Here is a 57,671-nt window from a genome sequence, read left to right as displayed (position 1 = left end):
AAACAGCAGCCCGACAAACAAAGCGACGAACCCTAAAATATACCAGCCGATAAATGACAGTTGCAATAAAATATATTTGCCCCAACGATCACTCAGCAGTGACCAAGCACGCTTGATCGACTGTCCAACGCTTAAATCGGGATCGTCAAATTTTACCCAAACGGCAAATCTAAAAATAATGCTGATGATCGTCGTTACCAATAAGAAGACAATCAATAATATAAAATACAAGGCAAACGAACCAACGCTAAGTAGCGTACTCATATTGTCGACATTCGTCACACCGCCAGAAGCGATAAGAGACAAGTAAACACCGCTTCCTGCTTGTAACAGTAGCGGTAAGAAAAAGAGTGCCGCTAAAGCGTATTGCACGATTTGTGCGAGGATGTTAATCAACATCAATGGTACGTAATAACCTTTTTGAAAAACGATAAAAATTTGTCCCAACTCCGCTCTGCCGCCGCGTACTACATATAAACTAATGTAGTAAAGGGCGTAGCTAAACGCGAATAAGACAAAAATATTCAATAAAAATGAACCGCCGAGTTGGGCCTTTTCACTGTTGAAAACTCCCGTGACACTGCCGATGGCTCCGGTCAATAAACCGAGGATCACGATCAGCCCGACATTGATTCCCCATTGACCATTCAAACGATTTTTAGCGAGTTGACGATAGTCACTTAGACGCATAAAGACACTCCTTTGCAAGAAAAAAATTTCTCGCGCTTCTTTTAATAATTTTTCAGTTCTCCGACTGTATCGTAATCTAAGCGAGCCACAACTTCGGTGACTAATTTGACTGTATTGAAATAATCTTCTTCATGGATGATGGATGTGTGCGAATGCAAATAACGAACTGGTACGGTGATCGCTAACGAAGGCACTCCGTCACGTGTCAAATGCATTTGGCCAGCATCGGTTCCACCGCCGACAATTACCGTATATTGGAACGGAATCTCCAATTCTTCCGCTACATCGATAACAAAATCTAATAATTTTTTATGCGGCACCATCGATGCGTCATAGATCAATATTTGAGGACCTTTGCCTAAGACGGAGTCTGCTTCTTTAGGAGTCATCCCTGGCGTATCACCAGCAGTTCCGGTATCTAATGCAAACGCGACGTCTGGATTGACGATATGCGAACTTGTCCGTGCCCCGCGCAAGCCGACTTCTTCTTGCACATCACTGCCGGCAAACAACACATTGTGGTGTTCACGTTTTGCTAAATTTTCTAAAACGCGCAACGCTACCGCTGTGCCGATCCGATTGTCCCACGCTTTTGCCAGTAAAAATTTTGAATCATTCATCCGTTGATATTGGATATATGGCGTCACCATGTCGCCAGGCCGAATGCCCCAGTCTTTTGCTTCTTCAGCACTCATTGCACCGATATCAATGAACATGTCTTTAATCTCAAATGGTTTTTTGCGCGCTTCTGGTGTCAGTACATGGGGCGGTTTTGAACCGATGACACCATGGATGATCTTGCCTTTGCGTGTTTTAATCTCAACTTGTTGTGCCAACATCACTTGGTTCCACCAGCCGCCGATCGTTTGGAATTCTAGAAACCCTTTTTCCGTGATCTTTGTGACCATAAAACCAACTTCATCTAAATGACCAGAAATAAAAATTTTTGGTCCGCCGCTGCCTTGTTTTGCGATCACACTACCTAACCCATCAAAAAAAATATCGTCAGCAAATTCCTTCGCATAATTTTTGAATACCGTTCTGACTTCTTCTTCATTGCCTGCGATCCCTCGCGCTGAAGTCAAGTCGATCAATAACCGTTCTTCTTTTTTTTCCACGCTTGCTCCTCCTGTTTCGTGTTGCCTGAATGTACTGCTTAACTTAAATCTCCATAAAAAAAGAATCCGCTGCTAAAAAACAGCTAGCTTTTTTCCATAAACTCAGTATACCATTGTCAAAAAAATCTGCGTAGTATGTTACTGCGCCGGACTGAATACTTGAACAGTAAAAAACGCCGTTACAACTGCACGGCGTTTTTTGGTCTATTCAATTTGAATGATTTTCTTATGTTAGTCAAATACTTCCAAATTTTTCTTTTTCATGAATCCATAAGCGGAGATACTGAAGAACAGCAACAAGAACGCCGCTAAAACGACAAAATTGATCAAGATATTGGCATCACCGTTGTTTTGCAATTGTTTGATGCCGTCTAAAACCCAATATTGCGGTGTGATCCGCGCAACCTGCTTCATAAAGTCCGGCATGATCTCATTAGGGATCAACGCACCTGAAATCAAGCTGGTGATCGTAAAGAGGATACTTTGCACTCCTGAAGCAAAGGATTGGCTTGGCGAATTGATCCCGATCGCGATCGACCAAGCAACTGCCACTAAGCCAAACGCTGCCAGCATACCGATCAGCTGAAATGCCGCCAAACCGATATTGATGTGAAAGGCCAGCGTCATCAAACCGACTGTAAACACGACTTCAAAGACCATTGCCAAAAAGGCAAAGACAGCCGTTCCGACAAAATAAGCATTTTTTGAAACAGGCGTCGTCATCAAGCGATGATAAATTTTATTCCGCCGTTCATTTTGGATCGAATTCGCGCCAAAATTTCCTGATTGATAAAGCAGCATCAGTAGCATAAAACCTAAAATCTGCAATGTCATCTCTTGGCTGACCGTATCTTTTTTAAAGGAATGAAAGCGAATCGGCGTGTTCTCCTTCGCAAAATCAAACGCAGTCTCTTCGCTGCTGACCGCTGCAAAACCTGCAATCGTCTGGACTTCATTGTAGACAGTTTTTGCCGTTGCTTTCAACGCGTCGATCGCTTCACCCGCTTGAAACGAGCGGAATGAAATTTTTGCCAATTCCTCATTACGGATTTTTTCTGAGAAATTTTCCGGTAAGATCACCGTTGCTGTGATTTGCTGATCTGCCATCGCTTTGTCTGCCAGTTTCTGGCTTTTAAGTTCTTTTACTTGCACCCGTTTATCAAATTCATCGATAAAATATTGACTATAAGTCGACTGATCATGATCAACGATCCCGATACTCAAAGTATTGTTCGAGCCTGTACCTGAAGAATTGTAGATAAACAGATACATCACAATGCTCAACAAAGGCACACCCAGCAAAAATAAAACTTGCAAGGGATGGCTTTTCCAAATGATGAATCGCTCACGAATGATCCATAAGATATCTCTCATTTAGAATTCCTCCCTACGATTTAATACTATCGACATACTAATGAATATCAAGACCGCAAACGTTAAATTTAAAACAATCCCCCGCCATTGCAGCGGATTGTTCGTCCATAAAGCTTCTCGAATCGGTCCCATTACCCAACCCATTGGTGAAAAATTCATCATTCCTTCACTGACGGGAAAATAACCGCCGCCTAAAAAAGCGACTACTTGGATGATGATCTGAGTAAGACCTCTACCGACTTCCTTGCCGACAGTTTCTAAAAAGGCACCTAATGCTAAAAATAAAATCATTAGAGAAGACAAATTGAGAAATGAGAAGCCAAACTGTTGCTGCCAGGGGACATCAAAGATAGTTTGCGTGATCAGCATCAAGACAAAGACTGCACAAAAGCCCAGCAGCATATGACCCGTAAACGTGGAATTAATGATTTCCTGCCGGCTGGCCGGACTGACCGCTTCTCGCTGCAATGTTTTGTGATGTCGGCTGCGACCGAACATCTCTAAGCCGTTTTCCGCCATAAATAAAATGAACAATGCGATCATCGCGACGGAGTAATATTGATAAGAAGTCGCCGGCTTTTTCAAATTGCTTTGATCTACGACAAGTATTTTATCCAACTCCTCAGACGTTCCAAAAATTTCCTCGGGTGCTTGACCAAAACGCTGAGCGCCTTCTAATCGATGGATCGTTTGGAACAACTCGACTAAGTAGCTCTTCAACAAGGTAAATTGAATGTCAGACAATTCATTCATTTGGACATCGATGTCTTTACCGATCGAAAGATACACATCTGCCTGCTGTTTTTTCAAAGCTTGGAGCGCCTGTTCTTCATCTGCACTAGCTTTAAAAACTAATTTTGGTGCCGAAAATTCTTTTAAGACTGTTTCAAATTGCGCCGATTTTTTTTCATCGGTGGCAACATAGCGAACCTGAATTGGATCGATCTTGTTTTCGATCTCGGATGTGCCGAATGCGCCTTGCAAGATCGAACCTAAAATTAGCATCAACGCTAATGGAAACAGCAGAAAATAAATATAGGTAGATTTGTCGCGGATTTGTTGAACAAAGGCGCGCATAATAATTGTTCGATTCATCATTTCACCTACTTATCTCTCAACTTGCGACCAGTCAGATTCAAAAAGACCGTCTCCAAATCGATCCGCTGCTGATCAACACTGTCTACTTCGACCCCTTGTTTGATCAACTGCATCAACAGATGATTCAACGCATTGCTTTCAACAGACACGGTGACGATCAACTGCTGGTCTTGCAAACTCGCCTGAATTACGCCTGCCTGCTGTTCCAGTTCAGATAACACGACTGCTTCCGGGTTTGCGACAGTGATCCAAATATTTTTTTGATCCGTTACGAGATTAACTAGTTCTGCTTCAGTCCCTGCCGCAATAACCTTGCCATGATCGATGATAACGATCGTATCGGCTAAGCGCTCAACTTCTTCCATATAATGACTCGTATAGATCAGCGATTTGCCTTCCTGCCGCATTTTTTCGATTGTTTCCATAATATAGTTTCGTGATTGCGGATCGATCCCCACCGTCGGCTCATCCATGATAACTAGTTCAGGACCATGGACGATCGCCATTGCAATATTCAAGCGCCGTTGCATCCCGCCTGAAAAAGTTGCCGGTTTAGCCTTGCGATATTCCAAAAGACCCACAACACGCAATGCTTGCTCGGTCGCTTCCTTTAATTTTTGTCCCCGCAAACCGTAAAGTCCGCCGAAATAACGAACATTTTCCTCCGCACTCAGATCATAATACAGCGCCAATTCTTGCGGGACGACTCCAACTTTTTTACGCAATTCCCGATTTTTTTCAGAAACAGATTTGTCAAACAGCTTGATTTCTCCCGATGTTTTTCGCAGCAAACCGGTGATCATATTGATCGTCGTTGATTTACCGGCACCATTTGGTCCTAGTAACCCTAAAATCGTCCCTCTTGTCACTGTAAAATTCACGTCATCAACTGCGATATGCGTGCCAAATTTTTTTGTTACTTGTGTAAGTTCCACGATACGTTCCATAGTTGCTCCCTCCAACTCTTCTTGCTCTAAGCATACCCAAAAAAAAGAAACTACGACAGTGTAGTTTCTCATCAATTAGCCATGAGATTTCTCATGTTTTTCTTCTGTTTTGATCGGGAGAATCGTCGTAACGGTGAATCCGCGCGTAGTATCGATCACTAATTGCCCAGAGAGCATCGCTGTCCGCTCTTCCATGCCTAGAATCCCTAAGCCTTTTTTATAACTCTTGGTCTCTTTGCCGTTGTTGCTGACTTCAAAACGCAAAAAACCTTTGAATACGTGCAAATGAACGGTCACTTCAGAAGCTTCTGCATACTTCAATGTATTGGTCAGACTTTCTTTTAAATTTCCCAGCAGTACTTGCCATTGAAAACTGCTCAGCTGATCGACTTTACCGAAATACTGAAAAGACGTCTTGATTTGATACTGATCTGTAAATCGCTGCAGTTCCGTCTTGATTCGATTCAAGTTCAGCGTTTCTTGCATCGGCGCTTCTGAATGTAGAATTTTTCGAATATCATCGATTCCTTCTCGCGTCGCAGCAATCGCTTGATCCAATAATTTTTCTGCCTGTTCCGCATCTTTTTGATAGACTGATTTTGCCGCTTCCATCTGAATCAGACCGCCAGATAACTTATGCCCCAATTCATCATGGATCTCATGAATCAATCGTTGGCGTTCCGACAAAATCGCTTCCTTTTCTCTTGCTTCGCTGTTCATGATACTTTGTTCAAACAAACTAGCCAATCGATTGCGCTCTACTCGCAGCATATCAGAAGAATCATTAAGCCCACGTTTTTCTTGTGACAAGTTTGCGACTGTTGCGGAAACAAAGAAAACAAAAAGGATCCAAAGCAAGCTGCTGATCCTCATAGCCGAATTTGGCAGATGGATTGCATAAAACAACAACAGTCCGCCTCCGCCAAGCAGTATCGGCCCGCGATAATTTTTCAGTACTAAAAAATTTGTAATTGTTCCCGGCAAAAGATAAAAGGCCCATGGCTGAAAGAACGAGACAACTGAAACACTCATCAACTGAAGCGTTAAAAAAACAAGGCGGTATTTTTGAAAACTGGCACTTAGCATTAACAAACTCAGCCATACTAAAAGTAAAATCACAGCCACTGTCAAAATAGGCTGCTGCTGCACAAAAAGTAAAACCAGAACACTGCCGGCAGTCAACACGCTGAAAATAAGATTAAAACGTTGCATCATGATCTCCTGCTTTACCGGTCAAATAATAAATAGCGACTTGCGTGCGATGTTCCAACTCCAACTTGTGGAGGATCGTCGATAAACTATTATTGACCGTTCCTTCTGTCAAATACAGTTGCGTTGCAATCTGCTTATTACTCAGACCAGCTGCCACTAGCCGTGTGATTTCAACTTCGCGTGGCGTCAAACTAGTCAGATCCGCCGTTTTCTGCGCGGGATTAAGCCCTTGCTTAGCTTTTGCCAATACATCTTGTGAGAGAATGCTTTGTCCTTTCATCACGCTGCGAATCGCTTGGATCAATTGTTGCGGTTCAGTATTTTTCAATAGATAGCCGACTGCGCCATTTTTGATTCCTTCAACGATGTACTCATCTTCATCAAACGTCGTTAAAATGATGACTTTAGTGTCCGTCGTTTCGGTAATCTGTTCGGTCGCCTCGACTCCGCTCATCCCCGGCATGCGTACATCCATCAAAACAACATCAATCGACTGCTGTTGACAAATCCTTACCGCTTCCTCACCGCGATCGACACACTCGACCACAGTAAAATCTGCTTCGACACCTAATAAAACAGCCAATCCGCCAGTAATCAATTCGCTGTCGTCTACCAATAATAGTTTGATCATGGCTTTTTCCCCATCTTCATTTTTCTTTCATTGTAGCGAAGTCCAATCAATTTGCCAACTAACAGTCAGCGGGTCGCCACACTTTCTATTCTATCACTACTGTTGCTCATCAAAAAAATGTCAACTTCCCTTTAACATCGCGCAATAGCTCATGAAGGCGGCGATCCCTTCCAACTGTTTTGCCAATTTTTCATCGATCTTAGCTTTGGTTTCTAAAAAGTGGTGTTTTAATTTTTGGATTGTTTCCGGTTCTTTATTTGCCAATAATTTTTTGATTTCTTCAATGGCATAGATCGTCTTTCGCAATGACGTGATGATCAGCGTTTTTTTGATTTCTTTTTCTTCATAATACCGATAGCCGTTTCCCTCGCGCTGGCTAATGATCAAACCGCGTTCCTCCCAATAACGGATCGCTGAAGTCTCCACTTGAGCTAGCTTTGCCAATTCACCGATCCGCAGACGCTGCTGCTTCAAATGTTCTTGCGGGAGAGAGAGGATAAATGTCCGATTTTGCTGCAAGATTTCTTCATCTGCTACCAATTGTTTTTGAGCTTGCGCGATCAGCCAATAACTTTGGGAGAATTCTCCTGCTTTTGCCAGCCGCATCAATTCATAAGCCGTTGCAATCTCAAAACCTTGCAGCAATTTGCGAATCGTCAAAAAAGCCTGCCTATGGATTTCTTGATACCTTCGCTGTCCGCCAGCTGTTTTTCTAACTTCCGGCAACAGACCAAAATTTTCATAACGTTTCAACGTCGTATCACTGACCTTGATCAGTGCCGTCATCTGCTTCATCGTATATTCCATCCGTTTCACAACCTTCAAGTAATAGTTTCAAGACCTTCGTCTGATTTTAGCGAATATCTTCTTGATTTCATAGTATTTGTTCGAAAAAAACTAGAAGATTGCTTCAATCTAGTACACTGGAAATGAGGTGAAGAAAATGAAGATTGAAATTCGGAATGCCTATGAAAAAAATCTCAAACATATTGATGTTGATATTCCTAGAAATAAATTTGTTGTGATCACCGGTCTTTCCGGCTCAGGGAAAACCACGCTCGTCAAAGATACCCTCTATATGGAAGCACAACGTCAATATTTGGAAGCCATGAATTTTCAAGGAATCCAAAAACCCAAAGTCGATGCCATCCACCATTTATCGCCGGCGATTTTGATTGATCAAGAAGATCGCAACGATAATCCCCGCTCCACACTGGGCACACAAACCGATCTTTTTACCGATCTGCGGATGATCTTTGAAAAGCTCCATACGCGCAAATGTCCGGCTTGTCATCAGCTGATTACTGCTAGCGAAGCAAAAGAAACGACGGAAAAAAAAGACGGACAATTTATGGTCTTTATGGATTGCCCCAACTGCGGCCACCAGATGGACAAACTGACCCGCTCTCACTTTTCCTTCAACACAAAAACAGGCGCTTGTCTCACTTGTCATGGATTAGGCAAAACATTGGCGATCAAAGAAGAGGTCTTGTACGATCCGCAAAAATCGCTGGAAGAAGGCGCTGTTACGATGTGGCCTGCTAATTACAGTACCTATCAAGCAGATATTTATTACAAATTATTAGCCTTTTTAAAACTACCAATCCCTAAAAATCTGCCTTTAAAAGATTACTCAGCCGAACAATGGGCCTTGTTAAAAGAAGGCACCAGCCATAAAAAATTAGTGGAAAATATTGTTTTGCCAAAGAAAGTGCAAGACGGTCGCTTTGATGGCGTAGAAACAAAAATTTGGCAAAAAATATCAGAAAGTAAAGGTGTACCAACGACACTGGCACCTTATATTGGTGAAACGCTCTGTCTTTCTTGTCAGGGAGAGAAATTAAATCCTGAAAGTCGTGCTGCCGCTGTTTTTGGTCAACATTTACCAATCATCGAAACTTGGGATTTGACCCAGCTGATGGATTGGCTGCACACCCTTGATGCCGCAATGTCTGAACGTCAACAGCAAATGGTCCAAAATTATATCGCGGACATGCTGACAAAAATCCAACGAATCCAGCAAGTTGGTTTGGCATATCTCTCGTTGGACCGACCTTACACAACGTTATCCGGTGGCGAAGTTCAGCGGATCAAGCTAGCTGCGGTTTTAGCTTCGCCCATGACAGAATTGATTTATCTGTTGGATGAACCAACGATCGGTCTGCACACCGCCGATACTCAAGGCGTGATCGAAATGATCAAAAAAATTCGTGACCGGCGCAACACAGTGGTAGTCATCGAACACGATGATGCGGTGATCCAACAAGCCGACTGGATCATTGAGATTGGACCAAAATCTGGTGAAAAAGGCGGCGAGATTTTATTTACTGGCACTTATCAAGAGTTGATGAACAATCCAGACTCGCTGACTTACCAAGCACAACAAAGCCGCTACCAACAAGACAGTCGACAGCGCTCTGTTGATATGGCCGCTTTGACTGTCACCAATGCTCATGGCAATAACTTGAAAAATACTTCGTTGACATTGCCGGCAAATAGTTTGAGCGTGGTCACTGGTGTTTCCGGCGCGGGAAAATCTAGTTTAGTCTTCGGCGAAATCGCAGAAACTAACTTGAAAAATACCACTGCGATTCATTGGGACACGGCATTTCGACAATTGGTCACGATCAGCCAAAAACGTCCCACCCGTAATCGCCGTTCGATCATTGCGACCTATTTAGATCTTTTCGATAAAATTCGTGGACTCTTTGCTAAAGAAGCGAAAAAAGGCGGCAAAACATTTAAATCTGGCGACTTCTCCTTTAATTCCGGCAATGGGCGCTGTCCAAATTGCCAAGGCTTAGGCACGATAGAAAACAATCAGCTGTTTTTCCAAAATGTCGAAGTTACTTGTCCTGAATGTCACGGCACTCGCTACCGAGAAGAAATTTTAGCGATAAAAATCGCGGATGCATCGATCGATGATGTCTTGATGATGGATGTAGCCACTGCTGAAACCTTTTTGACAAAACATGGGTTGAATACTAAACCGTTACAACTTTTGGCAAAAACCAATCTTGATTATGTGACACTTGGACAATCCACCGATACCCTTTCCGGCGGTGAGATGCAGCGCCTGCGCTTAGCGGCAACCATTGCAAAAGAAAAACAAAACAACAATTTATTTTTGATGGACGAACCAACAACTGGAATGCACAAAATCGATGTTTACCATTTTATGACTCTGATCCAACAATTGATTGATGAAGGCAATACATTTATTTTCATCGAACACAATTTAGACGTGATCCGGCAAGCTGATTATCTGGTTGAATTAGGACCAGTTGGAGGCAAAGAAGGCGGGCATTTGCTTTTCAGCGGAACGATTCAAGAGTTTTTGACAAGTACTACAAAAACAGCCAGTTACTTAAACTAAAGCAAAACAGCGATCCCACTATTTACGGGACCGCTGTTTTTATACTATTTTAAAAGACTCTTTGGTATTTCCGATAAGAAAGGACTCCGAAAACTACGACTAGAGCAACTAACCAACCAAAGGCTTGCATTAAGTCACCATTGCTTAGGTTCGTTTCCATCAATAGACCCCGAGCCGCTTCTACGATTGGTGTCATCGGTTGATGATCCGCAAAGATTTCGATCGGTTTTGCCATTCCATTTGTTGGAACGAAAGCTGAACTGACAAACAACAGCATCAGTAGCAAGTAAGAAAAACTGCTGGCGCTTTCCCAACTTTTAGCTGAAATCGAAAAGGGAATGGAAACCATCGTCATCGCAAAAGCAAACAAAATCGAAAGCAGCAAGAAGATGAAGAAATTACCAACTGAAAGCTCTGGACGAAAGCCCATAATCATTCCCACAACAAAAGTAGTCAATTCAGACAACAGCATGAAAATTACAGAGGCAACGATATGAGAGCCAAGAACGATCCAACGTTTGATTGGCAAAGTATGCAGTCGATCTAAAAAGCCGCTGGTTTTATCCATGTTGATCCGCATGGAAGTATACGCTGAACCCATGGTCATGGTAATCAACATAAATCCTGGCAAGGCATAGTTCAAATAATCCACCGTATTGGTTTCTGTTCCATTTAAACTGATACTGCCGCCAAATACATAGACAAAAAACAGCAACATAAAAATTGGTGTCCCAAAAACGGTGATCAAAGTATCAGTATTCGTTAGGTTTTGTTTTAAGATCCGCTTTGTTAAAGCGGTCAATTGAGTAAAAGTTTTCATTTGTTTTGCTCCTTTGTAATCATTAAGAATATCGTTTCTAAACTGACTTCTTCTGCTTTGAGTGCCACGATCGTCAATTGGTTGGCAACAAATAATTCAAGTGTCTGCTGTTGATCTTCATCATCGATGATCAGTCCTTCGGTATCTTCAAATGAGATTCCTGCTTGAGCCAACAAAGCTTTTCCTTGTTCATGCTGCTCCGTTTCAAGTGTAACCTTGACCTTTTTATTAGTATTTTTCTTCAATTCTGCTGGTGTGCCGGTCAGTACGATCTCGCCTTTGTGCAAGAAAGAAATGTGGTCTGACAGACGATCTGCTTCATCCAAATATTGCGTGGTCAAAAAAATTGTTTTGCCGGCATCGCTGATTTCACGAATGATACGCCAAATCTCCAAACGATTTTTTGAATCGACACCTGTCGTGGGTTCATCTAGAAAAAGGATCTCCGGATCACCAACTAAAGACATCGCGATATCTAAGCGTCGGCGCATCCCGCCGGAATACTCTGCTACTCGCCGATCGATAAATTCTTCCAATCCAAGACGTTTGGCCAATTGCTGAATCTCAGCCTTTTCATTTTTCACGCCGCGCAAACGAGCAATCAGCCGTAAATTCTCATAGCCGCTAAAAAACATATCCACCGTCGCTTCTTGGGAGTTTAAACTAATCAGCTCTCGTACTTCATTCGGCTGTTTAATAACGGATCGACCAGCAATTGTGATTTCGCCGCTATCTGGTTGTAAAAGAGTCGTCATCATTTTGATCAACGTCGTTTTACCAGCGCCATTTTCTCCTAATAAGGTGTAGATTTCGCCTTTTTGGATCGTCATAGAAATATCTTTTAAGACGCTGACCTTGCCAAATTGTTTTTTTGCATGGTCAATCGTGATCATTGGTTTTGTCTGAAATGTATTCATTTTATTTTTCAATCCTTTCAAATTCATCTTTTAATTTTTTTCGTGTCTTGCTGTACCAAAGAACTTCCGGATATTCAGCCATGATCTCATCAGCAAATTTTACTGGGTCGTTGCCGACAAGCTCATTGATCGAACGTCCTTCTGCAGCCCCATCAGCGAACAATTGCAGCAGATCTTCAAAGATCCCCATAAAATCACTGTTACCGACGAAATTCATCATATAATGATCCAATGCTGTCAACGCTTGTTCATATTCTTTTGGCAACTTCGCTTTTTCTTTTAAATAATCTTTGTATCGCTTTTTCTCAGCTCGCATCTTTTTATACCATTTCATCTTATTTCTCCCCTTTTAACTCTTTCAATCGTTCTTCTAAAAAATTCCACTTTTTCCAAAATTCTTCTAAATACGCTTGCCCCGCTTCATTCAGCGAATAGAATTTACGCGGCGGTCCCAATTCAGATTTACGTTTTTCAACAGCCAGCAATCCTTTTTTCTCCAATCGCAGCAAAACCGTATAAACCGTTCCCTCAACAATATCTTCAAATCCAAGATCGACTAAATAGTTGGTGATCTCATAACCATAAGTCTCTCCTTTGGCGATTTTTTGAAGGACGATCCCTTCCAACACGCCTTTAAGCAGTTCTGTTAATCCTTTCATCACGGTTTCCTTTCTTTCATCCAATTTGATTATGCTATGTATGTAGTTATACTAGGTAGCAAACGAACGATAAAACCTTTGAACAATCATCCATCCACGGTACTCGTTGTTACTAGGTTCTGGTATATAATAATACTATATAGTGGAATGGTCAAGTACTTTGCTTGAATTTTTTTAATATTTCACATCAATAATTTCTAGCTTCTTTGACGATTGTTTTTTCAAATCAGCTATTATATAGAAGCTTTAGCCTAAAAAAACAGCTCACTGGACCAACAATGAGCTGTTTTTTATACTATTTTTTTCTGATAGGCGCAGGCTGCCCAGTAAAACAATGCATAAACAACTAGCATCAAACCGCAGAAAAGATAAACAAAACCATAGTTTGCATTTTTAGCAATATGAGCGATTACTGAAAGTGCCAGCATGCTGTGGATCAGCGCCAAGAGGGCTGGAATAAAAAAGACGACGCGATTTTCGCGTTTGATTTCTTGATAGATTGTTTTGGCTGGAATTCCCATTTGCCGCAACAAGCCATATTGTTTTTTTTTCTGCTTAAATTCTGAGAGCTGGCGCAAGGTCACCATGCTAGCTGTCGTAATAATAAAAGTCGTTGTAACAAAGGTCACTACAAATAAAACTAAACCTACACTACTGCGCGTCGTTCGATACGTTTCTTGATGCGAAGTATACTCCGAACGATAAATCGTCGAATCTGTTTCTTCTCCTTTGCCTTCAACAATTTCACCAATAATCTGCTGATTTTTCCACGCAAGGTTATAATGGATTGGATGATCCCAATTCCCTTCCAAGTTTTTGCGAATCAACTGATTTAACTTATTCTCAAATTGCGGATCTACGTTAATCACTTCAGTCGTATAGGCAAGGCCGACTGTTTGCTCAAACAACTCATCGGAAACAACGATCAGCCCTGTTCCATAACGCAAATTTGTATCCCCGAAAAAATTGGGGGAGATCGCTTGAATCGTTATATTTTGTTCTTTCAAATTGATCGTCTCGCTGTAGCGTGTATAATCGTTCAAATAGCGTTGGTACGAGCTTAAGACAACTGTCGAACGATCGGAATCCAACTGGATATCTTCCAACGTCGGATTGATTTTTTGAAAGGCGCGATAATCTGAAACAGCGATCAGATCCATGACTTCTGGTCCTGAGTTTACCCCTTCGCCACGAATCTCAACGTTTTGTTTTGCCGGTACCGCTTTGAACTGCAAGGTTTGTCGTTGATAGGGAATGGTACTTTGCAATTTTGATGCGAATTTTTCATAACTTTCATGTGTAAGCATCAACGAGGCCGGCGCGATTTCATTTACTGAACGCATCTCTAGTGAAACGAGTGCGACCATTCCGCCTAAGATCGCTAATGCCAAACCTAAAGCAACTGTGATCGAGCCAAAAAAACACCATTCGCTGAATAGCCGTAATTGCCACTCGCTTCTTGACAGCATACCAAGGTTTTTATTCAGCCGTTTAGGTCGATATGAATTGTACCAGCGCAGTGTGAACGCGAAAAAGAGATAGCTGCCGATCACGCACAAACCAAAGATCACGCTCATTAACAATACGGTTCCTTGAAGCAAACCAAACAGATCACTCATTTTGCGGACAAAGAAAGTGTACGCTACGGCCAACGTCCAACCGCTTAGTAAAAATAAAGCCCCCAAGATCCCCAGCATTTTTTGCCACAACGAGATTTTCATCGCTCGAACTTTGCGCAACCGTTGTTTTTTCAGATGTGAAAATTTATAGCCTGATACTAGCCATAAGATTTGAAAAGAGACGGCGACAAGAATGAACAAAACAACTAAGCCCGTTGTGAGGACCGCATCCGGTGAAAAAAAGAAATGGACTTGCAAAGAAAGATCCATCGCTTTGACTAAGATCATGCTGAACAGCTTCGATAATAAGATTCCCAAACCAATTCCGATCCCAAAAGAAAAGATCCCGATAAAAAAAATCTCTGAAATGAACCATAGACAGATTTGATAATAATTCAACCCGTACAAATGGAAGATACTAATATCTTTCCGGCGATTCTCAATGAAAAACCGATTCGTATTCGCCATGAAAAACAGCAGGATCAATACTACCGCAAAACTGCCAAATCCCAGCATCCCGACAAGCTGAGTATTTTTCCCCGCACTGCGGATCAACGGTTGTTCGTAGGTCATAGCGGTGAAAGAATAATAGACCATCACCGCGAAAATCAAACTGAAAAAAAAGATCAAATAATTAGTTAATTGTTTTTTGAATCCGCGCCAAATGATGCTAATCAGCATTGGCCTTTCCACCTCCGCCAATCGTCGCCTGCATATCAATGACTTTTTCAAAAAAAGCTTTCCGTGAAGAGCGGCGAACAACTTCTGAAAAAAAGCGCCCATCTTTGATGAATAATACCCGATTGCAATAACTCGCCGTATACGGATCGTGGGTCACCATCAAGATCGTCATTTCTTCATGGAGATTCACTTCATCCAAATAGTTCAAAAATTCTGTCGCGGCTTTTGAATCCAATGATCCAGTCGGTTCGTCAGCAAACAAAACTAACGGCTGGCTGATCAGCGCGCGAGCTGCCGCAGTCCGCTGCTGCTGCCCGATGGAGATTTCTTCTGGGTAACGTGTCAAAATAGATTCGATCTTTAAAATTTTTGCTAAATGCTGGATCCGTTCTTCGATCTCAGCGTATGAAAGTTTGCTGACGGTTAATGGCAAAATAATATTATCTTTTACCGTCAAACTGTTGATCAAATTGAAATCTTGAAAAATAAAGCCCAGCTTTTCCCGCCGAAAATCGGTTAAATGTTTCTCCCGCATTTGGGTAATGTCTGCTCCGGCAATCTTAACAGCGCCCATCGTCGGCAATAAAATAGTCGAGAGAATATTCATCAAGGTTGTTTTCCCCGCACCGCTTGGACCCATAATGCCGACAAATTCGCCTTTTTCTACTGTAAAATTCAAGTCATTCAAGACCGTGACTTTATTATTGCGTGTGCCAAAACTTTTGCTAAGATGCTGCACATCAATCATTCTTTTCATCTGATCCCTCCTATCCTAATTTGAGCGATTCTTTTTTATTCTCCGCAGAAAATATGAAAAGTCTCGATAAATTCTTTTTTTTAACGTCCTATTTTTTTCTTTTATGGTATCATATAAAAGTTGGATTCTTACGTGAAACGACCTTTAATCAACTTACAATTTTTTCACTTTTTTGAAAAAATATTTTTTAGTTATTTTATCTTGAATAGAAACTTGGTCTCATCGGTTTCTTCTTATTTCTTGTCAAACAAACACACTATATATAGTGTGTTTTTCTATTTATTCAAAAAAATAATACTATATATCGTTGCAACGATATTGGAAATGCTATATGATTGATAGTGAAGTTTAAAGGAAATGGAGTTGTTTGTAATGATGGAAATCCGCACAAAAGATTCATTAATCAGTAAGTATCAGCCGTCGCTAAAAAATATTAAGGTTATCAAACGCGATGGCCGCCGTGCATCATTTGATGATCAAAAAATTTATGACGCCTTGATCAAAGCAGAAACAAAAATCAAGGGATCTGTCGACCCATTGGCTCATGATCGGATCCAGTCGATCGTGGAACGAGTAGATGCTGAAATCTCAGAACGTTTTACTAATGACATCAAAATCTATGAAATCCAAAATATTGTGGAACATATATTATTAGAACACAACGAATATGAATTAGCTGAAGAATACATCAATTATCGGACACGCCGCGACTTTCAACGGAGCAAAGCTACCGATATTAATTTTACGATTGGCAAATTGATCAACAAAGACCAAAGTGTCGTGAATGAAAATGCCAATAAAGACAGCGATGTTTTTAATACACAACGGGATTTAACTGCCGGGATCGTCGGCAAATCAATCGGTTTAAAAATGCTGCCGGCACATGTTGCAAACGCGCATCAAAAAGGCGATATCCATTACCATGATTTGGATTACCATCCATACACACCGATGACTAACTGCTGTTTGATTGACTTCAAAGGCATGTTGAACGACGGCTTCAAAATCGGAAACGCCGAAGTTGAAAGTCCTAAATCGATCCAAACAGCAACGGCTCAAATCTCACAAATCATCGCCAATGTCGCTTCTAGTCAATACGGCGGCTGTTCTTCTGATCGAACGGATGAATTATTAGCGCCTTTTGCCCGCTTGAATTATAAGAAACATTTGAAAGACGCAGAAGAATGGATTGATGATCCCGAAAGACAAAAAGCTTTTGCGAAACAAAAAACACAAAAAGATATTTATGACGCGATGCAAAGTTTAGAATACGAAATTAACACATTGTTTACTTCAAATGGACAAACGCCATTTACTTCATTAGGTTTTGGTCTGGGGACGGATTGGTTTGAACGGGAGATCCAAAAAGCGATCTTACAGATTCGAATCGAAGGCTTAGGCAGTGAAAAACGGACGGCGATCTTCCCTAAATTGATTTTTACTTTACGCCGCGGAACGAACTTAGAACCCACGGATCCGAACTATGATATCAAAGAGTTGGCATTAGAATGTGCAACCAAACGGATGTACCCAGACATCTTGAATTATGATAAATTGATCGAGCTGACCGGCAGTTTCAAAGTACCAATGGGTTGTCGTTCATTCTTGCAAGGCTGGAAAGATGAAAATGGTGAAGAAGTAAATGTTGGCCGGATGAATCTAGGCGTCGTTACGTTGAACTTGCCGCGGATCGCGATGGAATCAGGCGGCGACAAAGATAAATTCTGGTCTTTACTAGAAGAACGGCTGCAAATCGTTAAAGATGCGTTAGTCTTTCGGATTGATCGCTGCAAAGAAGCAACTCCTGCAAATGCGCCGATCCTTTACCAATATGGAGCGTTTGGCAAACGGTTGAAACGAACCGATTCAGTCAATGAATTGTTCAAAAATAAACGCGCAACGATCTCTTTAGGTTATATCGGTCTTTACGAAGTAGCCAGTGTCTTTTACGGCGGAGCATGGGAAGGCAATCCCAAAGCAAAAGAATTCACTTTGGATATCATGAAAGACTTGAAAGAACACGCTGATACTTGGGGAGATGAGTACGGTTATCATTTCAGCGTCTACTCAACACCAAGCGAAAGTTTAACGGATCGCTTCTGTCGTTTAGATACTGAACGTTTCGGCCTTGTCGAAAATATTACCGACAAAGACTATTACACAAATAGTTTCCATTATGACGTGCGGAAAAATCCAACACCTTTTGAGAAGTTGGATTTTGAAAAAGATTATCCCGCATATTGCTCTGGCGGATTCATCCACTATTGCGAATACCCTGTTTTACAACAAAATCCTAAGTCGCTAGAAGCTGTTTGGGATTACGGTTATGATCGGATCGCTTATCTAGGAACGAATACACCGATTGATCATTGCTACAAATGTGGTTTTGAAGGAGATTTCAAACCAACGAAGCGCGGTTTTGAATGTCCACAATGCGGCAATCATGATCCAAAATCTTGCGACGTCGTGAAACGGACTTGCGGCTACTTAGGAAATCCGCAAGCACGTCCTATGGTCCACGGCCGTCACGAAGAAATTGCTTCGCGCGTAAAACACATGAAATAATTAAAAACAATTTGAGCTATAACTCTTAAAAGTAAAACTTGTTAGAAAACCGCTCATTCAGCAAAAAATAATCAGAAATGACAGGGACGGCGCTCTTTGCCGCTCCCTGTTTTACTTGAAAGGTGGAAAACATGCGTAATCCTCAACCAAAAGAATGGCTGGCTAGTGAACTCAGCCAACAATATATCGCTGATTATAAACCCTTTAACTTTGTCGATGGCGAAGGTGTCCGCAACAGCCTATATGTCAGCGGCTGTCCCTTCGCTTGCGAAGGCTGCTTCAACGCCGCGGCGCAAAATTTTCGTTATGGCAAACCGTTTACTCAAGCTTTAGAAGATCAAATCATTGCCGATACCACTCATGATTATGTTCAAGGACTTACTTTTTTAGGCGGCGAACCTTTTTTGAATACTCAAGTTTGTTTGAAAGTAATCGATCGGATTCGCAGCGAATTTGGCGATAGCAAAGATATTTGGTCTTGGAGCGGTTATACGTTTGAAGAATTGTTGTTAGACAGCGACGATAAACTAGAAATGTTGAGCAAAATCGACATCCTCGTTGATGGACGCTTCGAACTCACTCAAAAAAACTTGATGCTGCAATTTCGCGGCAGTGCCAATCAACGGATCATCGACGTCAAAAAATCATTGGCACAAGGTGAAGTCGTAATCTGGGAAAAACTCCACGACTCAGAAAAAGCATTTGAACAAATCAAAAAGAGCGACCTAATTTGATCGCTCTTCCCATAAAGGCAACACAATATTTTCATAGGCGACGGGATCTAGATTGGTCAAGGTGATACCGACCAAGCGGATCCCTTTTTCAATTCCGCCGATTTCTTCCCAGATCAAACTTGCTTGAGAAAACAATTCTTCTTTCTTTTCTATGTAATACGGCAACGTCACTCGGCGGGTCACTGTCGTGTAATCCGCATAACGAATCTTGACTACAACTGTTTTACCATGGCGTTGAACACGTTTTAGTGCTGTTTCGACTTTTTCTGACAACTGCCGCAGCTGGCTCAAAACTTCTTCATCTGTTGATAAGGGGCGGCCATAAGTATGTTCTTTGCCTACTGATTTTCGTTCCCGCGTGATGCTGACTGGCGAATCGTGAATCCCGCGCACCTTCCGATACAAAGAATAACCCATCTTGCCAAACTCTTGGATTAAAAACATTTCACTTTTATCATAGAGATCCGCACCCGTAAAAATACCTAATTCATTCATTTTCGGTACCGTCTTCTTGCCGACACCGTGAAATTTTTCAATCGGCAAACGTTTCAAAAAGATGACCGCCTCATCTGGAGAGATCATTGTCATGCCCTGCGGCTTTTGATAATCGGAAGCCAGCTTAGCCAAAAATTTATTGTAGCTGACACCGGCAGAACAAGTCAATTGCAATTCTTGCCAAATATCTTGCTGGATCAACCGAGCGATCTTAACGGCTGAACGAGCATTGATTTTATTTTCGGTCACATCAAGATAGGCTTCATCGATTGAAACCGGCTCGATCGTCTCTGTATAACGGCTGAAGATCGCCCGAACTTGTTTTGAAACGGCACTATATTTTTCATGATCACCCGGTTTAAAAACTGCCTGCGGACACAATTCGAACGCTTTTTGCGCACTCATCGCTGAGTGGATGCCATAAATTCGCGCCTTGTAATTGGCTGTGGTCACGACCCCTTTGCCGCCAGTATCAGACGGGTGGCGAGCAATCACTAGCGGATGTTTGGCTAACTCCGGATCATCTCGTTCTTCAACGGACGCAAAAAAAGCATCCATATCTATATGGATAATTTTTCGCGAAGTATCATTTTTTAACGGAAAAACCAACTCAGCCATCCTGCCCGCCTCCTTCAAATAATTTTCTATATTCATTATAGCCGAACATCCGTTCACGTACAATTATTCATGTTGAATGTAGAAGGAATTTATGCAGATGATTCTAATTCGCAAGAGGAAACCGGTCGTGTTGATTTCTGACTTACTTGGAGTGAAATTCCCAACAGCTAGTTTATTTTTCTTGAATAATTTTGATTTCGCTAATGTACTTAGATTACGAATTAGAGCTTACAAAAAAAGAAGTTATGACATTTTTTTTGTCATAACTTCTTTTTACAAATAAACGGTGAGAAGTAGTCGCTTCGGAAATCAGCCGAAATTTCACAAAAATTTGAGAAATAATTTTCAAAAATTCCGGCTGATTTATTGAAGCTGCCCACTTCTACTATAACCTCATCGTTCAATCAAATTCACTTTGCGGATCATTATCTTATCCGCGGCCGCGCGTTGAAATTCTTGCGGTTCGCCAAAAATCTCAGCATAGATGACTTTATTATGTTCCCGTCGGCGCAATTGGTAGATGATTTTTCCTGTATCTTCCAATTCTTTCATCATTTCCGTCACGCCGCCGAATCCGGTTTTTTTAGTGATAAAGCCGGTTGCCACCATGCGTTCATCCAAGTAACGCGCTGTGATGACTGAACCTTTTACTAAAGTCGTTCGCAAAGCAGTCGCAAGTTCTTCCAACTCTTCAGGAACGGGCAATTCTCGTTCCACCGGTTGATATAAGGCATCGCGCAGCGTGTCTAATTCTTCAACCAGTGCTTCATATTGTTCTTTAGTCAGCATCACACCAGCGATCTTTTCGCGATTAAAGATATACACGCCAGTCTCTGCTTTACGAGCTTGAGCGAAAACATCCATTGGTGATTTTTTTACTTCAGTGATCGAAGATGTCGGAACATCTAATTTTCGTAATCCCATTCTGCTCTCCTCCTGCTTCTTACTAATGGAATTAGTTTTTCAAACGAAAGAACTCACTCCTGTTTTTATTTGTCTGTCATTTTACTTATTACGCTGAAACTTTAAAAGTTTGGCGAGTAAAAGGCGATCGTTAGTTTAGTCCTCATTATTATAGCATAACCTTTCTTGAAGAAAAATCTTCGCCTTACTTTCCTTCCGTAAAAGACAAAAAAGCCTGATACCGTTCTTGTATCAGCAAGGAGGAGCTTAAATCAGGATTCAGAGCTAGTACGATTTGGCGGCTGGAAGAAAAAATCGTTTCTAATGCGCTAGCTAGTTCATCTAAGCGGCAATTACTCAATAGCGGCATCAGCTGTTTCATTTTTTTACTAAGTATATAAAAATTTTCAGCAGTCGTTTCGACCTGTGACGGGTACATCACTGCAAGCGGCAGTCCTTGATAAATTCCTAAAAACAACTCAAACAATTTCGTTTCAACGATTTTTTTTGTTAATTCTGTCTCCCAATCCGTCATTCGTTCGATGAGGATCAGCGTTTTTCGTATTTCTCGATACAAACCTGTTCGATACACTTGATGACTTCGATAAAAATCAGCACAAAATTGATAATGGTATCGCGTATAATCTAAGAAAAAATACTCTGCTCGTTCAGCAGACAAGCCGAACTTTTTTATGAAGTTTTCAACCATTTTTCGATCAGGAAATAACGCTGGATTTAATAAATCGGAAACAGGCGGACAATACGCTTCCAATTGTTTGTACAGCTCTGCCTCATCAAATTGATAAAAATCACGCAAATACCGCAGCTGTAAATGGATGATCACTGCCGTTTTTCCAATCAAACCGCCTGATTGAAGATTCGTAAAAAGATTCCAGCGGATCAAAGATTGATTTAATTTTTTCAGCTGCGAATCGTTTGCCTCTAGCGTCCCCAAATTCCAAAGGTATTGTCGAAAAAGCTGAAAGCACGGATCTGACAGCAATAGTTTCCGATAGAGTTTCGCGGAGTTTGGTTCATGCTGCCAATTAATCTGCCAATATTTTGCTCTTCGTACATAATTTTTTTGCCGTAGTTCCGTTAGATCGCGGAGGATCGTTTTAGCGCTCACCTTGGTTTGATCCGCCAGTTCACTGACTGAATAACATTCATTTTGCAATAATTCGATCAATCGCAGTTGTCGATGGCATTTTTTTCCAGTCATCGCTTGCCAGATCATTCATTTCACCCACTTCTCGTCTTTTCTTTCAAAATAGCATAAGAGGTGATCAGGGTTTTTCTCAATTTTTTTACATGAAAAAAAACGCCTGAATTCTCAGACGTTTAGAGTCATCGCATTGATTGCTACGATGATTGTACTCAATGACATCAAAATCGCTCCGACAGCTGGACTCAAGAGGATCCCGATAGGTGCTAAGATTCCAGCAGCCAGTGGGATTGCTATAATATTGTACCCTGCTCCCCACCAAAGATTTTGGATCATCTTACTGTGTGTCCGTTTAGCTAACTGAACAAATTTCAGAATGTCTTGCAAGTTGCTGTTGGTCAAGACGACGTCAGCTGAATCGATTGCGATATCGGTTCCGGCACCAATTGCCATTCCGATCGAAGCCCTTGCCAAAGCCGGCGCATCATTGATTCCATCACCGACCATCATAACTTTCTTTCCTTTATCGGTGTAGCGTTTGATGATCTTTTCTTTATCATCCGGCAACAGTTCACTATAAAATTCTTTAATTGCTAAATAATCAGCGACTGCTTTTGCTGCTTCGTTGTTATCTCCCGTCAACATCACCGGCTCGATCCCTGCTGCCCGCAAGTTCTTGATAAAGTCTTGTGCTTGATCTTTTAAAGTATCTCCCATCGCGAAAAAGGCGATCAACTGTTGATCAATCAATAAGAAGGAAATCGTATTGCCTTGTGCTTGATAGTCTTTTAATTTTTCCTGATCAAAATGCAACTGACGTTTTTCGATTTCCTTTTGGTTAGCTAAAACAACCTGGTGACCTTCTACTGTTCCGCTGACCCCAACACCTTTGATTGTTGAAACGTCTTGCGCTTGATACGGTTCGATCGTTTCTGATTTCAAATAATTCATAACGCCGACTGCTAATGGATGATTGGTTTGATTTTCTAAAGCGCCAATATATTTCAACGCCTCTGCTTGACTGATATCCGTCAATACTTCTACACCGGTTACAGTGAATTTGCCTTCAGTCAAGGTTCCCGTTTTATCGAGAAAAACATAATCCAATTGATTTCCTTGTTCTAAAGCTTGCCGACTTTTTAGCAACAAACCATTTTTAGCTGCTAAAGAAGTTGAGCGAGCGATCACTAGCGGAATTGCCAAACCTAATGCATGGGGACAAGCAATTACAAAAACAGTCACCATTCGTTCTAAGGCTTGCGGTAGATCTGCTAAGAACAACCACGTAATGAATGTCAAGATCCCAGCTGATAGCGCGATATAAAACAGCCATTTAGCTACTTTATCCGAGATTGATTCTAATTTTGATTTCTCTTGCTGGGCTTGTTTTACCATCGTCATAACTTTGGCAAGATAACCGTCTGCACCCGTCCCAGTAACTTTTAATTTGATAGTACCGTCGCCGTTGACAGAACCGCCGATGACTGAGTCGCCGATTGTCTTTTGAACCCCTTTTGATTCGCCGGTAACCGCAGACTCGTCTGCGATTGTAGAACCTTCGATAATTTCACCATCAGTCGGCATTTTATCGCCAGCGCGCACGAGCAATTGATCGCCTCGTTGAATCTCTTGTAATTTTACTTTTTTAGTAGTGCCGTCTGCTTCAATCTTATTGACTTCATCCGGCAATAATTCCGCCAACTTTTTCAACGCGTTGCTGGCATTTGAAACAGCATTCATCTCTACCCAATGACCTAACAACATGATTACGATCAAAGTTGCTAATTCCCAGAAGAAATCCATCACGTGTTCATGTGGATTGACTTTATTGGCGACAAATGAATACAGACTGTAGATATATGCGACCGAGATGCCCATAGCGATCAAGGTCATCATCGCGGGGCTCTTCATTTTTAGTTCCATTTTAGCCCCGCTCAAAAACGGCTGCCCGCCGTAGATGAAAAGAATCGTCGCTAAAACTAATACGACCCACTCGGAACCTGGAAAAGTAAATTGGAACGGAAGCTGGATACCCATCATTGGTGAAAGAACGATGATAGGCAGCGACAAAACAAGTGAGAGCCAAAATTTCTGCTTGAAATTTCCCATATGCATCGAATGATCCATCCCACCATGGTCATGATCATGTCCATTCATTTCATGATTCTCATGAGGATCATGTCCACTAGTTGCAGCCGAAGCGTGATCGTGATGTTCATGCTTTGAATGGTCCATCTCCATTGATTCATCCATTTGTTCTCCTTGCTTCATGCTAAACGCCTCCTACAATTTTTTTTGATTCAAGCTGAGCGAATTCAACAATACACTGACGGAACTAAACGCCATCGCGCCGCCGGCAATGATCGGATTCAAAAATCCTAACGCGGCGAATGGAATCCCGATTACATTGTATAAAAATGCCCAGAACAAGTTTTGCTTGATCTTTCTTAATGTCAATTTAGATAAACGGATACTTTTTTCAACGGATAAAAGATCACTGTTCATCAAAGTGATGTCCGCTGTCTCCATCGCGATATCTGTTCCGCTGCCCATCGCAATTCCGATATCCGCCAAAGCGAGTGCGGGAGCATCGTTGATTCCATCACCAACCATCCCTACAGATTCGCCAGCTGTTTGCAGTTGTTTAACAACTTGTGCTTTGTCTTCCGGTAAAACTTCCGCCACGATATCTGCTGCTTGCAGTCCAACTTGTTCACCCATGTACCGCGCCGTCTGGGGATTGTCTCCCGTCAGCATTTTCACTTTGATTCCAAGTTGGTGCAATGCTGTAATCGCCGCTTTAGAAGATGCTTTGACTTGGTCAGTTACTGCGATCATTGCCAAAATTTTAGTTTGGTCGGTCAAAAACATGACTGTTTTGCCTTCTTCTTCTAACGCTACCACACGTTCTTTCGGAAATGAAATTTCCCGCTCTTTTAAACCACGCTTTGAACCAACGAAATAACTTACTCTATCGATTTCTCCAGTAACGCCTTGTCCTGTTAGGCTTTCAAAGTTTTCAACTGGCAAAATGTCTGTCTGGTCTTTTCCGTATTGATAGATTGCTTTGGCTAAAGGATGTTCTGATTGTTGTTCTAAACTAGTTAAATACGCTAATGCTTGCGGATCAAAAGCCTCAAAATCAGCCACTACAGGTTTTCCTTCTGTAATAGTCCCTGTCTTATCTAAAACGACTGTAGTCAAATGTGCGATTTTTTCTAACGCACCGCCGCCTTTGATCAAGATTCCTGACTTTGCGCCCAAACCTGTTCCTACCATAATAGCCGTCGGTGTCGCTAAGCCCAATGCACAAGGACAAGCAATCACTAAAACAGCAACGCTGTGAACAATTGCTTGCTGCCAGTCTTGTGTGACTAAACCAGTCACAAGCAACGTTAATAGGGCGATTCCTAAAACAACGGGAACAAAAATTTTAGAAATTTTATCAGCAATTTGCTGGATCGGAGCTTTTTCGCCTTGAGCATCTTCTACCATGCGAATGATCCGTGAAAGGACCGTCATACTACCGACTTGGGTTGCGGTAAATTGAATGCTCCCAGTCGTATTGACCGTTCCGCCAAAAACTTGATCATCCACTTGTTTATCCACTGGCAAGCTTTCACCTGTCAGCATACTTTCATCGATCGTCGTCTGACCAGCAAAAATCTTTCCGTCGACTGGAATCTGTTCTCCTGGACGAACACGTAAAAGATCGCCGGCTTGTACATCTTCGATCGGTACTTGTTTTTCTTCACCAGCTACGATCCGTGTCGCAGTCTTAGCTTGTAAACTCATTAACTGTTTGATCGCATCACTGGTTTTAGTTTTCGCTTTTTGTTCTAAATATTTACCTAATAAGATCAGCGTAATGATCATACCGCCGCTTTCAAAATACAAGTCTGAATTGTGTGGATTAAAGAACCCATTATACACACTCAGTGCAAAAGCCGCTGTCGTTCCCATTGCGACCAAGACATCCATATTCGGTGCATTGGTTTTTAAAGCGTGATATGCTCCGCGATAAAAACGGCGCCCCACTCCAAATTGAACCGGCGTCGCCAAGATCAGCTGAACTAGCGGTATGTGTAGAAAATGGACCCATTCCGCATGACTGCCTAACAGCATCGCAATCATTGCGATCATCAATGGCGCTGTCAAAACAGCACTCAAGATCAAATCACGTTTCATTTTTGTGAGATAGGCCGCTTTTTCTTGTTCAATCTTTTGCTTATGCTCATCATCAAAAAGAATTGCACCATAACCGATAGATTCCACTCGTTGAATTAAATTTTCCGCGGTAAGACTTTCGTCAAATTGAACAGTCGCCTTTTCGGTAGCTAAATTGACGTTTGCTTCCAGCACACCTTTTGTCGCCTTCAATTCTTTTTCCACACGGGCAGAACAATTGGCACAAGTCATGCCGGTGATCGCAAATGTTTCCACGGTTGCCTCTGCCAATTAGATCACCTCAGTTTCATATCCCGCTGCTGTCACAGCTGCTGCAATTTGATCTGCAGATACTTGTGCTTCGTCAAATTTAACGACGCCTTGATTTTTCTTTAGATCAATTTTCACTTTATTGATTCCCTCTAATTGATTGATCGCTTTTTCCACGGTTGCCACGCAGTGATTACAGCTCATTCCATTGATTGCAAATTGTTTTTTCATTTTTGATTCGCTCCCTATCTTAGATATAATTTTTTTGTTTTAACTAATTCAATTTTTCTAGCCGCTTGATTCTGTAAGAAATCGACGGAATATCTATGTTTTATTTATGATGATTGCATTCGCATTGGCCGGGAATACAGTTGCATTCGATCGTCGCTACAGTCTGTTTGTTGAGCAGCTGTTCTTTGATCAAGTTGACGTCTGCTTCTGTCAGCTCTGCTTCTGCCACTAACTCGGCAATTGTTTCACCGATTCGTTTCGCACAAATATGAGAAAACAAATTTTCTGTTGCACTTTTGACAGTTTCACCTTCACTGATCGCCGGATAATAAATATATTTTTTTCCTGATTGTTCCGTTCGAACAGCTTCTTTCTTTACTAAACGGCCTAATAATGTTTTGATTGTCGCCGCCTTCCAGTCCATCGTCTGACCAAGAATATCCACGATTTCTTGGGCGGTAGTAGACTCCTGTGTCCAGATCACGCGCATGACTTCCCATTCCGAATCACTGATCTTGATTGGCGTATTCGTCATTGTCATAAGTCTCACTCCTTTCGTTTACAATTGTAATCTACTTTTTAAGTTTACAGTTGTAATCGATATTCGTCAACCCTTTTGCTGTTTTTTTTTTAGTTTTTTTGCGGCAGCCACATTATCTGCTGATCTGACTCTGTTTAGCATGCGTTCTTTATTACATTTTTTTGTTAAATAAACTTGATTGCGTTGCAAATTGTACAAAAAAACAGCCTTCAAAAAAGAAGACTGTTTCTTGCGCAACTATTTTATTTTCAAACACCGCATCGCATTCAATACTGCGATCACAGTTACTCCAACATCTGCAAAGACCGCAGCATACATGGTCGCAAATCCTAGTGCGCCTAAAATCAACACTAAAATTTTTACGCCAATCGCAAAAACGATATTTTGTTTGACGATGCCCATAGTCTTACGAGCGATTCGGATTGCTACTGGAATCTTAGCCGGCTGATCATCCATAATCACAACATCCGCCGCTTCGATCGCAGCGTCTGAGCCAAGTCCGCCCATCGCGATCCCGATATCTGATCGTGCTAAGACGGGCGCATCATTCATTCCATCCCCGACAAAGGCCGTTTTGTGTTCGCGTTTCAATTCATCTTCTAAATGATGGACCTTATCTTCTGGCAATAATTCGCTGTACACTTGATCGATCCCGATTTTTTTGCCGATTACATCTGCAATTCCTTGATTGTCACCCGTCAACATCACGGTACGTTTCACGCCAAGTTCTTTGGCTTTTTCCAACGCTGCAGCGACGTTGTCTTTTAATTCATCTGCGATCACTAAATGACCAATGTATTTTCCATCCATTGCGACATAAACGATCGTTCCGATTTGATCGATTACCGGAAAAGAAATCTGAGATTCAGCTAATAATTTTTCGTTTCCTACTAATAAGTGATGCGTTTCGATCATCACTGAAATACCAAAACCGGCGATTTCTTTTAGCTCACTCACTGGCAGTAATGGTCGATCGACATATTTTACGATTGATTGTGCAATTGGATGACTAGAACTTTGTTCAGCACTTGCCACATAGTGTAAAAATAGATTCCGATCGATGGTTGTTTCAACTTGCTGCACTTCAAAGACGCCTTTAGTCAACGTTCCTGTTTTATCAAAGACAAGTGTTTCAACGTTGGCTAGTGTTTCGATATAGTTGCTTCCTTTGATCAAGATGCCAGCTTTGCTGGCACCGCCGATCCCGCCAAAAAAACTCAATGGAACAGAGATAACTAAAGCACATGGACAAGAAATAACTAAGAAAGTCAACGCACGGTAGATCCAATCATAAAAAGGATCACCCGTCACAAGTGGCGGAACAACAGCTAATAAAACTGCCAATCCGACAACGATCGGCGTATAGTAGCGGGCAAAACTAGTGATGAAGTTTTCTGCTGGCGCTTTTTTACTGCTGGCATTTTCAACAAGATCCAAAATCTTGCTGACAGTCGATTCACCAAATGTCGCAGTTACTTCAACCGTTAATTGTCCGCTTTGATTGATAAAGCCGCTAAGGATCTGCTCAGACGGATAAATACTGCGGGGAACCGACTCGCCGGTCAACGCTGACGTATCCAGCATTGAGCTGCCTTTCTTGACGATCCCATCTAGTGGAACTTTTTCTCCCGGTTTGATCAAAATCTGATCACCAACTTTAATCGTTTTCGGTGCTACTTTTTTCACTGTGCCGTCTTGAATCAAATTAGCTGAATCAGGTCGGATCGCTAACAGTGAACTGATTGATTTCCTTGATTTTTCCACAGCATAATCTTGGAAAAATTCACCGACTTGATAAAACAACATGACCGCCACCGCTTCTGGATACTCGCCGATCGCAATCGCGCCGATCGTTGCGATTGCCATTAAAAAGTTTTCATCGAAGATCTCTCCATGGAAAATGTTGGTGGCCGCCGTCTTTAATACGTCATAACCGATCCATAAGTATAAAATCAGATAAGCAACTAACTTCCAAGGCATGGCTAGCGGAAAAATAAGCAAAAGACTTAATCCGACAAGCGCCGCTGCGATCTGAATGATTTTTCCTTTCGAACTTTCTTCGGTTTTCTCAGTCTGGATATTATTTACTTCTACTTCGGGTTCTAATTTATTAATGACTGCTTTTGCCTCTTCACTGACGCGCTCAATCTCTTTTTCAGGTGCGACAATCGTCAGTTTCGTGCTGATGAAATCCACTTGCGCATTTTCAACCCCATTGATTTGTTGGACCGATCGTTCAATTTTAGCGGCGCAATTCGCACAATCCAACCCATCTAATCGATATACTTTTTCCATGAGATTCCCTTCTCTCTTACATATGAATATTTCCTCATGTTTATTATATATGAACGAACACTCATATGTCAATCGAAATGAAAGCTTTTTCAAACAAGAAAACAGCAATTTTTTATGACTAACTATTTGCGCTTGAGCTCAACAAAAAAAGCGTCGAGAATCTCTCGACACTTCATCTTACTTTTATTATGGATAGATTCGATTCAATAAACGTGGGAATGGAATGGCTTCACGCACATGATCGATCCCAGCAATGAACGTGATCGTCCGTTCAAGTCCTAGACCAAAACCGGCATGCGGCACTGTACCATATTTACGCAAATCTAAATACCATGAATATTCTTCTTCACTTAAACCGGCTTCGCGGATCTGTTCTAATAAATAATTATAATCCGTCGCCCGTTCCGAACCGCCAATGATTTCACCATAACCTTCTGGTGCAATCAAGTCAGCGCAGATCACCACATCTTCACGTGTTGGATGTGGTTTCATGTAGAATGGTTTGATCGCTTTTGGATAATTTAAAATGAACACTGGACGATCAAAAGAATTGGCGATAAAGGTTTCATGCGGCGAACCAAAATCATCGCCCCATTCAATATCTTCAAAGCCATTTTTCTTCAACAATTCAACCGCATCATCGTAAGAAATCCGAGGATAAGGAAGTTTTGTGTAATTCTTCAAGACTTCTTTGTCACGACCTAAAACATCTAACGCATAGTCGCAATTCGTTAAGACACTTTGAACTAAATACGCAACGTATTGTTCTTGAACTTCCAAGCTTTCTTCTTGATGCATGAAAGCCATCTCTGGTTCGATCATCCAAAATTCGATCAAATGACGGCGTGTTTTTGATTTCTCGGCTCGGAACGTTGGACCGAATGAGAAAACTTTACCTAACGCCATCGCTGCAGCTTCCATGTATAGCTGTCCGCTTTGAGAAAGGTAGGCTTTTTGGTCAAAATAATTAGTTTCAAATAAATCGCTGGTTCCTTCTGGCGCTGAACCAGTTAAAATCGGCGGATCAACTTTAACAAAGCCGTTGTCATTGAAAAATTCATACGTTGCACGGATTACTTCGTTGCGGATCAACATGATCGCGTGTTGTTGTGATGAACGCAACCACAGATGACGATGATCCATTAAGAAATCGACCCCGTGTTCTTTCGGCGTGATTGGATAATCGTGACTTTCGCCGATCACTTCGATTTCTTTTACGCCTAATTCATAACCGAATTTTGAGCGTGTGTCTTCACGAATTTCACCAGTTACAATGATCGATGTTTCTTGTGTCAATTCTTTGGCTAAATGGAAGACCTCTTCGGGCACTTCACTTTTTACAACGACTGCTTGGAAATAAGCTGTTCCATCACGTAATTGTAAAAAAGAGATCTTTCCGCTTGAACGTTTATTTGCGACCCAAGCGCCGATTTTTACTGTTTCGCCAACATGATTCTTGGCATCGATGATTTGAATTTGTTCCACAAATGTCTCTCCTAACTTTATTTATCCCGAAATGATTTTTTACTGCTTACTATTTTCGATAAAGCGGCGAATCCGTACAACAGCTTCTTCTAAATCCTCCATGCTGGCTGAGTAACTCATCCGGACATTATCAGGAGCGCCAAAACCTTCGCCTGTGACCAGCGCGACGTGTTCTTGTTCCAGCAAATCATTTACCCAAGTCGTCACATTGTCATAACCGCCCATTGCCATCGCTTCCTTGATATTTGGAAACAGATAAAATGCGCCTTGCGGTTTGTTCAATTTGAAACCAGGCACGGCAGCAAGTTTAGGATAGATCGTGTTCAACCGTTCTTCAAATGCTTGACGCATTTTTTCTGCGGTCGCTTGCTCACCGGCTAGAGCTTCTACTGCGGCAGCTTGGCTAACTGATGCCGGATTGCTGGTTGCTTGCGAAGCAATTGAAGTCATTGCGCCGATAATCTCCGCGTTTCCGATCGCATAACCAATTCGCCAGCCTGTCATCGAATACGTCTTTGATACGCCGTTGATAATTACTGTATGGTGGAAAATCTCGTCAGATAGAGAAGCAATATGAGTTGCCTCGTTTCCATTATAAACAAGATGATCATAAATATCATCCGAAACTATCAACAGCTCGTGACGAACTGCCCATTCGCCGATCTCGCGTAATTCGGCTTCTGTGTAGATCATTCCCGTTGGATTCGACGGTGAGTTAATGATCAGTGCTTTCGTCTTTTCAGTCCGCGCGGCTTCAAGCTGATCAAGGGTGATCTTGTAATCATTTTCCTGTGATCCCGTTACAAAAATCGGATTGCCTTGCGCTAGTTTGACTTGTTCGCCGTAGCTGACCCAATAAGGAACTGGGATGATCACTTCATCTCCCGCATCCAAAATCGCTTGAAACAATGTATACAAAGCAAATTTGGCACCACTAGTTACGATAATATTTTTAGGTTCAATCATCAAGCCATAATTTTTCTCAGTAAAACCTGCAATTGCAGCCTTCAATTCCGGTGTTCCGCCAGACGGGGTGTAGAAACTGACCTTGCCGCTTTTGATTCCCTCGATCGCAGCAGATTCGATATTTTCCGGAGTAGTAAAATTCGGCTCTCCGACAGTCAGATTAATGACATCTAATCCTTGAGCTTTCAATTCTTTCGCTTTAGCAGCCGCTGCCAAAGTGACGGACGGTTCTAGGTTTGTTACACGTTGAGATAATTTCATGACTGATAACTCCCTTACCAAGATTTTTTAAATTTTTTTGATGACTTTGATTTCTTCGCCGTCTTTAAATGCCAGCAAATAGTAATGAATCTCGCCTTGCTCATCTTTTGCGGTGATTTCCCAGGCCGTTTGATCCTGATAGATTCCCAGATTGGCTTTTTCAAAAATCAGCTTCGGATGATCACTTTCAAAAAGTTTTTCTACTTGCTGTTCTGTCAGGCCGTCTTTTTGATTTAGAACACGGACTTTTTCCCCAGATTTCGGAACAATCGCAATGATCGCTTCGCCAGTGTTGTTTTCACCAGTGACTGTAAAATAAGTCTTTTCGCGATTGAACCAATAAAATTGATCCACCGTTTTTAAGTCAGCATATTTCTCTGCCATTTGGACAGCTTCTTTTTTGGCTTGCTGCATCGGACGATTTGAACGAATAAAAATCATAGTAGCTCCTACAATAATGATCAATAAAAAAGTCACGATTCCTAACAGCCAACGGTTGAGTTTTTGTTGTCCTGCACTATTCGTATCCAAGATCATCCTCCTTCCAGACAAGCTACATTATACCAAAATAAGGGCTTCCCCTCATTAATTCTCTTCATTTTTGTCAGAATTTAAAAATTGATCGGTCTCCACCAAAATTTCCGCTAACGGCAATTGTTTGATCGGCAATTCCTTTGGCAATGCTTTGCGCAATTTTTCACCGTATTTGGCAGTGATAAAACGCTGATCTAATAACAGCATCACGCCTTTGTCTTCTTCCGAACGAATCAGACGACCTAGCGCTTGACGCAACCGCAGTGACGCATGTGGGACTGCTTCTTGATAAAAAGGATTGATCCCCGCCGCTGCTAGAAAATCATTGCGGGCTTTGACTTGTAGCCGCTTTGGATTTTCAAACGGCAGCCGTGTCACAATCAAGATTTGCAGAATGTCACCCGGTAAATCGATGCCTTCCCAAAAACTATCCGCTCCAAATAATAATGCATCTTTTGAGAGCAAAAAGCGTTTCAACAGTTTCTCGCGACTGCCGCCGATACCTTGGGCCAAGAGATCTCTGCCTTCATTTAGCAATGGGACGCGGACTCGCTGATACACGCGGTTCAAGATATCGTGAGAAGTGAACAGCACTAGAATCGGCCGCTGTTGACTTTTCGCCATTTGATGAACAACATTTGCCACATATTGTGCGTATTGATCAGGCGATGATGTCTGGATACTGATGCCTTCAGTCGGCAGATAGACCCTTGCTTGGCGAGCATAATCATACGGACTGCTGATGATTTTCAGTGCTGTCTCAGGAATCCCCCAGCGTTTCGCAAAATAATGCCGATCACCGCCGATTTTTAACGTACCGCCTAAATAAAGAATCTGCTGGTAGCGTTCGTACCATTTTGTCTCGCTGATCATCGATGCTTCCAAATCTTGGACCTTGAACGTTTTACGGCTCGCATTGAACCAATGAACATAACGAGCCTCCCATTTTTCGCTGAAAGTTTCAAAGGCTGTCTTTTGTTGAGTCAAACTGTCGAATAATGCTTGCAACTCGCTCCACTCGGCTTGCTCTTTGATAGTAAAAGTTTCTTTATACAGCTTAAAATAGGCTTGCAACTGATCGCCTAGCGTCAACGCGTCCTGATACAAAAGTTCAACTCGCTTCAAGAGTTGTTCGCCGGCTGGAGACAGCTGGTCGATCAGTTCTTTTGTGATCAAACGCTCTTCTTGAGCAGGGAACTCCGCTTTGAAAATCTGATAAAAGTCGATCAAATCTTCATTTAATTCCTGCAAGACATCTTGAAGGATCTCTAGCATATGCTGCGTCTGCTGATCTTTTTGGACCAATAGCTGCCAAACAGAAAACTGCTGATCGTCCCACAAATGATTGAACATCCGCTGGACTACGATAAAATTGAACTGCTGAGTACTATTTTTTTCCAATACATGATTCAAATGATGCGCTTCGTCGATGATCAAATACGGACTCTTCGGCAATTGCGGCTCTTTGCGCTGATCTTCTTGCGCTAAATACGCATGATTGGTGATGATCAAATTACTTTGCGCCAACTTTTCTTGACGATGGCGAATAAAATCGGCCGAATAAAATGGACTGTTGGGATTTAATGTATGCACGCCTAAATGCGCGACCTCTTGCCAAAATGGATGCTTCAAGCTCGTCATGTTCAGTTCATCAAAATCGCCCGTTTCTGTCTGTGTCAGCCAAACTAACAGCGCCATCTGGTAAAAGGTGTATTGTTTTTGTTCTGATTTTTTTTCGAAACTTTGATAAAAGCGATCCAAATCGAGATAATGGCGGCTACTCTTCATTACTACCGCCTGCAGCGGCTGATCCAGCAAACGATTGATCAACGGCAGATCGTGTTTCAAGATCTGTTCTTGCAGCAATAATGACACGGTACTGATCACTAGCGGTTTTTCCGGTGTCGCTAAATAACTCAGCGGCAACAAATATCCCAGTGTCTTTCCAATCCCAGTGGCAGCTTCCACTAACACATTTTTGTCTTCTTTTTTATTAAAAAAATCGTACACTAAATTCATCAACCGCGCTTGTTCTTTGCGAAAATCCAATTCACCGCGATAAACTTTTTCCTTATCCTTACGAGAACGCGGGTACGCCTTTTTACCAAAATAAATTTCCGCAAAAAGCGGGACACTTTTTTTGCGCAGAGCTAAGCCGTGAATAATAACTAAATCTTTTGATAATGGCTTAGGATCTGCTTGCATATTCGTCAAACACTCTTCTAAATAGGCTTTCGTTTGATAAGCCATTTGATCAGCGGCGGTAATGATCTTTTCTAGCGTAATGATCGGCAGTTCTTTTATCTTCGCTTCTAAATGCAATAAAAGCTGCGCGGTAACATCCGCATCACTATCGGCTTGGTGGGGATTTTCATGCTTCAAGTGCAGTTCTTGTGCCAAATCTTTTAGGCGAAAACTCAAAGAAGTCGGCATAAATACTTGAGCCAACTCTACGGTATCAATCCCTGGGATCGTTAACGGCGTCATGCCGCACCGCTCTAATTCATTGCTTAAAAAAGGATAGTCAAAATGAATATTATGGGCCACAAAGACCGTATCTGCTAATAAATTAGTAATGGTTTGAGCCACATCTTCAAAATAAGGGGCTTTTTTGATCCGCTGATTGGTGATCCCGGTCAGTGTTTGGATCTGTGCGGGAATATGTTGATCGGGATTGATATCTGTTGAAAAATGTGTCACGATTTTTCCATCTTCGATCAGTGCACAGCCGAATTGGATGATCCGATCCGTCTTGGGATCTGTCCCAGTCGTTTCGATATCCACGACTGCATAGCTTTTTTTCACATTTGCCCCTCCTTCCTCAAACTAGTAAATTTTCTGTTTCAATCGTTTTATAAATCGTCAGCTTTGCCAAGTAATCAAATGACCACTGGTAGTTAGATTCAAGATTTTTGTTAACAGGATAGTTGCATCGACTCGCTGAAAAAGCGGGCGATCGTTTGTCAGCTTCCTCACGCATTATATCTGAATAGTACCACTTTCTACAAGAAAGTTCTTTAGTTAAAGCGATTCCAATTATAAAACAAAAAAAGCCAGATGCTTGCGCATCTGGCTTATAAGTCTACTAATTAAGCTTTGTTAACGTTTGTAGCTTGAGGTCCACGTTGGCCGTCTTCTACGTCGAAAGTCACTGCTTGACCTTCTTCTAAAGTTTTGAAGCCGTCGCCTTGGATAGCTGAGAAATGTACGAATACGTCATTTCCGTTTTCAGCAGTGATAAATCCGTAGCCTTTTTCTGAGTTGAACCATTTTACTGTACCTTGTTCCATGTTAAACATCCTCCTAGGATAAAAATTAGTTTGTAATTACTTGAATGGTGAAATAGGAAAGATGTTGTCTGAAACAAACTTGCCAATATTACCGTACAAAAACTACAATTAGAAGTATAACACATATTAAGCGATAACACTAGCTCATCGCTTAATATTTTTTATTGATCAATCTGAACGAGTTAACTATCAGTACCGCAAGATCGCTAATAAACTCTTCTCATCCGGCGCATCTTTTTGATCCAACACAAAGACTTGCCCGCCATTTTTAATCACATTGTCGGCGATCTCGTTCAAAACTTGGCGCCGATCATACTCTACGACTGGATCTTCTCCGAATCCGTTGACCAGATTTGACGTTGCGATAAACAGATGGGAAACCTTGCCTTCTTTTGCGGCAGGTACGATATCCACCAGTTGATCAACAAATTTTCGATCGGCTAATTTTTGATACGACTGTGTTTCTGACGCTGCTAATTGGTCAGAAATCTTTTGGATCTCTTGTTTGATCTCATTGAGATTTGCTTGGGCTGGTGAGCCGCTGAGTGCTGCTTTATCTGAATAATAGGGATTCTTTGCGATCTTTTTGAATTGCGTTTGATTTTCCGGCAAAGCAAAAAGATATACTGGTAATTGATCCGGATTATCTAATTCTTTTAAGAAATTGTCGACGGCTTGATAATAATTCACCCAGTCGATTTCAACTTCTTCATCTTTTGTATTTACTCCGTGAAAACTGCCGACTTCGCCGCCGCGGGCCGAAACATTCAGATTCCCACCGGTCAATTCGTCACCAAGAGCTGTCACGATGTCTTTAGGTGCATCTGCTGGAAGTTCGATCGCAGTAACTTCTTTGTTGCGAACAGCGTAAAGTTTCATCGAATCGCGATTCAACCCCATCAAGTAATACGAATAGTTAAACTGCATATTCTTGATGATTGCCAATAGATACGGCAAGTCGCTGACATAATATTGGTCATCGACTGGGATAGTTAAACGATGAACGTATATTTCATCTGCGGTCAAGATCACCGCAACACTTTTTGTTCCGTTGCGCCAAAAATCACCATCTGCTAATAATTGATCGATTTTTACTTGGAATGGTTCAAAGCTGTGATCAGTGTACTTTTTGTCAAAGCGTTGTTTCGCTTCTTTAGCAAAGTTTTTAAACATGATTTGGTCTTTTTCAACAGCTTGATGCCCATGATGTGTATTCAACATAAATGTGATAAATGGACCGTTTGCTTCTTCTGAAGTCAATTCAGTTAGTAACTTTTTACTGATATTTGCCATAAATGTACCCTCCTATTTAGATCTTCCAATTTAAGTGTAACATAGCTCGTAAATTCCCCGAAACAAAATGCAACCCTTACATTATGAAATATAACGAAAAATTCCACCGAAAATTGCATAAGTTTTTTCTAATTCATTTCTTAGCGATTAACAAACAGCCATTCATGAATTCGCTGACTATTTGCTTTATTATAAAAATATACCAATTATCCCGAATTGGTTTTTTCATACTTACTCCTACCAAGAGTAAATAACAACCTTCATTTCCACCATAGTGACGGCTATGGTGGTTTTTTTGTTTACTTTGGTCTAGGCTAAAAAAATCCACAAAAAAAGAGCAGGAAAAAGCCTGCTCTTACAGTTCATGATATTCTTTGTAAACATCTTGTTTCTTTAAATCGTGTCGTTTTGCGACAGTTTTGATTGCTTCTTTTGGCGCTTGTCCTTCTTCGATCAACAGCTCTACTTGCTCTTTCAGTGAACCTGTAAAAACTTCGTCCACTTCTATCTCGACAGCACCAGAAACGAGCAGGCAACATTCGCCTTTTAATGAATGTTCTGATAGATAATCGAGCAATTCTTCGGCAGTTCCTCGCAAGTATTCTTCATACAATTTCGTTAATTCGCGGCAGACCACCACTTCGCGATTGCCAAAAACTTCTAAGATATTTTTTACAGTCTCTTTTACTCGATGAGGCGATTCATAAAAAATCAACGTTGCTGTCTGATTTTTCAGCTCTGTTAATTCTTTTTTCTGAGTACTTTTTTTCCGTTGCAAAAAGCCGTAGAAATAAAATGGCTGCGGCGCTAAGCCTGATGCGATCAGTGCCGTCATCCCCGCTGTCGCGCCTGGCAAGGCAACGACTGGAATGTTTTCCTCGATGCAAGCCACGACTAATTCGTGCCCAGGATCGCTGATCGACGGCATTCCGGCATCACTAACTTGCGCGATCGAATTGCCGTTTTTTAAAAAAGTCAGCAATTCTGGGATCCGCTCATTGTAATTGTGTTCATGCAGACTTTTTTGCGGTGTCTTCACTTCAAAATGATTCAACAATTTCTGCGTATTACGCGTATCTTCACTGGCGATCAATTCAACTGTCTGCAATGTCTTGACTGCCCGAAACGTCATATCTTCCAGATTGCCGATCGGTGTTGGCACTAAATACAGCGTCCCCGCTGCTTGCGCAAAACTTTTTTGGATCCTCACAGTCGCTTTCCCTCTTTCCTTTATTGTCCGCAGCTGACAGGCGCTATCAGCTGTCCAAAACGAATGCTCCCTTGACGTTCTTTCTTTACAAAAAAAGGGTGTGACATCCGCGACGTCATACCCATTTTAAAATAAACAGCTTTTTGTCAGGAGCTACTTTTGTTTGCTTTCACGATAAATGACATCTAAACAAAACGCACACGGTTCATCTTGTTCACGTCTTGAACCATAGAGCAGATTGCAGACATGAAACCCGTCTTCGTATATTTTTTCAAGATTCAAACGTGATTCCGACAGTTCTTGCCGCTCGTCTAAGACAGGTGATTTCTTCTCATCGATTGCACGAATCCGTTCCCGCAACCGTTCATTTTCCATCTCTAATGTCGTATTTTTTTCCACAAGTTCCAGCAATGTTTCTTTCATCGAAACGAGATCCTCAAGATTTTTATGCATGTCTTGTTCTAACTGATTCAAGCCGTCATACAAAGAACGTCGATCCATCATGCTAGATCACCTGCTTCAACCAATTCTTGATAATCAAAATCAACCGTTGCATCGCAGCCGAACAATCGGACTTTCACGACTTTGCTGAGCAGGTTCAAGCCGATGACTTTCCCCCGTCCTTCTGGTGTATTGATCTCTTTGCCGTAATCAGGCATCGCCTTCTTGGCAGCTTCGTATTCACTATTTTCATATTTCAAACAGCACATCAAGCGTCCGCAAAGACCGGAAATCTTTGTTGGATTCAACGATAGACCTTGCTCCTTAGCCATCTTGATAGAAACAGGAATAAAATCTCCTAAGAAAGTCGAACAGCATAATGGTCGTCCGCACGGTCCGATGCCGCCGAGGATCTTGGCTTCATCCCGCACGCCGATTTGGCGCAACTCGATTCGTGTCCGAAAAATCCCCGCCAAATCTTTGACTAATTCACGAAAATCGATTCGTCCATCCGCCGTAAAACAAAAAATCATTTTACTGCGATCGTATGTGTATTCTACTTGGATCAGCTTCATTTCCAATTCATGCGCTCGGATCTTTTCCTTGGCGATCTTAAACGCTTCGCTGGCATCTGCTTCGTTTTGTGCCATTTTATTTAATTCTTTATCTGAGGCTTTATGTAAAATCATTTTTAAATCATCAGATAGATCTTTTTTGGCGATCTCTATTTTTGGAATTGCCACTGTCGCAATCTGGTGCGCCTGCTGTGACTCGACCAAGACTTTATCATTATAAAAATATTCGCTTTTTCCTGGCGCATAATAATAAATACGGCCTGCGTCACGAAAACGAACACCCACAACTTCAACCATGGTTTTCCCTACTCTCTTAAATAACGTTACGGAAAAATAATATGCAACGTTATTTGTTCTGCGATATTTTGAAATGATACGTTCGCTTCTAGTTTCTGATTGGCTGACAAGACTTCTGCCAGCTGGCGATTATACTTTTCCACGCCCGACTGTTTCTGTCTTATCACTTGGTTGCGTTTTTCCTTAACAAAATACGCCAAGATTTCAAAAGCGAATTGTTGTTGAGTTTTATCTTTAAACGTCTTCACCAATTTTTTTTGAACATAGATAAACGCTTGCGGATCATTTTTTTCGAGATAATTAAACCATTGAATAACAGCATCTCTAGCTTCATTAAACCATTCATCTTTTGAGATTTCAACAGCTTTTCCATAACTATTTGTTAAATTCGCCAAGAGTTCTGCCGTTTTTGTCGGGATTTGTTCTGCTTCTAAACGAGATTGCAGACGTTTTGTGGACAATGCTTGGAAGTGAATGATCTGGCAGCGTGATCGAATCGTCGGCAAAATTTTCCCCAATGATTGCGTCTCTAAAATAATCATAAAGTTAGCGGGTGGTTCCTCTAAAAATTTTAACAAGCTGTTCGCTGAATTTGTATTCATTTTTTCGGCTTGGTGGATGATCACGACTTTTTTTGCAGATTCAAAGCCGCTTTTAGTCAATTCGCTTTGCAGCGCACGAATCTGGTCAACTTTGATCGATTGGCCGTCGGGTTGGATCTCCACGACATCGGGATGATCTTGACTGGCGATTCGCAGACAGTTATTGCATTTTTCGCAAGGCATCCCCTCATGCAATGCTAAACAGAACAGGTGCTTCACAAACCATAAAGCCAACTCAGCCTTGCCGGTCCCTTGATCCCCTTCAAAAAGATAAGCATGGGCCATACGCCCATGCTCAAAACTGTTTTGTAATTGGCGAAAAACAATTGGCTGAATTGTCTGGAGTCTTTGTGCTTCGTCCATCTTAATACTGATGGAAGCCTTCGACTGGCAAGACAAAAACTGTCGCGCCACCGACTTCAACTTCAACAGGATAAGGGACTTGTCCGTCTAAGGAGATGTCTAAAGTTACTGGTGTCGTCACATATTGAGTCCGTGCTTGACAAGTTTCCTTTATCAAAGCCAAGGCAGCCTCTACTCGTTCATCTTCGATCCCAATGATAAACGTGCTGTTGCCCGCTTTTAAAAAACCGCCGGTAGAAGAAAGTTTCGTTGCGCGAATATTGGCGTCAATAAATTCATTGGCTAAGCGGTTAGAATCTTTGTCTTGGACGATTGCTAAAATAAGTTTCATAGTTTGCCACCTCTCATGAATGAAAATAGTTTGGATAACGTGTCAACAACTCGTAAAAACAGGCACTCACGACTTCATCTAAACGTTTCCGAGCATCGATTTTGATGATTCGATCGGGATTTGCTTCTGCTAATTTTAAATAAGCATGCCGCACCCTCTGATGAAATTGTAACCCTTCTGAGTCCAAACGGTCAATTTGATTGGTCCGATTCTTCATAATTCGTTGCAATCCAGTGTCTGAATCGATATCCAGATAAAGCGTAATATCTGGCACCGTGCCTTCTACTGCAAACTCATTGAGCTTAGCAACTTCTGCCATGCCGATCCCACGTCCTGCTCCTTGGTACGCCAATGAGCTGTCAGTAAAGCGATCGCACAAAACGATTTCATCTGCCTCAAGTGCAGGCCACACTTTTTCGACCAGATGTTGACGGCGAGAGGCCGCATACAGCAAGGCTTCTGTTCGATCGTCCATTCGGTCATGGCTAGGATCAAGGATCACGTGACGAATTTTTTCAGCGATCGGAATGCCTCCAGGTTCTCTTGTCTTGACGATGGTTCGTTTCGCCGTTAATTGTAATCTAGGATAAAGTTCATTCAGCACACTCGTTTTGCCTGCGCCGTCTGGTCCTTCAATCGTAATAAATAATCCGCTCACGTTCTTGTCCTCCAAAATCATTATGTTCTTATTCTATCTTTTAAAAAGACACCGCGAAATCTTTATAATTCACGGCGTCCTTCCACTGCTTTTAACAAAGTGATCTCATCAGCGTACTCAATATCGCTGCCGACGGATAGTCCGTGTGCTAATCGAGTGACTTTGATCCCCGCTGGTTTAATCAGACGCGACAGATACATTGCTGTCGCTTCGCCTTCAGTCGTGGCATTGGTTGCAATAATGACTTCTTTGATCTCATCATCATGCAGCCGCTTGATTAAAGGCGCGATATTGATATCTTCCGGCCCAGTTCCTTCCATCGGCGATAATACACCATGGAGCACATGATAAAGTCCGTGATACTCACGAACTTTTTCCAGCGACATCACATCTTTTGGTTCTTCTACAACCAAGATCGTACTGCGGTCGCGCGTTGTATCCGAACAGATCTCACACGGATCTTCTTCTGTGATATTTCCGCAGACACTACAAAAACGCAGATCGCGTTTGACACTGATCAAAGAGCGCGCAAACTCATTGACGGATTCGTCTTTCATGTCGATCGTGAAAAAGGCTAAACGGGTCGCGGTCTTTTGTCCGATTCCCGGCAACTTCATATAACTTTCAATCAGCTTCGCAATTGGTTCTGGATATTGCATCCTGTTCATCCTCTCTTTCAGAAAGGCTTCACGGACTCATTTTACTTTTGAACAATAAGACCAAAAGCTAGTTCGTTCAGCCGGACATGAATCCTACCCGCTGACCTTTTTGTAAAAAATCAGCGGCATTTAACTAAAAAGCAAAGTTGTTTACATTCCAGGAAGTCCTTTTGTGTATTTCCCCATTGTTTGATCAGTTTCTTTGGTAATTTTTGTGATCACATCATTGACTGCTAAAACGATCATGTCTTGCAGCATTTCTGGATCTTCTGGATCGATCAATTCAGGATTGATCGTCATTGTTTTTATTTTTTTGTCGCCGGTGAATGTTACCGTGACTAGGTCATTGGTTGAACTACCAGTGAATTCTTTAGCATTCAACTCATCTTGAGCTTTGACCATTTCCTTTTGCATTTTTTGCATTTGTTTCATCATGCCTTGCATATTTCCCATTCCGCGCATCATTATCTTTTTCGCTCCTCTAATCTTTTTTAATCGTTACTAGATCACCAAACAAACTTTTAGCTTGTTCAACGACTTCATTCGTTTCTTCAGGTAGTACGACTTCATCTTCTGTCCCTATTTCTCTGGTCACTTCCGGGCGATCATGGTGTTGGCTGAGAAAAGCTTGACGTAAACGCGGCCAGCTTTCACGAGTAATAAAAACAAATTCCGGCGTGTAATCTTTAATCATCATACTTAAACTGTTTTGCATATTCAAGCGCAGTTCTTCATTACTATCTGCGCGCTGACAAACGATCTCATAATCAAAAGTCACCAACATTAGATTTGGACCTGCCGCCATCGGCTCACTCGCTTTCAACATCGCTCGTTGCGTCACAGGTAAAGCCATCAATAGATCTTCCCAGACGTTCTTCACATTTAGCAAATGATCTTTGGTTGCTTCACTTAATACTTGATAGACTCGTTCTGTTGGTACCCGATAACTGCTGACCGTTTTCTTCGGTGCTGCTTTATGTTCTGTTTTTTCTGTTGGATTGGTTTTTATTTGCTGGATCTCTGTTTGCAGTTGCTGCAGCTGCTGTTTCAAGGAAGCTAATTCGGCTTGATTGGCTGGCTGTGCTGCTGAATTCAGTTGCTGGCTCGGTGTTGGCGCTACTGTTTCACTTGCTGTTTGCGGAGTTGCCAGTTTCACCGTCGCAACTTCTAAATAAACATTGGCGTGATTGGTAAAACGAATCTCATTTTGTGTCTCGCTTAAAATCTTGATCATCGCATATAAGCGTTCAGAGGCCGTTGCTTCAGCTAATTGTTTGAACGGATCGGTCAAATAAGCGGCACGGTTTTCCAAAAGCTGCGGCGCTTGCTGATAAATCAATAAGTCTCGACAATACAATAATAAGTCTTCTGTTAACCGGCGAGCTTCTTTTCCTTCTGCCAAAATATTTTCTAAAATCTCTAACGCACCGCTGACATTTTGCTGCAGACAGGCTCCAATGAAAGCATCCATCATCTCGGTCGTCAAACTGCCGGTCACTGCTAACGCGTCAGCTAACGTGATCGTTTCATTGCTGAAAGAAATCGCTTGGTCTAAAATACTCAACGCGTCACGCATCCCGCCTTCAGCCGCACGAGCGATTACTGACAATGCTTGTTCTTCATAAGGTTGGTTGCTTTCTCCAAGAATATAAGCCATCCGGCCAATGATCGCTGGGACACCGATCCGCTTGAAATCAAAGCGCTGTGTCCGCGAAATAATTGTCGCCGGGATTTTATGCGGCTCCGTCGTTGCTAAGACAAAAATCACATGTTCTTTCGGTTCTTCTAAGGTTTTTAACAACGCGTTGAACGCACCGGTTGAAAGCATGTGGACTTCATCGATGATATAGACTTTGTAGCTAGCCGCAGTCGGTGCGTAATTGGCCCGATCGCGGATAAAACGAATCTCTTCCACTCCGTTATTACTAGCCGCATCAATCTCGATCACGTCTTCTTGGCGTCCTTCGGTGATTGAACGACACATCTCGCACTTATTGCAAGGTTCCCCATCAATGCTGTTGGGACAATTGATGGCTTTAGCAAAAATCTTTGCCGCACTGGTCTTTCCTGTTCCGCGGGGACCGGTGAACAGATATGCGTGGGAAGTTTTTTGTTGCTGGATCGCATTTTTAAGTGTCTTTGTGATTGCTTCTTGTCCGACCAAGTCATCAAAACGTTGCGACCGCCAAACGCGGTAAAGGGCTTGATACGCCATAATTTTCCTCTTTCCTTTTAAAATCACTGCTTTTTATTATACGTGATTTTACGTAAAAAAACTATAGAAACCAATTGTCTATCTCAATTGTTTAGCGTCTCTTAATCTGTGCAACTGTATCCTTTCTATTTCAAAAATACTCTATGGTATAATGAAAAAAACGCTTTTACGGAGGGATATTCATGGGTCTATTTAAAGCAGCAACAAGCAGTCTTGGCGGCGGACTGGCCGATCAATGGTTAGAGATTATTGAACCAGCCGACATGGGACAAAGTACCGTCATGACAAAAGGAGTCGCCGTACGAAAAGACGACAAACGCGGCAGTAATAAAAAAGGAACCAGCGATGTCATCACCGATGGCTCGGTCATTCATGTCTATCCAAATATGATGATGCTGTTAGTTGACGGCGGAAAAATTATTGATTATACCGCCGAAGAAGGTTACTACACGGTGAAAAACAATTTGGCACCCTCGATGTTCAACGGTTCATTGAAAGACGCAGTCGCTGAAACTTTCAGTCGTTTCAAATTTGGCGGCACGACACCGCAGAAACAGCAAGTTTTTTACATCAACCTGCAAGAAGTTAAAGGAATCAAATTCGGCACCAGCACCCCGTTAAATTATTTTGATAATTTTTACAACGCAGAGTTATTTTTACGTGCACACGGCACGTATTCGATCCAAGTGACCGATCCGATCTTATTTTTCGCTAACGCGATTCCGCGGAATATGGCGCAAGTTGAGATCAGTGATATCAACGAACAATACTTGCAAGAATTTTTAACCGGTTTGCAAGCGGCGATTAATCAAATGTCTGCCGATGGTCAGCGGATTTCTTATGTGCCGTCTAAAAGTTTGGAGCTAAGCAGCTATTTATCCGATGCGTTAGATGACAGCTGGAGAAAATTGCGTGGGATGGAGATCGTTTCAGTCGCTGTTGCCAGCATTTCTTACACAGACGATTCCGCGAAATTGATCAATATGCGTAATGAAGGCGCGATGTTAGGCGACCCTGGGGTACGCGAAGGTTACGTTCAAGGTTCGGTCGCTCGCGGGATGGAAGCTGCGGGTAAAAATCCGGCTGGCGCTACGACTGGTTTCTTCGGTGTGGGCATGGGAATGAATGCCGGCGGAGATTTTCTCAACCAAGCTTCGCAAAGTAATAACCAGCAGATCCAGCAAAATCAGCAAGCCCAACAAAAAGCAGCCGGTGATCAATGGACTTGTCCAAAATGCGGCGAAGAAAACACGGGTAAATTCTGCGGCAACTGTGGCGAACCGAAACCAGCGCCGGCAACTGCGGCAAAAATCCAAATGAAATGCAGCGAGTGCGGCGAAGTCGTTGATTTGACAAATGGTGTGCCAAAATTCTGTCCACATTGCGGCAAACCTTTCAAAGGAATCCCGCTAGACTAATTTTTCAGGATTCGCTCAGGCGACAAATCAGCCGCGGAAGCTCAAAAATATAAAATCCAGCATCTAGTTACTTTTACGAAATAGGAGGATCTGCAAATGGCAGATGTATTGACGCATCACTGTCCCAACTGCGGCGGTCCTTTGACATTCAATCCAAGTGATCAAAAATTTCATTGTGATTATTGCTTAAGCATTTTTACGGTGGAAGACATCGAACGATTTGAAGCACAAGAAACTCCTGCGACTGCTGAATCAGCAGCGGCTGGCGAGGAACAAAGCACAGCTGAAGTGGATCTTTTTCTTTGTCCCAGCTGCGGGGCTCAAATTGTGACGGATCACACCACCGCCGCAACTTATTGCTATTTTTGTCATAACCCGGTCGTATTATCTGGGCGCTTGACTGGCGCATTTTTGCCTAACAAAGTTTTGCCTTTTAAAATCGATCGAGAAAAAGCAATCAGCGATTTTTTAGCTTGGACTAAAAAGAAACGCTTCATCCCAAAAGATTTTTTCAACGAACAGCAGATTGAAAAAATGACGGGTGTCTATTTCCCTTACTGGGTGGTTGATGCCGAAACTGCGGGCGATTTGACTGGTAAAGGGACTTCATTGCGTGTTTGGATCATTGGAGACATTGAATACACCGAAACGAAAGTTTATCAAATTTTTCGCCAAGGCAAAGCAAAAATTCAACATCTGACTAAAAATGCTTTAACCAAAAATCTCCAGCAAAAAATGGTCGAAGGCGTCCAGCCTTTTCCTATCGATCAAGCAGTCGACTTTCATACAGAATACTTATCAGGGTTCCAAGCCGAAAAACGCGACATCGAGATTACAGAACTGGCTGAGCAGATCAAGCACGAACTGACTGAATATACAGAGGACTTATTGCGCGATACGGTCGCCGGCTACACGACGTTCACCCCGGGCAATCGATCCGTTAATGTTGAGAAGCAAGACAATCACTATCTGCTGCTGCCGGTCTGGCTGGTGACGTATCAAGACGCCGCAGACAAAACGTATTACTATGCTATGAATGGGCAAACGGGCAAAGTCAGCGGAATTTTACCGATCAGCAATAAACGCTTAGGTTTATTTTCGGGTGGAATCTTTGCAGTACTGCTAGGGATTGCTCTGATTGTGGGGTATTTTATATGAAAAAATTTCTACTATTTATTGGTTTTTTGGCACTGTTCAATCCGCTGAAAGTTTTCGCCGCTGACGACACAATTGACGATCAAGCAAATTTGCTGACGACTGAAGAACGAGCAGAACTTTCAAGTCAAGCGGATGCGATCAATCAAAAAATCAAAGGCGAAGTCTTTATTTTGACGACGACTGACAATACCGAAGAACCGCGAACCTTTGCCAATGAACAGTTGATGGCTCGTGTTGGTAAAAATAATAACGGTGCTCTGCTTTTATTAGATATGACTCAGCGCGAAATCTATTTATCAACTTCGGGCAATATGATCGATTATATAACTGATAAACGACGCGACCAGCTTTTGGACGATGTAGAAGCCGCAATGAGCGCCGGCGATTATTATCAAGCCAGTGCGGATTATTTAACCAATGCTGAACAATTCGTGGACGACGGTATTCCCAGCGGTTCTTACCGCATCGATGAAACGACCGGAAAAGTGACCTATTACAAATCGATCACTGGAATCGAGCTTACGATCGGCTTGATCATTGCAGCCGCCGCGGCAATCGGATTCTTTTTTATGGTTCGTTTGCGTTATCAATTAAAAATCGGTACCTATCGCTATCCTTATCGAGAAAATGCCCAATTGGATCTGACCGAACGGCAAGATCAATTGGTCAATTCTTTCGTTACCACTCGACGAATTCCTCGACCTGCCAAAAATAATGGCGGTGGCGGCGGAAGTACAACAAATTCCAGCGGTGGCGGAACATTTGGCGGCGGTGGACGCGGCTTTTAACTACAACAGACAAATAGTTTTATACCAGAGTCTTTTAAATTTGATAAGAAACTCTGGTATTTTTTTTGTTTTCTTGAATTCATCTGATGATTTTGCTAAGCTTTTAAAGTTAAAAGAAATAAAGGAGCCCATCGATGAATAAAAAGAAAAGATTCCCTCTTATTTTGGTTGTACTAGTACTTTTTCTCCAAAGCCTCATAGGAATCACCGCTCAAGCTGCAGACGATTTCACAGTCAATGCAGATGCAGGATTCGCTATTGATGCTGATTCAGGGAAGGTCTTTTTTAATCAGAATGGAGATACCCCAAAAGGCATCGCGTCTATCACTAAAACGATTACGGCATATCTCGTTTTAGATGCAATCAAACAACAGAAAATTACTTGGGAACAAGAAGTACCCATTTCAGAGTACGCTGAAAAATTAAGTACAGTTCCTGATCTATCCAATGTAACTTTAGTCCGCGGACAGAAATATACGGTCAGAGATCTTTTTGAAGCCATGATCGTTGAGTCAGCTAATGCCTGTGCCGTTGCTTTAGCAGAACTGGTTGCCGGCAACGAACATACCTTTGTTGATCAAATGCGGGCACAATTAGTAGCCTGGAATATTACCGACGCGACCATCATCAACGCTTCTGGTTTGAGTAATGTCTTTCTAGAAGACCAAATTTATCCCGGCACTCAAAAAGATGATGAGAACTTGATGTCTGCTCGCGACGTTGCGATTGTGGCACAACATTTGATCAAAGATTTCCCAGAAATTTTAGAAGTTTCTAAAATCAAAGAAAAGAAATTCGCGCCGAATACTTCGCATCCAGATGATATGAAAAACGTAAATGTTATGCTGTTTGATGGTGAAAATCATAAAGACGGTGTCGATGGTTTGAAGACTGGGACTACTGATTTAGCAGGTGCCTGTTTCGTCGGAACGATCCAAAAAGACGGTCGGCGGGTCATCACCGTGATCTTGAACGCTTTGGACCAAGACAATGACAACGAAGCACGTTACGTTGAAACAAGCAAATTGATGGATTATTGTTTGAGCGAATGGAGCCAGCAAGATGTGGCTACCGCTGGACAAACACCGACTGATCAGCCGGAACTAACCGTTACAGACGGCACACAAAAATCTGTCGCTTTAGCGATGGAAACATCTGTCAAACTCTGGGTTCGAAAGGATATGGATCCTACAAATCTAACGTTTAAAACGACGTTGAACCAATCTTTGTTAGACAATAACGCAATAATCGCGCCCGTTTTAAAAAATGAAAAGATCGGTGCTGTCAATGTTTCCCTGGCCCAAGATACTTTAGGTTATGTCCAAGCAAGTGAAGGCGTATCAACAGATCTCGTAACTAAACAGGCAGTAGAAAAAGCCAATACTTTTGAAATGATTTGGCACAAGACTACAGATTTATTCTCAGACATCTGGCAAAAAACTACGGATTTATTCGCTCAGATCGGATAAAAAAAGACAAATCTATTGTTAGATTTGTCAGCAGTCTAAGCATATGAAATTTATTTCGTATGCTTTTTTTGTGTCTCGTAATTGAAAAAAGGTCAGAAACGGTTCCTTTTCTGACCTTCAGTTTAGTAGAGAGTGAAGTTTTTATTGTGCCTTAAAAGGAAAATATAATTCAACTTCTCCTTCTGCAAAATGCGGCAAGTAATGTTCGTGGATCGCACCAGCAAGTTCTAATTTTTCTAAAGGAAAAATCTCGCCTAACATTAAATTCGTTGCTTCTTCAATTTTTTCTGCACTGGCTTTCACGGTCAAATAACCCATCGGCGGCAGTTTCCAGCAAACCCAGCCTTCAGGAACTTGCGCATCTTCAGGTACTTGAACACCTGCCAGATAACGCCCTTCTTTTTGCCACGGCTCCAGCCAATGCTCGCCATCGCTCATCAATCCCCACAAATGCAGATCCTTGACGTCTTGTCCTGCTAAAAGTTCGACTAGTTCCTCGAAATGAGCATTCAACTGATCCCATAGCAACGGAACCCAAGATGGTCCTTCTTCTGCTTGTCCGCGTCCTTCTTTGCCGATCACAAAAAGCGTCGGCAAATCTACTCGATCGATCCCTTTGATTTTCATGTAGATCCCCTCCTTGCATTAGAACTGACTTACTATTAATTTTACTAATCTTTTTCCAGAAAACCAACTAATCGTTCTTTACTGCCGTTTTCCGCGTTCTTTGCTATACTTGATATCAAGTTGCAGGCTAACAACTAAAAAATATTTACTGCTACAAAGGATGTGATACGGTGGATATACCACGAGATTTACTTGCTTTAGCCTTTTATTTCATCATTTTGATCGGTGTGCTGCTTCATTTTAAAAAAAGGAAATTCAGCAAATTTTTATTATGGACTAGTATCTTTCTAGCCGGCTATTTTTTTGCCATTGAGATCCAAAATAAAACGTTCTTCATTCTGATCCCGCTCTTTTTCTTTTTATTGTTCTGCTATTTTTATTTCAAAGAAAAATGCCGATTGCGAAATGGCTGGCTGTTGAACCTTTTCTTGCTCAGTTTTGTGGGGTACGTAGCATTTGTTACCGTTACTTCAGTTTCTTTGATCGGAATAGGGATTCTTAGCATTTTACTGCTACTGTTCGTTTTGATTGTTTTATTTGGTTTGTATGCGGCCATTATTTTTCTAATCGGTAATAGTTTCATCGTTTTGCGCCACGAATCTCGCAGACTGCCGAATCTTTTGACTTTGATCTTAGCGCTGGCGATCATTGGACTGGTAATCTTGCAAACGTTTGGGCCAAAAATTCTGCCTAACTGGTCAGTCATTTTACTATCGATCCCGACGACGATCGCCTTTTACTTTTTTGTCGTCTTTTGGAATTTTTTATTGATCTCAGTGCTTTATCAATTCAACCAGCCGCAATACGATCAAGACTATGTGATCGTTCTGGGCGCCGGCTTGATCGATGGGCAAAAAGTAACACCGTTGCTGGCTAAGCGGATCGACCGCGCGATCCAATTTTACCGCAAGCAAAGTGCAGAGACGTTGTCGCCGCCGCAACTTTTAATGTCAGGTGGACAAGGTTCCGATGAAAGGATCCCGGAAGCACAAGCAATGCGAGAATACGCCATCGAACAAGGAATCCCTGCCGAAGACATTTTGCTGGAAGCACAATCTACGAATACGTTAGAAAATATGCAGTTTAGTAAAGAGATCATGGAACGCGAGCGACCTTCAGGTTATCATGCGATCTTTACGTCTAACAATTATCATATTTTCAGAGCTGGAATGTACGCTCAAGAGGTTGGTTTGAAAATTGACGGCATCGGTTCAAAGACCGCGCGCTACTATTTGCCAAATGCCTTTTTAAGGGAATTCATCGCCGTGGCTTTGATGAATAAACGTCTCCACCTTATTATTTGTGGATTGATCGCACTTGGTTTTAGTTTGCTTTCAATCATCAACTATTTCTTTGTATTTTAACCGAAAAAAGGAACGCCAAAGTTTTGGCGTTCCTTTTTATTATTCTGCCCGTAAAGCGATCGCAGCATCTTTTTTAGCTGCCATTCTTGCAGGGATATGTCCGCCGATCATTGTTAAAACAGTTGAAACAAGGATCAAAATGACTCCATGGACTGGATTTAATTGCGCGACATTTTTTAATTCAGTCATGTTATACAAAATCGTATTGATTGGGAAAGTCGCTAAGTACGCGATCACTACCCCTAATGTCCCTGAAGCGACACCTAAGATACACGTTTCTGCATCGAATACCCGAGTAATATCTTTTTTCCGTGCCCCTAAAGCTTTCAAGACACCGATTTCTTTTGTCCGTTCAATCACAGAAGTATACGTGATGATCCCGATCATGATCATGCTGGTCACTAATGAGATTCCCGCAAAGGCTACTAATACGTAAGTGATCGCGTCCATCAAGCCGCCGGTCAACTCGGTCATCGTTCCTGCTAAATCAGTATAGATGATCTTATCATCCTTCTTCTTGCCTTTATTGTACGCATCCAAATAGTTCAAAATTTTATCTTTATCTTTGTAATTGTTTGGATAGATCATGATATTGCTAGGAATACTGTCGCCGCCTAAATACGCAAGCGTGCTCTCTTTTGTTTCAGTATCTAATTTTTCATTGGTCATGACATTCGTATCCGTTTCTTTTTGAGCTTTTACGATCTCAGAATTTTCGTTATCGCTCACGATTTTAGACGTCAGTTCATCGCTGTAAGCAATTCCCGGCGCTAAAAGGTTCATTGTTGAGGATTGTTTTACTCGCAAGATTCCTGAGATTTTTAATGTCTCATTGTTTGCGCTGTCGTACATCGCTTGGTAATCAGTGTTAGGAATAAAATTGCCGGTTGGTAATTCCTTATAATACTCATTGTTGTTGACCAATTTAAATTCCGTTCCAACGATTTTATCAAAATCTAGTTTGTCGCCATCTTTCACATCAAAACCTAGATTTTTCAATGAATTGATATTCGTGCTGTGATTAGCATCTACAATCAGAACTACATCTGTATTATTTTTAGGATAGGCGCCTGACAACAATTTGTAGTTTTCTTTTAAGAAGTTGCCGGAACTTTTATCTAACTGTGTTGGAAAAGAAGAAACCCCCATTCCGGTCATACTAGCCATTGCGCTCATCATCGAAGGAGTGCCGTCTGACGCTTCATTAGACAGTTTCACTGGTTTCACACTGCCCTCAACATCTCGTAATAGATTCATTCCTACCACACGAGTAAAACCGATATTGTTGCTCAATTCAGGATCGATATCATTGATATAATCCACATAGTCTTGATCGATCTGATTCGTATGTTGCGCTTTGTCTTCATCACTGATTTTAGCGACGATCTGATTTTTGTTTTCTTTACTTGTTTTAGCAGCCTTATCGGATCCAAGCGCTTGGTTTTGATTGGCTGTTTGATCAGTCGTTGTTTTTGAAATCGTGATCGGATATTTCGCCATCGCTTCTGCTTGTGTGCTGTCGATTTGTTTTTGGAAACCGCTCGACAGCGAAAGTACGATCCCGATACTGATGATTCCGATACTTGAAGCAAAAGCCGTCAAAAATGTTCGGCCTTTTTTTGTCCGCAAGTTATTGAAAGAAAGTTTCAAAGCCGTCGCAAATTTCATCTTCGTTCGTTTTAATTGAAAATCGGCGCCCTTCTTACCTTCAATGTGAGGATGCGAGTCATTCAAGATTCTGCCATCAGAAAACTCAATAATCCGATCCGCATATTTATTTGCCAATTCAGGGTTGTGGGTCACCATGATGACTAATTTTTCTTTCGATAATTCTTGAATCAAGTTCATGATTTGAACACTAGTCTCTGTATCTAGTGCCCCAGTTGGTTCATCACATAGCAAAATATCCGGATCATTAGCTAACGCTCGCGCGATCGCGACCCGTTGCATCTGTCCGCCTGAAAGCTGGTTTGGTTTTTTGTGCATGTGATCGGCTAGACCGACTCTTCGCAAGGCTTCTTCTGCCCGCTGTTTTTTTTCTTCTTTTGCGACACCGCTCAAGGTCATTCCAAGTTCTACATTTTCAATGATCCCCAGATGGCTGATCAAATTATAACTTTGGAAAACGAAACCGATCGAATTGTTTCGATACGCATCCCAGTCAGCATCTTTAAATGTCTTTGTGGAAGTCCCGTCGATCACCATGTCCCCTGAGTCATAGTTATCTAATCCTCCAATCACATTCAGCATCGTCGTTTTACCAGAACCGCTGGCTCCTAAGATCGCGACAAATTCTTGTCGGCGGAATGAGACGGATACGCCGTCCAACGCTTTGGTCGTTGTATCGCCTACATGATAATGTTTCTTTATATCTTTTAGCTCTAACATCGTGTCACCTTTTCCCTATTAATTTACTTCATCAAGATAGCATGGCATTATTAACTCAAAATGAACAAAAATTCACACTAGGTTCATAGTAAGCTGGTACTATTATTGAGCAAAAAGGAGGGCAAAGCAAATGAATCGAGTACTTATTGTAGAAGATGATGAAAATTTATCCTTACTTTATCAAACAGCGTTGAAAAACGAAGGATTTGAAGTCTTTCGAGCAATGAACGGGATCGAAGCCTTAACTATTTTAGACAAACAATTCATTGATTTGATCATCAGCGACATCATGATGCCGGAAATGGACGGCTACGAGCTCGCAGAAAGTTTGCGGGAGACAAAATATACGCTGCCGATTTTATTTATCACAGCCAAAGATTCTTTTGAAGATAAAAAACGTGGGTTCACGATCGGAATCGATGATTACATGGTAAAACCGATCGACGTAAAAGAAATGCTTTTGCGGGTAGAAGCCCTATTACGTCGCGCCAAAATCGTCCACACAAAAGAATTAGTCGTAGGTACCACGCGGCTTGATCAGGAAACTTATGAAATCAAAACAGCAGCTGACACTGAGACACTGCCGCAAAAAGAATTTTTGCTTTTATATAAATTATTGGCTTATCCTAATAAAATCTTCACGCGCCAACAATTGATGGATGAGATTTGGGGATTGGATTCCGATACGGATGAACGGACGATCGATGTTCATATCAAACGACTGCGGACCCGTTTAGAAGATAATCCCGATTTTTCGATTGAAACGATTCGCGGACTAGGATATAAGGCGGTCATTCACTCATGAGAAAAAAACTATTCCCGCAATTATGGATGTATTTCGTTGCGATCACCTTTTTATTGATGGTGGTTGTACTGTCAGTTTTTGTCTGTCTGCTCTTTATCATCAACCATTTTCAATTATTGGCGCCAGAACGTGAAAATCACCTCTTCCCTTTTTATTTCATTATCTTTTTAAGTTTGGTCATCGGTGCGGCACTATCGATTTTTGTCGGCAGACGGATCTTGCAACCGATCGGTGACTTGCGGCAAGCTATGAGCAAAGTCGCTAAAGGGGATTTTACGCTGCAATTGCAATTAGGTGAAGAAAAGCAAATGGAAGATGTTGCCGAACTCTATCACGATTTTAACGTCATGGTAAACGAACTCAACAGTATTGAAACATTGAGGAACGATTTTGTTTCAACTGTCTCCCATGAATTCAAAACACCCTTGGCAACGATCAAAGGTTATGTGCAGCTGCTGCAAAATAACTCTTTATCAGAAGCAGAGCGGCAAAGTTATTTAGAACGTATGTTAGACGGCACCCAGCAATTGACCCATCTGACTGATAATATTTTGAAATTAAGCAAGCTTGAAAACCAAGGGATTGGCTTAGATTTCCAATATTTCCGCTTAGATGAACAGATTCGCGAAGTGATTTTATTTTTACAGCCGAAATGGGAACAACTAGATTTAACACTGGATCTAACCTTGCCTCGGACGGATTATTATGGCAACGAGGAATTTCTTTACCAAGTTTGGCTGAATCTCATGGACAACGCGATCAAATACAGTCAAAAAAATAGCTGCATCCGTGTCCAATTAATCAATGAAACACACGGTCAGCTCATCACTATCAGCGATGAAGGGATCGGTATGACGGAAAAAGTCGCCGATCGGATCTTCGATAAGTTTTATCAAAGCGACACGAGCCGCAAAACTAGCGGGAACGGCTTAGGCTTAGCATTAGCCAAACAAATCGTCGAACTACACCATGGAACGATCAAAGTCAACAGTATCCCTGATCAAGGCAGCAGTTTTAAATTATTTTTGCCAAATGACTTAGAAAATTCATAATTGTTTGATAGAAAAAACGAATTAATTCATTATTAGTTAATATTTCTTTTGTAAGCTATAGATAACTTAAAGAAGGAGTGACCGATATGATGGAGGAACAAAAAGTTACCAAGTCTGTGTACTTTGTTGAGGAAACACAAAATATCGAGGGTGCGTACGTTGAAGTCAATACACTTTTTGTCGCTGACAATCAAAAACAAGCGACTGAAGTTTATGAAAAATTAGTCAAAGAACAGCCAAAGAAATCGTTTGGTCTTTTATTAAATGAATACACAATCAATGCAGAAGGTGGTTTTTTCTATAACTTGTTCAAATCATGGAGAAATCTGCCCGCTGAATTTTATCGTAAAATGCAAATCTTAACTTACCGTCCGATCGCCGAATATCAAAACTAAAAAACTGCGAGCTGAACCGTTCGCTTTTCTGCAATGAATGAAACAATCCGCTTCCCCAAAAGCAAAAAAGACGGAAACACATCTAGAATGTGTTTCCGTCTTTTTAAATCAATGATAGTAAAAATACAGCGGCTAGCCCGGTGATCACCGAGACTGCCATCGAGCGTGTTTTATAGGCAACGCCTGCGACTAAAAACATCGCGATGATTCGACCATTGCCGATGAGTTCGAATTGATTGTCGCTGATGAAGACATCTTTGAACACTAACGCAGCAAACAGTGAAATCGGTACATATTTCATCCAATCGCTAAACCATTGTGGAACTTGGCGTTGTGAAAAATACAGCATTGGGAACAGCCGCGGCAAGTAGGACGCGCCAAATAGACATAAGATCAACAACAACAAGGCAGTATTACTCATGATGGACCTCCCCACCAGTCAAATCATAATGATCCGGTCCCTCAGTACTTGTGTCAGCGGTCTTATGAATCCGCTCGATCAAGTAGCCCACAAACGAAGCCAACAGCGTCGCTAAGATCAAGCCAAAAGTATTTTTAAATACCAGCATGAAAATAACTGCTAAGCCGCCCGATAATAAACCAGTAACTAGTAACAGACCATTGTTCAACTGCATCATGAACATAAAAATGAACATCGCGGTCAAAGCAAAATGGACCAATTCAGTATCCACATGGATAACTGAGCCAAAAATCGTTCCAACTACCGTACTGATCGTCCAAGAAGCCATCGAGAACCAATTGACGAACAAAGCTTTCTTGCGATTCCACTCAGGATCAGTAGAATATTTCAAATAATTTACTGCATAGTTTTCATCATTCATCGACTGCGAAAACAAGGCAATAAATGATCGTTTTTCTTTTTTAAAAAATTGTGACAAACTGGAACCTAGTAATGCGTAACGCAGTTCCAAGAAGAAAACCATTAAGATTGTGGACACAAATGATGCATGAACACTTATCATCGAGACGACTAAAAATTGTGCGCCTCCTGAAAAAACAAGTATCGAAAGCAAGGCCGTTAAAAAGATGTTAAATCCTGCCTTTTGCAAAAGCATACCGCATGCTAAGCCGACTGGGATGTAACTAAAACAAAGCGGCATCGCCGCGTATAACGCCTCTAACC

At 41.8% G+C, this 57,671-nt stretch carries 52 protein-coding genes (2 of these 52 cut by a window edge); 11 read left to right on the top strand and 41 right to left on the bottom strand.

What is annotated here, in order from left to right; genetic code table 11:
• From FFM63_RS06630 to FFM63_RS06595, 8 genes are all read right to left on the bottom strand, one after another.
• A protein-coding gene (locus tag FFM63_RS06630) for a DUF975 family protein (protein ID WP_137609534.1) crosses the window boundary here: on the bottom strand, positions 1 to 690 show its 5' portion. The gene continues 84 nt to the left of window position 1, outside the view; the window shows 690 of its 774 coding nt (coding positions 1–690); it begins with the start codon at positions 688 to 690; its stop codon lies off the left edge, out of view.
• 41 nt (positions 691 to 731) lie between these two features.
• Positions 732 to 1,808 (bottom strand): M42 family metallopeptidase, encoded by a 1,077-nt coding sequence (locus FFM63_RS06625; RefSeq protein ID WP_137609533.1) that lies wholly within the window; start codon positions 1,806 to 1,808, stop codon positions 732 to 734.
• 231 nt (positions 1,809 to 2,039) lie between these two features.
• The gene (locus FFM63_RS06620; RefSeq protein ID WP_137609532.1) at positions 2,040 to 3,182 is read right to left on the bottom strand and encodes an ABC transporter permease; all 1,143 of its coding nucleotides are present in this window, start codon (positions 3,180 to 3,182) and stop codon (positions 2,040 to 2,042) included.
• Positions 3,183 to 4,277, bottom strand: a complete 1,095-nt coding sequence (locus FFM63_RS06615; RefSeq protein ID WP_137609531.1) for an ABC transporter permease — start codon at positions 4,275 to 4,277, stop codon at positions 3,183 to 3,185.
• Positions 4,278 to 4,285: 8 nt separating this feature from the next.
• On the bottom strand, positions 4,286 to 5,227 hold the full coding sequence (locus tag FFM63_RS06610) for an ABC transporter ATP-binding protein (RefSeq protein ID WP_137609530.1): 942 nt from the start codon (positions 5,225 to 5,227) through the stop codon (positions 4,286 to 4,288).
• Between the two features lie 75 nt (positions 5,228 to 5,302).
• Positions 5,303 to 6,442 carry a sensor histidine kinase gene (locus FFM63_RS06605; RefSeq protein ID WP_137609529.1) on the bottom strand — a complete coding sequence of 380 codons (1,140 nt, stop codon included), beginning with the start codon at positions 6,440 to 6,442 and terminating at the stop codon, positions 5,303 to 5,305.
• Positions 6,426 to 7,070, bottom strand: coding sequence for a response regulator (locus tag FFM63_RS06600; RefSeq protein ID WP_137609528.1), 645 nt, complete (start codon positions 7,068 to 7,070; stop codon positions 6,426 to 6,428). Before FFM63_RS06600 ends, FFM63_RS06605 begins: the two co-directional genes overlap by 17 nt.
• 120 nt (positions 7,071 to 7,190) lie before the next feature.
• Entirely contained in the window at positions 7,191 to 7,865 is a 675-nt protein-coding gene (locus tag FFM63_RS06595; RefSeq protein WP_171000204.1) for a MerR family transcriptional regulator, read from the bottom strand.
• 148 nt (positions 7,866 to 8,013) lie between these two features.
• Here FFM63_RS06595 and FFM63_RS06590 point away from each other — a divergent pair, with 148 nt between their 5' ends.
• The gene (locus FFM63_RS06590) at positions 8,014 to 10,446 is read left to right on the top strand and encodes an ATP-binding cassette domain-containing protein (RefSeq protein ID WP_137609526.1); all 2,433 of its coding nucleotides are present in this window, start codon (positions 8,014 to 8,016) and stop codon (positions 10,444 to 10,446) included.
• A 49-nt stretch (positions 10,447 to 10,495) separates the two neighbouring features.
• Here the strand turns inward: FFM63_RS06590 and FFM63_RS06585 are convergent, their stop codons facing one another.
• The 6 genes from FFM63_RS06585 to FFM63_RS06560 form a co-directional block, all read right to left on the bottom strand.
• The gene (locus FFM63_RS06585) at positions 10,496 to 11,266 is read right to left on the bottom strand and encodes an ABC transporter permease (RefSeq protein WP_137609525.1); all 771 of its coding nucleotides are present in this window, start codon (positions 11,264 to 11,266) and stop codon (positions 10,496 to 10,498) included.
• The gene (locus tag FFM63_RS06580; protein ID WP_246033297.1) at positions 11,263 to 12,183 is read right to left on the bottom strand and encodes an ABC transporter ATP-binding protein; all 921 of its coding nucleotides are present in this window, start codon (positions 12,181 to 12,183) and stop codon (positions 11,263 to 11,265) included. Before FFM63_RS06580 ends, FFM63_RS06585 begins: the two co-directional genes overlap by 4 nt.
• 1 nt (position 12,184) lies before the next feature.
• Entirely contained in the window at positions 12,185 to 12,517 is a 333-nt protein-coding gene (locus FFM63_RS06575) for a DUF1048 domain-containing protein (protein WP_137609524.1), read from the bottom strand.
• A 1-nt stretch (position 12,518) separates the two neighbouring features.
• On the bottom strand, positions 12,519 to 12,842 hold the full coding sequence (locus FFM63_RS06570; protein WP_137609523.1) for a PadR family transcriptional regulator: 324 nt from the start codon (positions 12,840 to 12,842) through the stop codon (positions 12,519 to 12,521).
• A 290-nt stretch (positions 12,843 to 13,132) separates the two neighbouring features.
• Complete coding sequence (locus FFM63_RS06565; protein ID WP_137609522.1) at positions 13,133 to 15,142, bottom strand: ABC transporter permease; 2,010 nt, start codon at positions 15,140 to 15,142, stop codon at positions 13,133 to 13,135.
• The gene (locus FFM63_RS06560; RefSeq protein WP_137609521.1) at positions 15,132 to 15,899 is read right to left on the bottom strand and encodes an ABC transporter ATP-binding protein; all 768 of its coding nucleotides are present in this window, start codon (positions 15,897 to 15,899) and stop codon (positions 15,132 to 15,134) included. Before FFM63_RS06560 ends, FFM63_RS06565 begins: the two co-directional genes overlap by 11 nt.
• Before the next feature lie 372 nt (positions 15,900 to 16,271).
• Here FFM63_RS06560 and nrdD point away from each other — a divergent pair, with 372 nt between their 5' ends.
• Both nrdD and nrdG read left to right on the top strand, forming a co-directional pair.
• Positions 16,272 to 18,464 (top strand): anaerobic ribonucleoside-triphosphate reductase, encoded by a 2,193-nt coding sequence (gene nrdD / locus FFM63_RS06555; RefSeq protein WP_137609520.1) that lies wholly within the window; start codon positions 16,272 to 16,274, stop codon positions 18,462 to 18,464.
• Positions 18,465 to 18,595: 131 nt separating this feature from the next.
• Positions 18,596 to 19,198 carry an anaerobic ribonucleoside-triphosphate reductase activating protein gene (gene nrdG / locus FFM63_RS06550; RefSeq protein ID WP_137609519.1) on the top strand — a complete coding sequence of 201 codons (603 nt, stop codon included), beginning with the start codon at positions 18,596 to 18,598 and terminating at the stop codon, positions 19,196 to 19,198.
• On the opposite strand, the gene dinB is transcribed toward nrdG, so the two are convergent.
• From dinB to dnaX, 23 genes are all read right to left on the bottom strand, one after another.
• Positions 19,190 to 20,311: a DNA polymerase IV gene (dinB, locus tag FFM63_RS06545; RefSeq protein WP_137609518.1), complete on the bottom strand. Its 1,122-nt coding sequence runs from the start codon at positions 20,309 to 20,311 to the stop codon at positions 19,190 to 19,192. The two genes, nrdG and dinB, sit on opposite strands and share 9 nt — an antisense overlap.
• 393 nt (positions 20,312 to 20,704) lie before the next feature.
• Positions 20,705 to 21,235 (bottom strand): type II toxin-antitoxin system Phd/YefM family antitoxin, encoded by a 531-nt coding sequence (locus tag FFM63_RS06540; RefSeq protein WP_137609517.1) that lies wholly within the window; start codon positions 21,233 to 21,235, stop codon positions 20,705 to 20,707.
• Positions 21,236 to 21,419: 184 nt separating this feature from the next.
• Positions 21,420 to 22,451 carry a DeoR family transcriptional regulator gene (locus FFM63_RS06535; RefSeq protein ID WP_137609516.1) on the bottom strand — a complete coding sequence of 344 codons (1,032 nt, stop codon included), beginning with the start codon at positions 22,449 to 22,451 and terminating at the stop codon, positions 21,420 to 21,422.
• 96 nt (positions 22,452 to 22,547) lie between these two features.
• Positions 22,548 to 24,650, bottom strand: a complete 2,103-nt coding sequence (locus FFM63_RS06530) for a heavy metal translocating P-type ATPase (protein WP_137609515.1) — start codon at positions 24,648 to 24,650, stop codon at positions 22,548 to 22,550.
• Between the two features lie 12 nt (positions 24,651 to 24,662).
• Positions 24,663 to 26,837, bottom strand: coding sequence for a heavy metal translocating P-type ATPase (locus FFM63_RS06525; protein ID WP_137609514.1), 2,175 nt, complete (start codon positions 26,835 to 26,837; stop codon positions 24,663 to 24,665).
• On the bottom strand, positions 26,838 to 27,047 hold the full coding sequence (gene copZ, locus FFM63_RS06520) for a copper chaperone CopZ (RefSeq protein ID WP_137609513.1): 210 nt from the start codon (positions 27,045 to 27,047) through the stop codon (positions 26,838 to 26,840). It abuts the gene before it with no gap.
• A gap of 100 nt (positions 27,048 to 27,147) precedes the next feature.
• Positions 27,148 to 27,588, bottom strand: a complete 441-nt coding sequence (locus FFM63_RS06515; protein WP_137609512.1) for a CopY/TcrY family copper transport repressor — start codon at positions 27,586 to 27,588, stop codon at positions 27,148 to 27,150.
• Between the two features lie 237 nt (positions 27,589 to 27,825).
• A complete protein-coding gene (locus FFM63_RS06510; protein WP_137609511.1) occupies positions 27,826 to 29,883 on the bottom strand; it encodes a heavy metal translocating P-type ATPase in 2,058 nt (685 codons plus the stop codon).
• A 186-nt stretch (positions 29,884 to 30,069) separates the two neighbouring features.
• Complete coding sequence (asnS, locus tag FFM63_RS06505) at positions 30,070 to 31,368, bottom strand: asparagine--tRNA ligase (protein WP_137609510.1); 1,299 nt, start codon at positions 31,366 to 31,368, stop codon at positions 30,070 to 30,072.
• A gap of 39 nt (positions 31,369 to 31,407) precedes the next feature.
• Complete coding sequence (locus FFM63_RS06500; RefSeq protein WP_137609509.1) at positions 31,408 to 32,595, bottom strand: pyridoxal phosphate-dependent aminotransferase; 1,188 nt, start codon at positions 32,593 to 32,595, stop codon at positions 31,408 to 31,410.
• A 27-nt stretch (positions 32,596 to 32,622) separates the two neighbouring features.
• Positions 32,623 to 33,126 (bottom strand): cell wall elongation regulator TseB-like domain-containing protein, encoded by a 504-nt coding sequence (locus tag FFM63_RS06495; protein ID WP_137609508.1) that lies wholly within the window; start codon positions 33,124 to 33,126, stop codon positions 32,623 to 32,625.
• A 54-nt stretch (positions 33,127 to 33,180) separates the two neighbouring features.
• Positions 33,181 to 35,934, bottom strand: coding sequence for a helicase C-terminal domain-containing protein (locus FFM63_RS06490; protein WP_137609507.1), 2,754 nt, complete (start codon positions 35,932 to 35,934; stop codon positions 33,181 to 33,183).
• A gap of 284 nt (positions 35,935 to 36,218) precedes the next feature.
• A complete protein-coding gene (locus FFM63_RS06485) occupies positions 36,219 to 36,419 on the bottom strand; it encodes a cold-shock protein (RefSeq protein WP_010740784.1) in 201 nt (66 codons plus the stop codon).
• Between the two features lie 189 nt (positions 36,420 to 36,608).
• On the bottom strand, positions 36,609 to 37,712 hold the full coding sequence (locus FFM63_RS06480; protein WP_137609506.1) for a baeRF6 domain-containing protein: 1,104 nt from the start codon (positions 37,710 to 37,712) through the stop codon (positions 36,609 to 36,611).
• Between the two features lie 355 nt (positions 37,713 to 38,067).
• Positions 38,068 to 38,922: a 16S rRNA (cytidine(1402)-2'-O)-methyltransferase gene (gene rsmI / locus FFM63_RS06475; protein WP_137609505.1), complete on the bottom strand. Its 855-nt coding sequence runs from the start codon at positions 38,920 to 38,922 to the stop codon at positions 38,068 to 38,070.
• 153 nt (positions 38,923 to 39,075) lie between these two features.
• On the bottom strand, positions 39,076 to 39,423 hold the full coding sequence (locus FFM63_RS06470; RefSeq protein ID WP_167483436.1) for a DNA replication initiation control protein YabA: 348 nt from the start codon (positions 39,421 to 39,423) through the stop codon (positions 39,076 to 39,078).
• On the bottom strand, positions 39,423 to 40,235 hold the full coding sequence (locus tag FFM63_RS06465) for a PSP1 domain-containing protein (protein ID WP_137609503.1): 813 nt from the start codon (positions 40,233 to 40,235) through the stop codon (positions 39,423 to 39,425). The genes FFM63_RS06470 and FFM63_RS06465 overlap by 1 nt, the downstream gene beginning before the upstream one ends.
• A gap of 26 nt (positions 40,236 to 40,261) precedes the next feature.
• Entirely contained in the window at positions 40,262 to 41,200 is a 939-nt protein-coding gene (gene holB / locus FFM63_RS06460; RefSeq protein ID WP_137609502.1) for a DNA polymerase III subunit delta', read from the bottom strand.
• 1 nt (position 41,201) lies between these two features.
• Positions 41,202 to 41,531 carry a cyclic di-AMP receptor DarA gene (gene darA / locus FFM63_RS06455; protein ID WP_137609501.1) on the bottom strand — a complete coding sequence of 110 codons (330 nt, stop codon included), beginning with the start codon at positions 41,529 to 41,531 and terminating at the stop codon, positions 41,202 to 41,204.
• Between the two features lie 13 nt (positions 41,532 to 41,544).
• On the bottom strand, positions 41,545 to 42,189 hold the full coding sequence (tmk, locus tag FFM63_RS06450; RefSeq protein WP_137609500.1) for a dTMP kinase: 645 nt from the start codon (positions 42,187 to 42,189) through the stop codon (positions 41,545 to 41,547).
• 62 nt (positions 42,190 to 42,251) lie between these two features.
• Positions 42,252 to 42,848 (bottom strand): recombination mediator RecR, encoded by a 597-nt coding sequence (recR, locus tag FFM63_RS06445; RefSeq protein WP_137609499.1) that lies wholly within the window; start codon positions 42,846 to 42,848, stop codon positions 42,252 to 42,254.
• 150 nt (positions 42,849 to 42,998) lie between these two features.
• A complete protein-coding gene (locus FFM63_RS06440) occupies positions 42,999 to 43,313 on the bottom strand; it encodes a YbaB/EbfC family nucleoid-associated protein (RefSeq protein WP_137609498.1) in 315 nt (104 codons plus the stop codon).
• A gap of 16 nt (positions 43,314 to 43,329) precedes the next feature.
• The gene (gene dnaX / locus FFM63_RS06435) at positions 43,330 to 45,063 is read right to left on the bottom strand and encodes a DNA polymerase III subunit gamma/tau (RefSeq protein WP_137609497.1); all 1,734 of its coding nucleotides are present in this window, start codon (positions 45,061 to 45,063) and stop codon (positions 43,330 to 43,332) included.
• A gap of 182 nt (positions 45,064 to 45,245) precedes the next feature.
• Here dnaX and FFM63_RS06430 point away from each other — a divergent pair, with 182 nt between their 5' ends.
• The 4 genes from FFM63_RS06430 (at position 45,246) to FFM63_RS06415 (ending at position 49,896) form a co-directional block, all read left to right on the top strand.
• A complete protein-coding gene (locus tag FFM63_RS06430; protein ID WP_137609496.1) occupies positions 45,246 to 46,481 on the top strand; it encodes an SPFH domain-containing protein in 1,236 nt (411 codons plus the stop codon).
• A 96-nt stretch (positions 46,482 to 46,577) separates the two neighbouring features.
• Entirely contained in the window at positions 46,578 to 47,639 is a 1,062-nt protein-coding gene (locus FFM63_RS06425) for a TFIIB-type zinc ribbon-containing protein (protein ID WP_137609495.1), read from the top strand.
• Entirely contained in the window at positions 47,636 to 48,427 is a 792-nt protein-coding gene (locus FFM63_RS06420) for a TPM domain-containing protein (protein WP_137609494.1), read from the top strand. The genes FFM63_RS06425 and FFM63_RS06420 overlap by 4 nt, the downstream gene beginning before the upstream one ends.
• A gap of 134 nt (positions 48,428 to 48,561) precedes the next feature.
• A complete protein-coding gene (locus FFM63_RS06415; RefSeq protein ID WP_137609493.1) occupies positions 48,562 to 49,896 on the top strand; it encodes a serine hydrolase in 1,335 nt (444 codons plus the stop codon).
• Positions 49,897 to 50,037: 141 nt separating this feature from the next.
• Here the strand turns inward: FFM63_RS06415 and FFM63_RS06410 are convergent, their stop codons facing one another.
• Positions 50,038 to 50,523 (bottom strand): GyrI-like domain-containing protein, encoded by a 486-nt coding sequence (locus FFM63_RS06410; protein ID WP_137609492.1) that lies wholly within the window; start codon positions 50,521 to 50,523, stop codon positions 50,038 to 50,040.
• A gap of 170 nt (positions 50,524 to 50,693) precedes the next feature.
• On the opposite strand from FFM63_RS06410, the gene FFM63_RS06405 reads away from it, so the two are divergent.
• Positions 50,694 to 51,887, top strand: a complete 1,194-nt coding sequence (locus tag FFM63_RS06405) for a YdcF family protein (protein ID WP_137609491.1) — start codon at positions 50,694 to 50,696, stop codon at positions 51,885 to 51,887.
• Between the two features lie 39 nt (positions 51,888 to 51,926).
• On the opposite strand, the gene FFM63_RS06400 is transcribed toward FFM63_RS06405, so the two are convergent.
• The gene (locus FFM63_RS06400) at positions 51,927 to 54,275 is read right to left on the bottom strand and encodes an ABC transporter ATP-binding protein/permease (protein WP_137609490.1); all 2,349 of its coding nucleotides are present in this window, start codon (positions 54,273 to 54,275) and stop codon (positions 51,927 to 51,929) included.
• Positions 54,276 to 54,405: 130 nt separating this feature from the next.
• Here FFM63_RS06400 and FFM63_RS06395 point away from each other — a divergent pair, with 130 nt between their 5' ends.
• From FFM63_RS06395 to FFM63_RS06385, 3 genes are all read left to right on the top strand, one after another.
• A complete protein-coding gene (locus FFM63_RS06395; RefSeq protein WP_137609489.1) occupies positions 54,406 to 55,080 on the top strand; it encodes a response regulator transcription factor in 675 nt (224 codons plus the stop codon).
• Entirely contained in the window at positions 55,077 to 56,132 is a 1,056-nt protein-coding gene (locus FFM63_RS06390; RefSeq protein ID WP_137609488.1) for a sensor histidine kinase, read from the top strand. The genes FFM63_RS06395 and FFM63_RS06390 overlap by 4 nt, the downstream gene beginning before the upstream one ends.
• Positions 56,133 to 56,218: 86 nt before the next feature.
• Positions 56,219 to 56,527 carry a hypothetical protein gene (locus FFM63_RS06385; protein WP_137609487.1) on the top strand — a complete coding sequence of 103 codons (309 nt, stop codon included), beginning with the start codon at positions 56,219 to 56,221 and terminating at the stop codon, positions 56,525 to 56,527.
• Between the two features lie 103 nt (positions 56,528 to 56,630).
• On the opposite strand, the gene FFM63_RS06380 is transcribed toward FFM63_RS06385, so the two are convergent.
• On the bottom strand, positions 56,631 to 56,948 hold the full coding sequence (locus FFM63_RS06380) for an AzlD domain-containing protein (RefSeq protein ID WP_137609486.1): 318 nt from the start codon (positions 56,946 to 56,948) through the stop codon (positions 56,631 to 56,633).
• Positions 56,941 to 57,671, bottom strand: the 3' portion of a protein-coding gene (locus FFM63_RS06375) for an AzlC family ABC transporter permease (RefSeq protein ID WP_137609485.1). Its footprint extends 25 nt past the window's final position; the window shows 731 of its 756 coding nt (coding positions 26–756); its start codon lies beyond the right edge, outside the window — the gene reads right to left on this strand; the stop codon is at positions 56,941 to 56,943. The genes FFM63_RS06380 and FFM63_RS06375 overlap by 8 nt, the downstream gene beginning before the upstream one ends.

It is taken from the genome of Enterococcus pingfangensis (genome assembly GCF_005405205.1).
Classification (GTDB): Bacteria; Bacillota; Bacilli; order Lactobacillales; family Enterococcaceae; genus Enterococcus_A; species Enterococcus_A pingfangensis.
The sequence above is the reverse complement of the archived record's forward strand: the minus strand, read 5'-3'. Positions and strand labels throughout refer to the sequence as shown.

What these genes read in the sequence shown, in the direction of transcription:
- FFM63_RS06620 (WP_137609532.1), bottom strand. Translation starts at nt 3,182, where the DNA reads ATGAGAGATATCTTATGGATCATTCGTGAGCGATTCATCATTTGGAAA.
- FFM63_RS06615 (WP_137609531.1), bottom strand. Translation starts at nt 4,277, where the DNA reads ATGAATCGAACAATTATTATGCGCGCCTTTGTTCAACAAATCCGCGAC.
- FFM63_RS06610 (WP_137609530.1), bottom strand. Translation starts at nt 5,227, where the DNA reads ATGGAACGTATCGTGGAACTTACACAAGTAACAAAAAAATTTGGCACG.
- FFM63_RS06605 (WP_137609529.1), bottom strand. Translation starts at nt 6,442, where the DNA reads ATGATGCAACGTTTTAATCTTATTTTCAGCGTGTTGACTGCCGGCAGT.
- FFM63_RS06600 (WP_137609528.1), bottom strand. Translation starts at nt 7,070, where the DNA reads ATGATCAAACTATTATTGGTAGACGACAGCGAATTGATTACTGGCGGA.
- FFM63_RS06595 (WP_171000204.1), bottom strand. Translation starts at nt 7,865, where the DNA reads ATGAAGCAGATGACGGCACTGATCAAGGTCAGTGATACGACGTTGAAA.
- FFM63_RS06590 (WP_137609526.1), top strand. Translation starts at nt 8,014, where the DNA reads ATGAAGATTGAAATTCGGAATGCCTATGAAAAAAATCTCAAACATATT.
- FFM63_RS06585 (WP_137609525.1), bottom strand. Translation starts at nt 11,266, where the DNA reads ATGAAAACTTTTACTCAATTGACCGCTTTAACAAAGCGGATCTTAAAA.
- FFM63_RS06580 (WP_246033297.1), bottom strand. Translation starts at nt 12,183, where the DNA reads ATGAATACATTTCAGACAAAACCAATGATCACGATTGACCATGCAAAA.
- FFM63_RS06575 (WP_137609524.1), bottom strand. Translation starts at nt 12,517, where the DNA reads ATGAAATGGTATAAAAAGATGCGAGCTGAGAAAAAGCGATACAAAGAT.
- FFM63_RS06570 (WP_137609523.1), bottom strand. Translation starts at nt 12,842, where the DNA reads ATGAAAGGATTAACAGAACTGCTTAAAGGCGTGTTGGAAGGGATCGTC.
- FFM63_RS06565 (WP_137609522.1), bottom strand. Translation starts at nt 15,142, where the DNA reads ATGCTGATTAGCATCATTTGGCGCGGATTCAAAAAACAATTAACTAAT.
- FFM63_RS06560 (WP_137609521.1), bottom strand. Translation starts at nt 15,899, where the DNA reads ATGAAAAGAATGATTGATGTGCAGCATCTTAGCAAAAGTTTTGGCACA.
- nrdD (WP_137609520.1), top strand. Translation starts at nt 16,272, where the DNA reads ATGATGGAAATCCGCACAAAAGATTCATTAATCAGTAAGTATCAGCCG.
- nrdG (WP_137609519.1), top strand. Translation starts at nt 18,596, where the DNA reads ATGCGTAATCCTCAACCAAAAGAATGGCTGGCTAGTGAACTCAGCCAA.
- dinB (WP_137609518.1), bottom strand. Translation starts at nt 20,311, where the DNA reads ATGGCTGAGTTGGTTTTTCCGTTAAAAAATGATACTTCGCGAAAAATT.
- FFM63_RS06540 (WP_137609517.1), bottom strand. Translation starts at nt 21,235, where the DNA reads ATGGGATTACGAAAATTAGATGTTCCGACATCTTCGATCACTGAAGTA.
- FFM63_RS06535 (WP_137609516.1), bottom strand. Translation starts at nt 22,451, where the DNA reads ATGATCTGGCAAGCGATGACTGGAAAAAAATGCCATCGACAACTGCGA.
- FFM63_RS06530 (WP_137609515.1), bottom strand. Translation starts at nt 24,650, where the DNA reads ATGAAGCAAGGAGAACAAATGGATGAATCAATGGAGATGGACCATTCA.
- copZ (WP_137609513.1), bottom strand. Translation starts at nt 27,047, where the DNA reads ATGAAAAAACAATTTGCAATCAATGGAATGAGCTGTAATCACTGCGTG.
- FFM63_RS06515 (WP_137609512.1), bottom strand. Translation starts at nt 27,588, where the DNA reads ATGACAATGACGAATACGCCAATCAAGATCAGTGATTCGGAATGGGAA.
- FFM63_RS06510 (WP_137609511.1), bottom strand. Translation starts at nt 29,883, where the DNA reads ATGGAAAAAGTATATCGATTAGATGGGTTGGATTGTGCGAATTGCGCC.
- FFM63_RS06500 (WP_137609509.1), bottom strand. Translation starts at nt 32,595, where the DNA reads ATGAAATTATCTCAACGTGTAACAAACCTAGAACCGTCCGTCACTTTG.
- FFM63_RS06485 (WP_010740784.1), bottom strand. Translation starts at nt 36,419, where the DNA reads ATGGAACAAGGTACAGTAAAATGGTTCAACTCAGAAAAAGGCTACGGA.
- FFM63_RS06480 (WP_137609506.1), bottom strand. Translation starts at nt 37,712, where the DNA reads ATGGCAAATATCAGTAAAAAGTTACTAACTGAATTGACTTCAGAAGAA.
- FFM63_RS06470 (WP_167483436.1), bottom strand. Translation starts at nt 39,423, where the DNA reads ATGGATCGACGTTCTTTGTATGACGGCTTGAATCAGTTAGAACAAGAC.
- FFM63_RS06465 (WP_137609503.1), bottom strand. Translation starts at nt 40,235, where the DNA reads ATGGTTGAAGTTGTGGGTGTTCGTTTTCGTGACGCAGGCCGTATTTAT.
- holB (WP_137609502.1), bottom strand. Translation starts at nt 41,200, where the DNA reads ATGGACGAAGCACAAAGACTCCAGACAATTCAGCCAATTGTTTTTCGC.
- darA (WP_137609501.1), bottom strand. Translation starts at nt 41,531, where the DNA reads ATGAAACTTATTTTAGCAATCGTCCAAGACAAAGATTCTAACCGCTTA.
- recR (WP_137609499.1), bottom strand. Translation starts at nt 42,848, where the DNA reads ATGCAATATCCAGAACCAATTGCGAAGCTGATTGAAAGTTATATGAAG.
- FFM63_RS06440 (WP_137609498.1), bottom strand. Translation starts at nt 43,313, where the DNA reads ATGATGCGCGGAATGGGAAATATGCAAGGCATGATGAAACAAATGCAA.
- dnaX (WP_137609497.1), bottom strand. Translation starts at nt 45,063, where the DNA reads ATGGCGTATCAAGCCCTTTACCGCGTTTGGCGGTCGCAACGTTTTGAT.
- FFM63_RS06430 (WP_137609496.1), top strand. Translation starts at nt 45,246, where the DNA reads ATGGGTCTATTTAAAGCAGCAACAAGCAGTCTTGGCGGCGGACTGGCC.
- FFM63_RS06425 (WP_137609495.1), top strand. Translation starts at nt 46,578, where the DNA reads ATGGCAGATGTATTGACGCATCACTGTCCCAACTGCGGCGGTCCTTTG.
- FFM63_RS06420 (WP_137609494.1), top strand. Translation starts at nt 47,636, where the DNA reads ATGAAAAAATTTCTACTATTTATTGGTTTTTTGGCACTGTTCAATCCG.
- FFM63_RS06415 (WP_137609493.1), top strand. Translation starts at nt 48,562, where the DNA reads ATGAATAAAAAGAAAAGATTCCCTCTTATTTTGGTTGTACTAGTACTT.
- FFM63_RS06410 (WP_137609492.1), bottom strand. Translation starts at nt 50,523, where the DNA reads ATGAAAATCAAAGGGATCGATCGAGTAGATTTGCCGACGCTTTTTGTG.
- FFM63_RS06400 (WP_137609490.1), bottom strand. Translation starts at nt 54,275, where the DNA reads ATGTTAGAGCTAAAAGATATAAAGAAACATTATCATGTAGGCGATACA.
- FFM63_RS06395 (WP_137609489.1), top strand. Translation starts at nt 54,406, where the DNA reads ATGAATCGAGTACTTATTGTAGAAGATGATGAAAATTTATCCTTACTT.
- FFM63_RS06390 (WP_137609488.1), top strand. Translation starts at nt 55,077, where the DNA reads ATGAGAAAAAAACTATTCCCGCAATTATGGATGTATTTCGTTGCGATC.
- FFM63_RS06385 (WP_137609487.1), top strand. Translation starts at nt 56,219, where the DNA reads ATGATGGAGGAACAAAAAGTTACCAAGTCTGTGTACTTTGTTGAGGAA.
- FFM63_RS06380 (WP_137609486.1), bottom strand. Translation starts at nt 56,948, where the DNA reads ATGAGTAATACTGCCTTGTTGTTGTTGATCTTATGTCTATTTGGCGCG.